This window comes from Marinobacter lutaoensis (genome assembly GCF_001981305.1).
Lineage (GTDB): Bacteria > Pseudomonadota > Gammaproteobacteria > Pseudomonadales > Oleiphilaceae > Marinobacter > Marinobacter lutaoensis.
The window spans coordinates 56,374-113,357 of record NZ_MSCW01000002.1; the positions used below are offsets into that span (position 1 = coordinate 56,374).

The 56,984-nt window shown below is 65.4% G+C and carries 49 protein-coding genes, 2 tRNA genes and 1 pseudogene (1 of these 52 running past the window's edge); 22 read left to right on the forward strand and 30 right to left on the reverse strand.

Features of this window, described 5'->3' with window-relative positions; genetic code table 11:
* Positions 1-86 precede the first annotated feature (86 nt).
* The 3 genes from gshA to BTO32_RS03430 form a co-directional block, all read right to left on the reverse strand.
* Complete coding sequence (gshA, locus tag BTO32_RS03420) at positions 87-1,634, reverse strand: glutamate--cysteine ligase (protein WP_076723050.1); 1,548 nt, start codon at positions 1,632-1,634, stop codon at positions 87-89.
* A gap of 68 nt (positions 1,635-1,702) precedes the next feature.
* Complete coding sequence (locus tag BTO32_RS03425; protein ID WP_076723051.1) at positions 1,703-4,024, reverse strand: Tex family protein; 2,322 nt, start codon at positions 4,022-4,024, stop codon at positions 1,703-1,705.
* Between the two features lie 53 nt (positions 4,025-4,077).
* Positions 4,078-5,814, reverse strand: coding sequence for a putative bifunctional diguanylate cyclase/phosphodiesterase (locus BTO32_RS03430; RefSeq protein WP_076723052.1), 1,737 nt, complete (start codon positions 5,812-5,814; stop codon positions 4,078-4,080).
* Positions 5,815-5,957: 143 nt separating this feature from the next.
* On the opposite strand from BTO32_RS03430, the gene rep reads away from it, so the two are divergent.
* Positions 5,958-7,979 carry a DNA helicase Rep gene (gene rep / locus BTO32_RS03435; RefSeq protein WP_076723053.1) on the forward strand — a complete coding sequence of 674 codons (2,022 nt, stop codon included), beginning with the start codon at positions 5,958-5,960 and terminating at the stop codon, positions 7,977-7,979.
* 48 nt (positions 7,980-8,027) lie between these two features.
* Here rep and BTO32_RS03440 read toward each other — a convergent pair whose 3' ends face one another.
* Complete coding sequence (locus tag BTO32_RS03440; protein ID WP_076723054.1) at positions 8,028-8,444, reverse strand: c-type cytochrome; 417 nt, start codon at positions 8,442-8,444, stop codon at positions 8,028-8,030.
* Between the two features lie 198 nt (positions 8,445-8,642).
* On the opposite strand from BTO32_RS03440, the gene BTO32_RS03445 reads away from it, so the two are divergent.
* Entirely contained in the window at positions 8,643-8,981 is a 339-nt protein-coding gene (locus BTO32_RS03445; protein ID WP_076723055.1) for a hypothetical protein, read from the forward strand.
* Positions 8,982-9,003: 22 nt separating this feature from the next.
* Positions 9,004-10,071: a phospholipase A gene (locus BTO32_RS03450; RefSeq protein WP_084206773.1), complete on the forward strand. Its 1,068-nt coding sequence runs from the start codon at positions 9,004-9,006 to the stop codon at positions 10,069-10,071.
* A 30-nt stretch (positions 10,072-10,101) separates the two neighbouring features.
* Here BTO32_RS03450 and bfr read toward each other — a convergent pair whose 3' ends face one another.
* The 9 genes and pseudogenes from bfr to BTO32_RS03495 form a co-directional block, all read right to left on the reverse strand.
* Positions 10,102-10,581, reverse strand: coding sequence for a bacterioferritin (gene bfr / locus BTO32_RS03455; protein ID WP_076723056.1), 480 nt, complete (start codon positions 10,579-10,581; stop codon positions 10,102-10,104).
* 89 nt (positions 10,582-10,670) lie between these two features.
* Positions 10,671-10,877 (reverse strand): bacterioferritin-associated ferredoxin, encoded by a 207-nt coding sequence (locus tag BTO32_RS03460; RefSeq protein WP_076723057.1) that lies wholly within the window; start codon positions 10,875-10,877, stop codon positions 10,671-10,673.
* Between the two features lie 58 nt (positions 10,878-10,935).
* Positions 10,936-12,225: a Xaa-Pro dipeptidase gene (pepQ, locus tag BTO32_RS03465; protein WP_076723058.1), complete on the reverse strand. Its 1,290-nt coding sequence runs from the start codon at positions 12,223-12,225 to the stop codon at positions 10,936-10,938.
* A complete protein-coding gene (locus tag BTO32_RS03470; RefSeq protein WP_076723059.1) occupies positions 12,218-13,132 on the reverse strand; it encodes a LysR family transcriptional regulator in 915 nt (304 codons plus the stop codon). The genes pepQ and BTO32_RS03470 overlap by 8 nt, the downstream gene beginning before the upstream one ends.
* 66 nt (positions 13,133-13,198) lie before the next feature.
* Positions 13,199-14,209 carry an ABC transporter ATP-binding protein gene (locus tag BTO32_RS03475; protein ID WP_076723060.1) on the reverse strand — a complete coding sequence of 337 codons (1,011 nt, stop codon included), beginning with the start codon at positions 14,207-14,209 and terminating at the stop codon, positions 13,199-13,201.
* Positions 14,206-15,205, reverse strand: a pseudogene (locus BTO32_RS03480) (ABC transporter ATP-binding protein). The gene BTO32_RS03475 and the pseudogene BTO32_RS03480 overlap by 4 nt, the downstream one beginning before the upstream one ends.
* A gap of 4 nt (positions 15,206-15,209) precedes the next feature.
* Positions 15,210-16,142 carry an ABC transporter permease gene (locus BTO32_RS03485; RefSeq protein ID WP_076723061.1) on the reverse strand — a complete coding sequence of 311 codons (933 nt, stop codon included), beginning with the start codon at positions 16,140-16,142 and terminating at the stop codon, positions 15,210-15,212.
* Positions 16,139-17,188, reverse strand: coding sequence for an ABC transporter permease (locus BTO32_RS03490; RefSeq protein ID WP_076723062.1), 1,050 nt, complete (start codon positions 17,186-17,188; stop codon positions 16,139-16,141). Before BTO32_RS03490 ends, BTO32_RS03485 begins: the two co-directional genes overlap by 4 nt.
* A 76-nt stretch (positions 17,189-17,264) precedes the next feature.
* Positions 17,265-18,815: an ABC transporter substrate-binding protein gene (locus BTO32_RS03495; protein WP_076723063.1), complete on the reverse strand. Its 1,551-nt coding sequence runs from the start codon at positions 18,813-18,815 to the stop codon at positions 17,265-17,267.
* Positions 18,816-19,071: 256 nt separating this feature from the next.
* On the opposite strand from BTO32_RS03495, the gene BTO32_RS03500 reads away from it, so the two are divergent.
* From BTO32_RS03500 to BTO32_RS03525, 6 genes are all read left to right on the forward strand, one after another.
* Positions 19,072-19,617, forward strand: a complete 546-nt coding sequence (locus BTO32_RS03500) for a YaeQ family protein (protein ID WP_076723064.1) — start codon at positions 19,072-19,074, stop codon at positions 19,615-19,617.
* Positions 19,618-19,683: 66 nt separating this feature from the next.
* Positions 19,684-19,760: transfer RNA gene (locus tag BTO32_RS03505), tRNA-Arg, on the forward strand.
* A 243-nt stretch (positions 19,761-20,003) separates the two neighbouring features.
* Positions 20,004-20,531 (forward strand): TetR/AcrR family transcriptional regulator, encoded by a 528-nt coding sequence (locus BTO32_RS03510; protein WP_076723065.1) that lies wholly within the window; start codon positions 20,004-20,006, stop codon positions 20,529-20,531.
* On the forward strand, positions 20,528-21,688 hold the full coding sequence (locus BTO32_RS03515) for an MFS transporter (protein ID WP_076723066.1): 1,161 nt from the start codon (positions 20,528-20,530) through the stop codon (positions 21,686-21,688). Before BTO32_RS03510 ends, BTO32_RS03515 begins: the two co-directional genes overlap by 4 nt.
* Before the next feature lie 94 nt (positions 21,689-21,782).
* On the forward strand, positions 21,783-22,067 hold the full coding sequence (locus BTO32_RS03520) for a DUF2218 domain-containing protein (protein WP_076723067.1): 285 nt from the start codon (positions 21,783-21,785) through the stop codon (positions 22,065-22,067).
* A gap of 147 nt (positions 22,068-22,214) precedes the next feature.
* Positions 22,215-23,207 carry a YeiH family protein gene (locus tag BTO32_RS03525; protein ID WP_076723068.1) on the forward strand — a complete coding sequence of 331 codons (993 nt, stop codon included), beginning with the start codon at positions 22,215-22,217 and terminating at the stop codon, positions 23,205-23,207.
* 45 nt (positions 23,208-23,252) lie between these two features.
* On the opposite strand, the gene BTO32_RS03530 is transcribed toward BTO32_RS03525, so the two are convergent.
* The 5 genes from BTO32_RS03530 to BTO32_RS03550 form a co-directional block, all read right to left on the reverse strand.
* Positions 23,253-23,328, reverse strand: a tRNA-Thr gene (locus tag BTO32_RS03530).
* Positions 23,329-23,413: 85 nt separating this feature from the next.
* Positions 23,414-25,501: a 3-hydroxyacyl-CoA dehydrogenase NAD-binding domain-containing protein gene (locus tag BTO32_RS03535; protein WP_076723141.1), complete on the reverse strand. Its 2,088-nt coding sequence runs from the start codon at positions 25,499-25,501 to the stop codon at positions 23,414-23,416.
* 48 nt (positions 25,502-25,549) lie between these two features.
* Complete coding sequence (locus BTO32_RS03540) at positions 25,550-26,917, reverse strand: MmgE/PrpD family protein (RefSeq protein WP_076723069.1); 1,368 nt, start codon at positions 26,915-26,917, stop codon at positions 25,550-25,552.
* 45 nt (positions 26,918-26,962) lie between these two features.
* Entirely contained in the window at positions 26,963-28,825 is a 1,863-nt protein-coding gene (locus tag BTO32_RS03545) for a TRAP transporter permease (protein ID WP_076723070.1), read from the reverse strand.
* Between the two features lie 60 nt (positions 28,826-28,885).
* On the reverse strand, positions 28,886-29,854 hold the full coding sequence (locus BTO32_RS03550) for a TAXI family TRAP transporter solute-binding subunit (RefSeq protein ID WP_076723071.1): 969 nt from the start codon (positions 29,852-29,854) through the stop codon (positions 28,886-28,888).
* A gap of 428 nt (positions 29,855-30,282) precedes the next feature.
* Between BTO32_RS03550 and BTO32_RS03555 the strand changes: the two genes are divergently transcribed.
* The 3 genes from BTO32_RS03555 to BTO32_RS03565 all read left to right on the forward strand — a co-directional run bounded on the left by BTO32_RS03555 (position 30,283) and on the right by BTO32_RS03565 (position 34,512).
* Positions 30,283-31,431, forward strand: coding sequence for an acyl-CoA dehydrogenase family protein (locus BTO32_RS03555; RefSeq protein ID WP_076723072.1), 1,149 nt, complete (start codon positions 30,283-30,285; stop codon positions 31,429-31,431).
* An 18-nt stretch (positions 31,432-31,449) separates the two neighbouring features.
* Positions 31,450-33,540 carry an acetate--CoA ligase family protein gene (locus tag BTO32_RS03560; protein ID WP_076723073.1) on the forward strand — a complete coding sequence of 697 codons (2,091 nt, stop codon included), beginning with the start codon at positions 31,450-31,452 and terminating at the stop codon, positions 33,538-33,540.
* A 102-nt stretch (positions 33,541-33,642) separates the two neighbouring features.
* The gene (locus BTO32_RS03565) at positions 33,643-34,512 is read left to right on the forward strand and encodes an alpha/beta fold hydrolase (protein WP_076723074.1); all 870 of its coding nucleotides are present in this window, start codon (positions 33,643-33,645) and stop codon (positions 34,510-34,512) included.
* Positions 34,513-34,561: 49 nt separating this feature from the next.
* Here the strand turns inward: BTO32_RS03565 and BTO32_RS03570 are convergent, their stop codons facing one another.
* Positions 34,562-35,584 carry a porin gene (locus tag BTO32_RS03570; RefSeq protein WP_076723075.1) on the reverse strand — a complete coding sequence of 341 codons (1,023 nt, stop codon included), beginning with the start codon at positions 35,582-35,584 and terminating at the stop codon, positions 34,562-34,564.
* 250 nt (positions 35,585-35,834) lie between these two features.
* Between BTO32_RS03570 and BTO32_RS03575 the strand changes: the two genes are divergently transcribed.
* A complete protein-coding gene (locus tag BTO32_RS03575; RefSeq protein ID WP_076723076.1) occupies positions 35,835-36,731 on the forward strand; it encodes a LysR substrate-binding domain-containing protein in 897 nt (298 codons plus the stop codon).
* Positions 36,732-36,734: 3 nt separating this feature from the next.
* Here the strand turns inward: BTO32_RS03575 and BTO32_RS03580 are convergent, their stop codons facing one another.
* The 3 genes from BTO32_RS03580 to BTO32_RS03590 are packed head-to-tail and all read right to left on the reverse strand — an operon-like array spanning position 36,735 to position 39,977.
* Positions 36,735-37,952: an MFS transporter gene (locus BTO32_RS03580; RefSeq protein ID WP_245820263.1), complete on the reverse strand. Its 1,218-nt coding sequence runs from the start codon at positions 37,950-37,952 to the stop codon at positions 36,735-36,737.
* 22 nt (positions 37,953-37,974) lie between these two features.
* Positions 37,975-38,814, reverse strand: a complete 840-nt coding sequence (locus tag BTO32_RS03585; RefSeq protein WP_076723077.1) for a citryl-CoA lyase — start codon at positions 38,812-38,814, stop codon at positions 37,975-37,977.
* Positions 38,811-39,977 carry a CaiB/BaiF CoA transferase family protein gene (locus BTO32_RS03590; protein WP_217696997.1) on the reverse strand — a complete coding sequence of 389 codons (1,167 nt, stop codon included), beginning with the start codon at positions 39,975-39,977 and terminating at the stop codon, positions 38,811-38,813. Before BTO32_RS03590 ends, BTO32_RS03585 begins: the two co-directional genes overlap by 4 nt.
* Positions 39,978-40,089: 112 nt before the next feature.
* Here BTO32_RS03590 and BTO32_RS03595 point away from each other — a divergent pair, with 112 nt between their 5' ends.
* Both BTO32_RS03595 and paaG read left to right on the forward strand, forming a co-directional pair.
* A complete protein-coding gene (locus tag BTO32_RS03595) occupies positions 40,090-40,731 on the forward strand; it encodes an IclR family transcriptional regulator (protein WP_076723079.1) in 642 nt (213 codons plus the stop codon).
* Positions 40,732-40,864: 133 nt separating this feature from the next.
* Complete coding sequence (paaG, locus tag BTO32_RS03600; protein WP_076723080.1) at positions 40,865-41,656, forward strand: 2-(1,2-epoxy-1,2-dihydrophenyl)acetyl-CoA isomerase PaaG; 792 nt, start codon at positions 40,865-40,867, stop codon at positions 41,654-41,656.
* A gap of 18 nt (positions 41,657-41,674) precedes the next feature.
* Here paaG and BTO32_RS03605 read toward each other — a convergent pair whose 3' ends face one another.
* From BTO32_RS03605 to dctP, 4 genes are all read right to left on the reverse strand, one after another.
* A complete protein-coding gene (locus BTO32_RS03605; RefSeq protein ID WP_076723081.1) occupies positions 41,675-42,943 on the reverse strand; it encodes a hydroxymethylglutaryl-CoA reductase, degradative in 1,269 nt (422 codons plus the stop codon).
* Between the two features lie 21 nt (positions 42,944-42,964).
* Positions 42,965-44,287, reverse strand: coding sequence for a TRAP transporter large permease (locus BTO32_RS03610; protein WP_076723082.1), 1,323 nt, complete (start codon positions 44,285-44,287; stop codon positions 42,965-42,967).
* Complete coding sequence (locus tag BTO32_RS03615; RefSeq protein WP_076723083.1) at positions 44,284-44,796, reverse strand: TRAP transporter small permease subunit; 513 nt, start codon at positions 44,794-44,796, stop codon at positions 44,284-44,286. The genes BTO32_RS03610 and BTO32_RS03615 overlap by 4 nt, the downstream gene beginning before the upstream one ends.
* Positions 44,797-44,858: 62 nt before the next feature.
* Positions 44,859-45,917 (reverse strand): TRAP transporter substrate-binding protein DctP, encoded by a 1,059-nt coding sequence (gene dctP, locus BTO32_RS03620; protein ID WP_076723084.1) that lies wholly within the window; start codon positions 45,915-45,917, stop codon positions 44,859-44,861.
* A gap of 212 nt (positions 45,918-46,129) precedes the next feature.
* Between dctP and BTO32_RS03625 the strand changes: the two genes are divergently transcribed.
* Positions 46,130-47,521 carry an aminotransferase-like domain-containing protein gene (locus BTO32_RS03625; protein ID WP_076723085.1) on the forward strand — a complete coding sequence of 464 codons (1,392 nt, stop codon included), beginning with the start codon at positions 46,130-46,132 and terminating at the stop codon, positions 47,519-47,521.
* A gap of 8 nt (positions 47,522-47,529) precedes the next feature.
* On the opposite strand, the gene BTO32_RS03630 is transcribed toward BTO32_RS03625, so the two are convergent.
* Positions 47,530-48,309, reverse strand: coding sequence for an IclR family transcriptional regulator domain-containing protein (locus BTO32_RS03630; RefSeq protein WP_076723086.1), 780 nt, complete (start codon positions 48,307-48,309; stop codon positions 47,530-47,532).
* Positions 48,310-48,492: 183 nt separating this feature from the next.
* Between BTO32_RS03630 and BTO32_RS03635 the strand changes: the two genes are divergently transcribed.
* The 4 genes from BTO32_RS03635 to BTO32_RS03650 all read left to right on the forward strand — a co-directional run bounded on the left by BTO32_RS03635 (position 48,493) and on the right by BTO32_RS03650 (position 52,693).
* Positions 48,493-49,320, forward strand: coding sequence for a CoA transferase subunit A (locus BTO32_RS03635; protein ID WP_076723087.1), 828 nt, complete (start codon positions 48,493-48,495; stop codon positions 49,318-49,320).
* Between the two features lie 2 nt (positions 49,321-49,322).
* A complete protein-coding gene (locus tag BTO32_RS03640) occupies positions 49,323-50,099 on the forward strand; it encodes a CoA-transferase subunit beta (RefSeq protein ID WP_076723088.1) in 777 nt (258 codons plus the stop codon).
* 10 nt (positions 50,100-50,109) lie between these two features.
* Entirely contained in the window at positions 50,110-51,312 is a 1,203-nt protein-coding gene (gene pcaF, locus BTO32_RS03645) for a 3-oxoadipyl-CoA thiolase (RefSeq protein WP_076723089.1), read from the forward strand.
* A 64-nt stretch (positions 51,313-51,376) separates the two neighbouring features.
* Positions 51,377-52,693 (forward strand): short-chain fatty acid transporter, encoded by a 1,317-nt coding sequence (locus BTO32_RS03650; protein WP_076723090.1) that lies wholly within the window; start codon positions 51,377-51,379, stop codon positions 52,691-52,693.
* 31 nt (positions 52,694-52,724) lie between these two features.
* Here BTO32_RS03650 and BTO32_RS03655 read toward each other — a convergent pair whose 3' ends face one another.
* Entirely contained in the window at positions 52,725-53,741 is a 1,017-nt protein-coding gene (locus BTO32_RS03655) for a lipid A deacylase LpxR family protein (protein WP_139339016.1), read from the reverse strand.
* A 35-nt stretch (positions 53,742-53,776) separates the two neighbouring features.
* Positions 53,777-55,339, reverse strand: coding sequence for a methyl-accepting chemotaxis protein (locus BTO32_RS03660; RefSeq protein ID WP_076723091.1), 1,563 nt, complete (start codon positions 55,337-55,339; stop codon positions 53,777-53,779).
* 209 nt (positions 55,340-55,548) lie between these two features.
* Here BTO32_RS03660 and BTO32_RS03665 point away from each other — a divergent pair, with 209 nt between their 5' ends.
* Positions 55,549-55,866 carry a hypothetical protein gene (locus BTO32_RS03665; RefSeq protein ID WP_076723092.1) on the forward strand — a complete coding sequence of 106 codons (318 nt, stop codon included), beginning with the start codon at positions 55,549-55,551 and terminating at the stop codon, positions 55,864-55,866.
* 25 nt (positions 55,867-55,891) lie between these two features.
* A complete protein-coding gene (gene nfsA / locus BTO32_RS03670; RefSeq protein ID WP_076723093.1) occupies positions 55,892-56,629 on the forward strand; it encodes an oxygen-insensitive NADPH nitroreductase in 738 nt (245 codons plus the stop codon).
* Here nfsA and BTO32_RS03675 read toward each other — a convergent pair.
* Positions 56,604-56,984 carry the end of an ABC transporter substrate-binding protein gene (locus BTO32_RS03675; RefSeq protein WP_076723094.1) on the reverse strand. The gene runs 504 nt beyond the window's last position, so the window shows 381 of its 885 coding nt (coding positions 505-885); the start codon falls outside the window, past its right edge — the gene reads right to left on this strand; it ends in the stop codon at positions 56,604-56,606. The genes nfsA and BTO32_RS03675 overlap by 26 nt on opposite strands.

A 56,984-nucleotide genomic window follows, 5' to 3' on the forward strand; every position in this document is an offset into this window, starting at 1 on the left:
AGGGCACGCCCCCGGACACAAACCGGGCTGGCGCATTCTGTGCGCCAGGCCCGATGCCGCTGTGATCGGGTCGAGCCTGGCGGCGGTCAGCTGCGCAGGTAGTCGGCCAGAAACTGCTCGAACGGTGTGTCGTCCTCCGCCTCCAGCCGCGCCTGCTCCGCCAGGGAATCGCGGGCCATCTGTTCGAACTGTTGCTGCACCTCCGGCGCCAGGGGGTCGCGCCGCAGCGTCTGCTGGTGCTGACGCGACAGTTCCAGCACCCAGTCCCGATGCCCCAGGCCGGCGCCGCGCATGGCCTCCAGCACCCGTGCCGACGGCACGGCCTCGGCCAGCGTTTCGCGCTGAGCGGACAGGGCGTCGCGATAGGCACTGCCACCGCTCAGTGAATCCAGCTGATCCGCCAGGGGCGCCAGCTGCTCCAGCAGGCTGCCGGCGGCCTCGCGCACGTTCTGGTTCCGCCCCTGCCAGTGAATCGTCAGGGTCTCGTCCCGTCCGCGGGACACGACATCCTTGTAGGCATCATCCAGGCGTTCACACTCGGCATCGCAGATACGCGGGGAGTCGGACAACAGGCAGTCCAGCAGGAACAGGTCAAGGAAGTCGACCTGGCGGCGGCTGATGCCCACCGGCGAGAACGGGTCCAGGTCCAGGCAGCGGACCTCGATGTACTCGACACCCCGGGCATCCAGGGCCTGGATTGGCTTCTCGCCGCGCAGGGTGGTGCGTTTGGGTCGGATGCTGCTGTAGTACTCGTTCTCGATTTGCAGCACGCTGGTGTTGATCTGGATGAAGTCGTCGCCGCGCCGGGTGCCAATCGCCTCGTAGGGGGGCCAGGGGGTCTGGATTGCCCGCCCCAGGGTCTCGGTGTAGGTGCGCAGCTCGTTGAAACAGATGTTCAGGGAAGACTGGGCGTTGTTATGGTAGCCCAGGTCGCCCATGCGCAGTGAGGTGGCCCAGGCCCCGTAGAAGGTGCGGTCGTCGAACCGGGCCAGGTCATGCCGGACGCCGGCCACGAAGCTGGCATCCAGTGCCGGCGAGGCCCCGAACAGCAGCATCAGCAGCCAGCTGCGGCGCCGGAAGTTGCGGATCAGCCAGAAGTACTGGTCTGATTTGAAGTCCTTCAGCGGCTGGTCATTGCCCAGCAGGGCCTGCCAGTTGCGCCAGAAGCTGTCCGGCAGCGACAGGTTGTAGTGAACCCCTGCGATGCTCTGCATCACCCGGCCATAGCGCACCGCCAGTCCCTGCCGGTACACATGCTTGAGGTAGCCAATGTTGGAGCGGCCGTAGTTGGCGATGGGAATGCTGGGGTCACCGTCGAGCTCACAGGGCATGCTGGCGGCCCAGAGCACTTCGTCGCCCAGGTGCCGCTGCACGAAGCGGTGGATGTCCGAGAGTGCCGCCAGCACCGCTTCGGTGGAATCGCATACCGGGGTGATCAGCTCCAGCAGCGCCTCGGAGTAGTCGGTAGTAATCCTGGGATGGGTCAGGGTCGAACCCAGAGCCTCGGGATGCGGCGTCTGGGCAATGAAGCCGTTGCCGTCGACCCGCAGCCCCTCCTTTTCGATTCCCTTGAGGAAGCCGTGCCAGTCGGAACGGCCAAACTGTCGAAATAGCGAATGGCGGGATTCAGCCATGGTTGACTCCTGCTTCGGCAACCACCGGATCATGCAGGCGGGTGCCGGTGAACAATCGGTACGGCGGCCTAGCGGCCGCCCTTGCGGGCCGAAGCCAGGGCCTGGGCCAGAGCGCCCGCCATGGCGCCCTGCGGGGCCTTTTGGCCTGCGGCGGCACGGCCTCCGGATTCGCGGCGCCCGCCCCGGCGTCCGCCGCTCCCCTCGGTTTTCTCGCCGGGTTGGTCATCCAGGCGCATGGACAGGCCGATACGCTTGCGCGGGATGTCCACCTCCATCACCTTCACCCGGACGATATCCCCGGCCTTGACCACATCCCGGGGGTCCTTGACGAAAGTGTGGGACAACGCCGAGATATGCACCAGTCCGTCCTGGTGAACGCCGATGTCGACAAAGGCACCAAAGTTGGTGACGTTGGTGACGGCGCCTTCCAGCACCATGCCGGGCTTGAGGTCATTGAGGGTTTCCACGCCCTCCTCGAAGCTGGCGAAGCGGAATTCCGGTCGAGGGTCCCGGCCCGGCTTTTCCAGCTCGGCGATGATGTCCCGGACGGTGGGCAGGCCGAAACGTTCGGTCACATAGTCTTTCGGATCCAGTCCCCGTAGGAACTGGCTGTCGCCGATGATGTCCTCGACCCGTCGGTTGTTCCTGGCGGCGATGGCTTCCACCACGCCGTAGGCTTCCGGATGCACCGAGGAACGGTCCAGTGGGTTGTCGCCCCCGACGATGCGCAGGAAGCCCGCGGCCTGCTCGAAGGTCCGTTCGCCCAAGCGGGGCACCTTCAGCAGCTGCCGGCGGTTGCGGAACAGACCGTTCTGGTTGCGATAGTCCACGATGTTCTGGGCGATGCCCTGATTCAGACCGGACACCCGGGCCAGCAGCGGTACCGAGGCAGTATTCAGGTCAACGCCGACAGCGTTAACGCAGTCTTCCACCACCGCGTCCAGGCTGCGCGACAGCTGCACCTGGGAGACGTCATGCTGGTACTGCCCCACCCCGATGGACTTGGGCTCGATCTTCACCAGTTCCGCCAGCGGGTCCTGCAGGCGCCGGGCAATGGAGACCGCACCACGGATGGTGACATCCAGGTCCGGCAGCTCCCGGGAGGCAAACTCGGAGGCGGAATACACCGAAGCGCCGGCTTCGTTCACCACGATTCGGGACAGCTTCAGCTCCGGGTAGCGCTTGCACAGATCCGCCACCAGCTTTTCGGTCTCGCGGGAGGCCGTGCCATTGCCGATGGCCACCAGCTCGATACGGTGCTGGCGGCACCAGGCAGCCAGCTGCTCGATGGCCGGGTCCCACTTGTTCTGAGGCGCGTGGGGGAAGATGGCGCCGTGACCGACCACCTGGCCGGTGCCGTCGATGATCGCCACCTTGACGCCGGTGCGCAGGCCCGGGTCCAGGCCCAGGGTCGGGCGCGGGCCGGCCGGCGCCGCCAGCAGCAGATCCTTGAGGTTGGCGGCGAAGACCTGGATGGCCTCGGCCTCGGCGGCCTCGCGCACCTGGGCCATCAAATCGGTCTCGATCTGGGTGGACAGCTTGACCCGCCAGGTCCAGCGCACCACCTCGGACAGCCAACGATCGGCGGCACGGCCATTGTCGCGGATGCGCCAGTGGGCCGCGATGCGCTGCTCGGCCGGGTGGGGCTGGCGCCGGTCGTCGTCTTCGTCACCCACCACAATACCGTAGCTCAGGATACCCTCGTTGCGGCCACGCAGGATGGCCAGGGCCCGGTGGGAAGGAATTTTCTTCAGCGGTTCGACATGATCGAAGTAGTCCCGGAACTTGGCGCCTTCGGTTTCCTTGCCTTCCACCACGGTGACCTTCAGCTTGCCCTCCCGCCAGATGAAATCCCGCAGGCTGCCCAGCAGTTCGGCGTCCTCGGCAAAGCGTTCCATCAGAATGTGGCGGGCGCCCTCGAGCGCTGCCTTGGCGTCGTCGATGCCGGCCTCGGCGTTGAGGTAGCCGGCCGCCGTCGCCTCCGGATCCAGGGTCGGATCGTCATAAAGCGCGTCGGCCAGGGGCTCCAGCCCCGCCTCGCGGGCGATCTGGGCCTTGGTCCGGCGCTTGGGCTTGTACGGCAGGTAGAGGTCCTCGAGCCGGTTCTTGGTATCGGCGTCCTCGATGCTGGCCCGCAGCTCGTCGGTCAGTTTGCCCTGCTCGTCAATGCTTTTGAGGATGGTGGCGCGACGGTCTTCCAGCTCCCGGAGATAACGCAGGCGCTCCTCCAGGGTCCGCAGCTGGCTGTCGTCCAGCGAGCCGGTCACCTCCTTCCGGTAACGGGCAATGAACGGGACCGTGGCCCCCTCGTCCAGCAGGGCGACCGTGGCATCCACTTGCTGCTCACGGATGCCGAGCTCTTCGGCGATACGGAGGGAAATACTCTTCATGCAACCTCTGTCGATAACGCGGGATTCAAGGTAACGGGGAAAGGTACAGCGGCTCACTTCCGCAAGCAAGCGGAGCGGTCGCGACTGTTCAGGAATTGCACGAGTTCGTCCCAGGGCATGGGCCGGGCATAGTAGTAACCCTGGACCTCGTCACAGTGCTGCTGGCGCAGGAATTCGAGCTGGGCCTCGGTTTCCACGCCCTCGGCCACCACACTCATCTGCAGGCTGTGGGCCAGGCTGATGATGGCCCGGATGATGTGTTCGGCATCCGGCGAATGTCCCAGGTCCTGGACGAAGGACTTGTCGATCTTGACCAGGGAAATGGGCAGATGCTGCAGGTTGCTCAGGGAGGAGAAGCCGGTACCGAAGTCGTCCAGAGCAAAGCTGATGCCCAACTGGTTCAGTTCCCTCAGGCATCGCTGGGCATATTCGGGATCGTGCATCATCGCACTTTCGGTCAGCTCCAGTTCCAGCAGGCTGGTGTCCACATTGGCGTTGAAGATGATGCGGAAGATGGTCTCCGTCATCTTGCGGTCGTGGAACTGCCGAAACGACAGGTTGACGGCGAACACCAAGCCGGGAAAACCCAGCTCGTGGGCGTCCCGCAGGCGCTTGCAGGCCTGTTCGATCACCCAGTATCCGATCGGCACGATCAGGCCGCTGCGCTCGGCCACCGGGATGAACTCATCCGGCCCCACCAAGCCCCGCTGCGGGTGGTTCCAGCGCAGCAGGCACTCCACCCCTCGCACCGCTTCGGTCGCCAAGTCGATCCTGGGCTGGTAGTAAACTTCCAGCTCGCTGCCACGCAGCGCATTGCGCAGGTCGGCTTCCAGGCGCAGCTGGTAGCCGGCGGAAATGTGCAGCTGCCGGTCATAGAAACGGTAGCTGGTGCCGGGGTCGCGTTTGGCCTCGAACATGGCCCGGTTGGCCCGACGCATGAGGTTGTCGGCGTTGTCGCCCGACTCCGGATAGGTGGCCACGCCCAGGCTGGCGTTCACCACCACATTCTGGCCGTCCACGGTCAGCGGTTCGTCCAGCAGGCTGACCACCTTGCGGATGATCCGGGTGATGTCGAGGGAGTCCTCGACCCGCTCGACGATGATCGCCAGCTCATCGCCGCCGATGCGCATCAGCGAATCCACCCGGCGCAGCGCGTGCCGCAGGCGCTCCGCCAGCTTGACCATCAGCTGGTCGCTTTTCTGGTAGCCGAAGGATTCGTTGATGCTGCGGAAATCGTCGACGTTCAGATCCAGCAGCGCCAGCCGCTGGCCGTTGCGCTCGGCCCGCAGCAGGGCCTGCTGCAGGCGGTCGAAGAACAAGTCCCGGTTGATGATGCCGGAGGCCACGTCGCCGCCAAGCTGGCCCTGGGCCGAGGCAAACAGGCGCTCCCGGTACCACAGGCACTTGACCGCACGGACGAAACCCCAGCGGTCCAGCTGCTGGCGACACAGGTAGTCCGCCGCGCCCGCGGCCAGCAACGACGGTGCCCGAGCATCGGGCAAGTCCGCGCTCAGCGCCAGCACCGGCTTGTCGTCGCTGGCCACGGTCAGGTACTGGAGGAAGGAGGACTCGCTGCCGCTGTGGAAGGCGCAGTCCCAGACAATGACATCGAACCGGGCGTTGCGGATCAGGTCGTCGCAGTCAATCAGATCGGGACACCAGGTGGCGTCCGGGTCCAGCTCCGGAGCCCCACGCAGCAGCGCTTCCAGCCAGAGGAAGTCAACATGGTGAGGTGTCAGCACCAGCACACGTAACTGATCTGGCCTCGACGTCTCCAGGGGCAGTGTCATCAAACAGTGTCCATTCAGGCGTATACGGCGGAGTCCATTCTAGGAATCATAGACGATACATGGCGAAGGTACAGCGTCGCCGGCTGTTGTAGAATGGTTGATCGTGTCATTTCAGCCGCTGATTCCACCCTGGTCCAAAATTTGTGAACAAGCTCAACCCCCGACAACGCGAAGCGGTCCGCTACGCCGACGGCCCCCTGCTGGTGCTGGCCGGGGCCGGCAGCGGGAAAACCAGCGTGATCACCCGCAAGATCGCCTACCTGATCGAGGAAATCGGGATTCCCGGACGGCACATCGCCGCCGTCACCTTCACCAACAAGGCCGCCCGGGAAATGAAGGAACGGGTGGGCCGCATCGTCGAGCGCGACAAGGCCCGCGGCCTGATCGTCTCCACTTTCCATAACCTGGGTCTGAACATCATCCGCGAGGAACACCCGCATCTGGGCTACCATCCCGGCTTTTCCATCTTCGACGCGGAGGACGCCAAGGCCCTGCTGCAGGACCTGATGCTACAGGAAGCCACCGCCGAGGCCGGCGACGAGCTGAACGACGTGCAGATGACCATTTCCGCCTGGAAAAACGCCATGCGCGGCCCGGAACAGGCCTTGAGCCGGGCCGCGGACGAACGGGAGCAGCGCATTGCGCGAGTCTACCAGCGTTACAACGAATACCTGAAGGCCTACAACGCGGTGGACTTCGACGATCTGATTCTGCTGCCGGTCCAGCTGTTCAGGAACTGTCCGGACGTGCTTGCCAAGTGGCGGCGCAAGATCCGCTACATGCTGGTGGACGAATACCAGGACACCAACCTGTGCCAGTACGAACTGGTGAAGCTGATCGTGGCCGAGCGGGCGGCCTTCACCGTGGTCGGCGATGACGACCAATCCATCTATGCCTGGCGGGGGGCCCGGCCGGAAAACCTGGCGCAGCTGAAGGAGGACTTCCCCAGCCTGAAAATCGTCAAGCTGGAACAGAACTACCGTTCCACCGGCCGCATCCTGCGCTGCGCCAACACCGTGATCGCCAACAACCCCCACGTGTTCGAGAAGGCGCTGTGGAGCGATCACACCATCGGTGAGGAAATCCGCATCATCCGCTGCCGCAACGAAGACGCCGAGGCGGAACGGATCGCCACCGAAATCCTCGACCACAAGCTGAAGAACGGGCTGGCGTTCCGGGACTTCGCCGTCCTGTACCGGGGCAACCATCAGTCCCGTCTGCTGGAGATGAAACTGCAGGCGTATCAGATTCCCTACCGGATGTCCGGCGGCCAGTCGTTCTTCGCCAAGAACGAAATCAAGGACGCCATGGCCTACTTGCGACTGCTGATCAACCCGGACGACGACGCCGCCTTCCTGCGGGTGGTGAACGTCCCCCGCCGGGAAATCGGCCCGCGCACCCTGGAGCAGCTGAGCCACTATGCCCGGGCCCGGGAGGTCAGCCTGTTCCGGGCCCTCGGCGATCTGGGAGCCGAAGCCCACGTGACCGAAAAGGGGCTGGACCGCCTGCGGCGATTCGCCCACTGGGTGCAGAAGACCTGCGAGCGCCTGTATCAGGAAGATCCGGTGCCGGTGATCAAGCAGCTGTTCACCGACATCGAGTACGAGGAGTGGCTGCACCAGCATTCCGGCAGTCCCAAGCAGGCGGAGCGGCGCATGGAGAACATCTGGTACCTGGTGGAGTCGATCCGGCGCATGCTCGACGACGGCAAGGGCACCGCCGACGAGATCGGCATCGAGGACGCCATCAGCCGGCTGGTGCTGCGGGACATGATGGAGCAGCGAGAGGAGGAGGACGACAGCGACAAGGTCCAGCTGATGACCCTGCACGCCTCCAAGGGGCTGGAGTTTCCCCACGTGTTCATCATGGGCCTGGAGGAAGAGATCCTGCCGCACCGTACCAGCATCGAGGAAGGCAACATCGAGGAGGAGCGGCGGCTGATGTACGTGGGGATCACCCGAGCCCGGGAAACCCTGACCCTGACCTACGCCGCCACCCGCAAGCAGTACGGTGAAAAAATCGAGACCATCCCCAGCCGTTTTCTGGACGAGCTGCCGGAGGAAGACCTGCGCTGGGAAGGGCTGGGAGAACAGGATCGGGAAGCTAACCAGAAAAAGGGCAAGGCCACCCTCAGTGCCCTGCTCGGGGATCTCGGCGGGCTGTAACGAAAAACCCCCGCCATCCGGCGGGGGTTGTGACGAGGGCTCGGGCGCTTACTTACTCTGGGAGACCATGTGCTCAACGGCGCTCTTGATCTCCTCGTCCGGGCAGCTGGCGCAACCACCCTTGGCGGGCATGGCGTTGAACCCGTGCAAGGCGTGATCGATCAGGGTTTCCATGCCCTTCTCAATGCGCGGAGCCCAGGCGTCGTGGTTACCAACCACCGGAGCACCGGCGGCACCCGTGGCGTGGCAGGCGGAGCACACAGCGTTGAACACTTCGCTGCCGGAACGCGGACCCGCGCTGGCCGCCTGGGCCGGCGCAGCGGCTTCACCACACTCTTCCCCTTGCAGGCACACCTCGCCGACCGGCTGGATGCGCGCACGGATCTCATCTTCTACGCTTGCCACGGCAACGGCGCCGGCGGTCAGGCCGAAGCCAAGCAGAACAGCAGCCAGGACTCTCTTCATCTTCACAATGCACCTCGCATTTGAGCGTTATAATCGTCGGTCGCCGCATTATAGCGACTGCATCCAGGCAAAAAAACCGAACGGCGGGGACAGAAATTGATTTCCGCCACTTTAATTGCCATTTCGTAAGCCAACGGGCATATACAATTCGCTACCCTAGCGCCCAAGGCTCTCTTGCAACGTACCCAGGACATTCCCATGCCCGGTTTTGACAACAAGCCTTCCCACCCCTGGCGCACGCCGCTGCTGATCCTCGAATTTTCCTCCCTGGCCCTGCTGCTGGGCAGTATGGCCTGGCTGTCCGGCCAGGCTCAGACCGGCGAGCCGCTGGCGCCCGGCTGGCTGCTGCTCCCCGCCTTGGCCAGCCTGGGGGTGTTCGCCAGTTTCATCGGATTGATGTACCTGCGCTGGGTGGCGGCCGCCGGAGCCAGGAACCAGGGCCGCCCCAGGGTCGTCTTCGCGTTGCTGGCCGTCACCCTGCTGGGCATCTGGCTGTACGGCGTCACCAACACTTGGCTCAGCCTGAACACACCGTGAGGAGGTTTGCCCAATGCCCGCAATGGATGTGACCCGCAGAACCCGCTGGACCCTGGGCCTGGCCGCCCTCGCCCTGAGTGCCCCGGTGGCGGCCCAGACACCCGACCTGCTGCCGGCGCCGCCGGCCGCACCGGACGACTGCACCCACCTCGAGAACGGCGTCCAGCGACTGGCCTGCTACGACGCCCTGTTCGACGCCGAAGCCTCGATGACCGACGCCGACGATCTGGCCTCCGATGAAACCGCCTCCGATCCGGAACAGCCGGAGGAAGAGGAGAACGTGATGGGGGCACTGGTGAACCGCTACATGGCGGTGGAGAAAGCGCTCTTTTCGTTTTCCGGCAGTTTCGTCGGGCATCGCCCCACCTACATCCTGCCCATCACCTGGGTGGACACGCCCAACCCCAGCCCCACCAGCCCGCGGCTGGGCAGCACCGGCTACGATTACCAGCTGGAACATGAGGAGGCGAAGTATCAGATCAGCTTCAAGGTACCCCTGCTGACCGGCCTGCTGGACGACCGCACCACCCTGTGGTTCGGTTACACCCAGCAGTCCTTCTGGCAGGTCTACAATCGGGAGGACTCGGCCCCGTTCCGGGAAACCAACTACGAGCCGGAGATTTTTGTCCGCTACCACGCCGACTGGAACATCGGCGGGGGCACGGTGAACGGCTTCACCCTCGGCTTCAACCACCAGTCCAACGGTCAGCCCGAACCCCGCTCGCGCAGCTGGAACCGGATCATGGGGACCGCGGCCTACAGCCACGGCCGCTGGCTGTTCCTGGTCCAGCCCTGGTACCGGATTCCCGAGGACAAGAACGACGACAACGCCGACATCGAGGCCTACCTCGGCCACGCCAATTACCAGGTGATCTACAAGCTGACCGAGGATCGCACCTTTTCCCTGCGGCTGATGAACAATCTGCGTTCCACCAACCGGACCTCGGTGGAGTTCGGCTACAGCTTTCCGATGGGCGACACCATCAAGGGTTTTTTCCAGTACTACAACGGCTACGGCGAGAGCCTGATCGACTACAACCACCGGATCGAACGATTCGGCGTCGGCATCATGCTCAACGACTGGTTCTGATCAGCACCCACGCCGTGCCATCCACCCGGCTCAGTCGTCCGCCGGTGACGACTGCAGCTGGATGTAGTTCTGTATACCCATCTGGGAAATCATCTCCAGCTGAGTCTCCAGCCAGTCGATGTGCTCCTCCTCGCTGTCGAGGATGCTGCGGAACAGGGCGCGGGTGGTGTAGTCCTGCACCTGCTCGCAGTAGGCGATGGCTTCCTTCAGGTCAGCGTGGGCAATCTGCTCCAGCTTGAGGTCGCACTCCAGCATTTCCTGGACGTTTTCGCCCACCAGGAGCTTGTTGAGGTCTTGCAGGTTGGGCAGCCCATCCAAAAACAAAATCCGCTCGATCAGCTGATCGGCGTGCTTCATCTCGTCGATGGACTCTTCGTATTCCTTGGCCGCCAGCTTGGTGATGCCCCAGTCTCGGTACATACGGGAATGGAGAAAATACTGGTTGATGGCGGTCAGTTCGTTGGCGAGGACTTTATTGAGGTATTGAATGACTTTTTTGTCGCCTTTCATAGCCGGCTTCCTAATGACGTGATGGATCAGTCATTAGGATAGCGGCTCAGGCGCCAATAATAAAAACGGAGTTTTGCATACTCCGCAGATCAGGCTGGTTGAGCGAGCAGGTTGGCCAGCGTCAGATAGTCCTGGGAACGGCATTCCCGGAGGATTTCACGCGCCATGGACGCGCAACGACCACACTGGGTTCCAACCCCCAGTTCCTTGCCAAGCTGACGTACCGAGTGCACCCCGTTTTCCGCCGCCTCCCGGATATCCCGGTCGGTAATGCCATGGCACAGGCAAACGTACATACAACATCCTCACCCAACCAACAAACTGAGTGATAATTATTGTTATTTAAATCAGGGATTACAACCCCCCTCGTGTCAGATTTTGAGCACCGGACGCCAGAACCGCGACATTGTCCTCGATCCGGATGCCGCCACACCCCATGAGTTCCGCCAGCAAGGTCTGGTCCAGGTGGCGGCCCTGGGGGCCGTCCAGCAGAGGCTGCAACAACGACGGGATGAAATAAAGGCCGGGCTCGATGGTGACCACCATGCCGGGCTCCAGGGTACGGGTCAGACGCAGGAAGGGGGCGTCGGCAGGCGGCGGCACCGGCCGGCCGGCCACGTCGTGCACCTGGATGCCAAGGAAGTGGCCGATGCCGTGGGGGAAGAAGGCCCGGGTCACCCCCGTTGCCACCTGATCCTCCTCCGACAGCCCGCGTACCAGGCCACTGGCGCTCAGAAGCGCGGCGATCCCCAGGTGGGCCTTGCGATGGATCTCGACGTACGACACGCCCGGTGCCACCAAGGCACACAGGCGTTGCTGCAGCTGCTCCAGACCATGGATCAAGGCCGCGAACCGCCCTTCCCCCGGGCCGGCGGTGGTGCGGGTGATGTCCGAGCAGTACCCCCGGTAGCGGACACCGGCGTCGATCAACAGGCTGCGGGACCGGCCCGGCGGCCGGGTGTCGTAGAATTGGTAGTGCAGGGTACCGGCGTGCTCGTTCAGGCCGATGATGCTGTGATAGGGCGCCTCCGCCTCCCGCTGCCGGGTCGCCCGCTGATAGGCCAGGCTGATGCCGAATTCGCTCTCACCTTCGGCGAAGGCATCCCGGGCCGCCCGGTGCCCGGCCAGGGCACGGCGGTTGGCTTCCGCCAGGCAGGCCAGCTCGTAGCCGGTTTTGCGCACCCGGGTTTCATCCAGAGCCGCCAGCAGCGGCCCTGGGTTGTGCTCGCCGGGGACACCGGCCAGCAGCGCCGGGTCGCCGATCACCGCCAGGCGCCCGGGCTGCGTCAGGGCTGGCGCCTCCGGACGCTGGCGGCGGTGCAGTTCAAAATACGCCCGCCAGGGCTCATCGGGCAGTTCCGGCGTGGCATGCCAGAAGTCCACCGGCTGATACAGCCAGAGCACCGGCGCCCGGCCCGGCCGGAACCACAGCCAGCTGTGCTCCTGCCCCGCCAGACCGGTCCAGTGCACGAAGGGACCGTAGCCGTGAAATACCCAGGACTGGTCGTCACCATACCGGTATGGCGCCGCGCCCGAGGCGATCAGCACACTGTCGTAGCCATGCTCGGCCAATACGGTTTCGTAGCGGGACTGGAGTTCGGACAGGTGGTCCCGTTGCAGGGACAGCAGGGTCGGATCAGGCATGTTGGCTTTCCAGTTGTTTCCAGAGCGTCAGCAGGTCGTCGGAACGGGCTTCCCGGAGCCGGATCAGCCGGATTTCCAGGGGCACGTCCCAGCGTTCGTCGCCGGCACGGACCAGGCGACCGAACTGTTCACTGCGTTCGGTCATGCGTTGGGGCAGCCAGCCCATGCCAAAGCCCTGCTTGACCAGGGCTTTGATACTGGCGGACTGGGTGTTTTCGTTCAACGGCAGCAGGTTGACGGCCTGATTCAGGCGCGCCAGGTGCGCCTCGATGGCGGACTGCAGGAAACCACGGCTGTGGTAGGCAATCAGCGGCACCGGTTGTTCAGGGCTACCGGGCAGCGGGAAGCGGGGCGCCCCCTGATCGGTGGCCACGCTGACCGGCACCAGGTTTTCCTGGGCCAGCACCAGCCAGTCGAAGCGCTCCGGCGTCAGCCGTTCGCCCCAGGGCAGGTCCCGATGCCAGTAACACAGCACCAGTTCGCACTCGCCGGCCTCCAGGGCATCCAGGAACTGCTCGCCAATCCAGTTGGTGGCCTTGAGGTTCAGTTGCAGCCGCTCGGCGATGCCGGCGCGCCTGGCCCAGCCCTGGTAGAAGTGAGAGAACAAGCCCTGGGTGGAGCCGACGCTGATGCGGGCGGAGGCTTCCGCTTCCAGCGCCGCGATGCGCTCACGGGTGTCACGGACATCCCGGGTGACGCGCTCGCACAGTTCCAGGAACATCTCCCCGGCCGGGGTCAGTGACAGCGGCAGGGTCTGGCGGTGGATCAGGGTGGCCCCCATCGCCTCTTCCAGAAGCTTGATGCGCCGACTGAACGTCGGTTGACTCACGTGCTGCAACTCGGCCGCACGCGAGAAATGGCGCGTCCGCGCCAACGCCATGAAGTCTTCTAGCCAGCGTATTTCCATGGTGATTCCGGGAGTCGAACCATCGAACGGGTGCTGCAGGCATCATAGCCCACCGCCGCCGCTCCGTTACAACCGTCCTTCCTCCACCGCGTGACAGGCCACCCGGGTTCCGCCGTCGGTGGCGATCAACTTCGGCACCTCGCGCCGGCAGCGCTCGTTGGCGTAGGGACAGCGGCCGTGGAATACACAGCCGGACGGCAGGTTCACCGGCGTCGGTACCTCACCCTGCAGGCGAATGTGGTTGGGCCGATCGTCTTCCAGTTTGGGAATCGCCGACAGCAGCGCCTGGGTGTAGGGATGCCGGGGCGTGGCGAACAGGGTCCGGGTGTCGGCCAGTTCGCACACCCGCCCCAGGTACATCACCGCCACCCGGGTACCGAAATGCTCCACCACCGCCAGGTCATGGGTGATGAACAGGTAGGTCAGGCTCCGGCTTTCCTGGGCATCCATCAGCAGGTTCAGGACCTGGGCCTGGATCGACACGTCCAGGGCCGAGATGGGCTCGTCGGCGACGATGAACTCCGGGTCCACCGCCAGGGCCCGGGCGATGGCGATGCGCTGGCGCTGGCCGCCGGAGAACTCATGGCCGAAGCGGCTGCCCCAGTCCGGATCGATCCCCACCGACTGCATGACCTCGTGTACCTTGTCGCGGACCTCGGCGGCGGACCAGGTGGGGAAGTGAAAACGGATCGGCTCTTCCAGAGTCTGCTGGATGGTCATTCTCGGATTCAGCGAGGCGTAGGGGTTCTGAAAGATCATCTGCATCCGACGCCGGTAGGGCAACGCCGCTTTGCCTTCCAGATTGTCGATGCGCTGGCCGTCGTAGTGGATCTCGCCGGCGCTGGGGGAGATCAGCCCCATCACCGTGCGCGCCACCGTGGACTTGCCACAGCCGGACTCGCCCACCACGCACAGGGCCTCGCCTCGCTGCACGTCCAGGTCGACCCCGTTGATGGCGTGCACCGCTTCCTGCCGGCGCCGGAACCGGCCCTTCTCGAAGGTGATCTGCTCCAGCAGGCCGCCGGAGAGGTCAAAGCGCTTTTCCAGACCACGGATACTGACCAGGGGGGAGGTCATGACTCGGCCTCCTGCATGCGTTTCTCCTGTTCAATCAGGTTGCTCACTTCGTAACAGGCCACGTCCACGTTGCCGGAACGGACATAATCCGGCATCGACCGCCGGCACTGCTCGCTGGCGAAGCGGCAGCGGGGGTGGAAGGGGCACCCCGAGGGCACGTTCTTCAGCGACGGCATGGAGCCGGGGATCTGGTACAATCGCCCCCCCCGGCTCCCCCATCTGCGGCAGCGCGTTGATCAGACCCTGGGTGTAGGGGTGCTGGGCGTCGTTGATGATTTCCCGGGTCGGTCCCTGTTCGATGATTCGGCCGGAATACATCACCAGCATGCGTTGGGTCACCTGGGACACCACGCCAAGATCGTGGGTGATCAGCATCAGCGCCACATTCTCACGCTCGCACAGCTCCAGCAACAGGGCCATGATCTCCGCCTGAATGGTAACGTCCAGGGCGGTGGTGGGTTCGTCGGCGATGATGATATCCGGGTCCAGCAGCAGCGCGATGGCGATGATCACCCGCTGCCGCATCCCCCCGGACAATTCGTGCGGATACTGGTCCAGACGCTTTTCCGGCGACGGAATCTGCACCTTGCGCAGCCGGTCCAGGGCAATCTCCCGGGCCTGCCGGCGGCTGATCTTACGGTGCGCCTGGATCGCCTCGACCATCTGAGTGCCGATGGTCAGCACCGGGTTCAGGGTCATCATCGGGTCCTGGAAGATCATGGCGATGCGGTTGCCACGGATTCGGCGCAGCTCGCGCTCGCTCATGGCGGCCAGGTCCCGGCCTTCAAACAGGATCTGGCCACCGGCGATGTAGCCGGGCTTGGCGATCAGGTTGAGAATGGAGAAGGCGGCCACGGACTTGCCGGCACCGGACTCCCCCACCAGCCCCAGGCGCTCGCCCTTGTCCAGGGAGAAGCTGATACGGCGCAGAGCCTTGAGGTCGCCGCCCCGCACCGCGAAGCGGACATCGAGGTCTTTGACTTCCAACAGTGCCATGGCGTTACCCCTTGTACAGCCGTGGGTTCATGACATCCCGCAGCCAGTCACCCAACAGGTTGATGACCAGCACGAGCACCACCAGCACCAGGCCGGGGATCAGGGTGATCCACCAGGAACCGCTCTGGATGTAGTCAAAGCCGGACTTGATCAGGGAGCCCAGCGACGGCTGGGTTTCCGGCATGCCCAGCCCCAGGAACGACAGCGCCGCCTCGGAGATGATGGCGTTGGCGATCTGCACCGTGGCGATGACGAAGATCGGCGACAGGGTGTTGGGCAGGATGTGACGGAACATGATGCGTCCGGTGCCGAAGCCCATCACCTTGGCCGCGTCCACGTATTCCTTTTTCTTCTCCGCCAGCACCGAGGCGCGCACGGTGCGGGCGATTTGGGGCCATTCCGCCACGCCGATGATGAAGATCAGCATGTAGATGGCGATTTCGCCGAACATCAGGTTGCCGAAACTGGCCTTGAACACCGCCCCGACGATGATCGCCACCATCAGGGTGGAGAAGGACAGCTGGACATCGGCGATGCGCATCAGAATGGCGTCCACTTTGCCACCCAGATAGCCCGCCAGCAGGCCAAACAAGATGCCCAGCGCCGCTTGCAGCAGCACCGCGCCGAAACCGATCACCAGCGATACTCGGGTGCCGTAGAGAATGGTGGAGAGCAGGTCCCGACCCTGGGCATCGGTGCCCAGAGGAAAGGCCGGATCGGCGCCGGCCATGCCCACCGGCGGCAGCTCCGAGTTCATGATGTCGATCTGCGCCAGATCGTAGGGGTTGGTGGGCGCCAGCCAGGGCGCGAACACCGCCGCCAGCACCATGGTCAGCAGCACCAGGAAGCTGAGGATCGCCACCTTGTCGCGCTTGAAGCTGTACCAGAAGAAGGACTCGCGGAAGCGGTCCCAGCGGGAAACCGTTGCCGTTGTCATGCTTTCTTACCTGTCAGTTTGACGGTGGGGTTGACCAGACCGTAGATCAGGTCCACCAGGGTGTTGGTCACCACGAAGATCAGGCCCACCACCATCAGATACGCGACAATCAGGGGAATGTCGCTGCGGGTGATGGCCTCCAGGAACATCAGGCCCACGCCGGGCCACTGGAATACGGTCTCGGTAAGGATGGTGTAGGCCACCATGATACCGATCTGCACGCCGCCCACGGTGATCACCGGCAGCATGGTGTTCTTCAGCGCATGCAGGAAATTGATGCGCCAGGCACTCAGCCCCTTGGCCCGGGCATAACGGATGTAATCGCTCTGCAGCACCTCCATCATCTCGGCCCGGATCAGCCGGATGAACAGCGGCAGCATGATCGAAGCCAGCGACACCGACGGCAGGAGCAGGTGCATCAGCCCTTCGGACGTAAAGAAGCCGGACTCCCAGGTGCCAAACAACGGCGTCAGGTGCTCGCCCCGGCCGTAGGACGGCAGCCCACCCTCGGTGGACAGCGCCTCGTTCAGCCACTGCCCCCAGGCGGTATCGGATGGGAACCAGTTCACCGTCACGCCAATGGAAAACAGCTGAATCAGGACAATCGCAGTCAGAAACACGGGAATGGAAATGCCCACGGTACTCACGCCCATGAAGAATTTCGACAGCCACGCCTGTGGCCGGATCGCCGAATACACGCCAATGGGCACCGACAACAGGATGATGATCAGGCTGGCACCGATCACCAGCTCCAGCGTGGCCGGCAGGTGCTCGGCGATCACCGCCAGGGTCGGCTTGCTGTAAAAGTAGGAGTTCCCCAAGTCGCCCTGCAGGGCGTTGCCGGCGAAACGCAGGTACTGGATCACCATGGGGTCGTTCAACCCCAGTTCCTCGCGGATAGCCTCGCGTTCCTCCTGGGAAACGGACATGCCCACCATTTCCTGAAGCGGGTCGCCCAGACCGTCCTGGATGGCGAAGGCCACCACGCTGATCACGAACATGACCAGCAGGGCCTGGGAAATTCGCTGAACCAAAAACGCTAACATGGATTGAGTCCGATCGTGCTTGCAAACAAAAAGCCGGCTCCGGATCGCTCCAGAACCGGCTCATTCTCACAGGGTGTTACTCGATGACCAGGTCACCCAGGTACGGGAAGTTCATGACGTTGAGCACCGGTTCGATGTTCACGTTGTTCTTCGCCGCCCAGGCCAGGTCCTGCCAATGCAGCGGAATGAAGGCCGCGTCGTCGTACAGCCGTTTTTCCACTTCCTGCAACAGCGCCGCGCGCTTGTCCAGATCGGTTTCGACGTTGGCCTGCTCGACCAGGGCGTCGATTTCCGGGTTGCAATAGTTGCCAGCATTGTACTGACCGGCACCGGTCTCGGCATTCGGGCAGAAGGTCAGGAACTCGTAGAAGTTGGCCGAGTCTTCGGTGTCGGCGTGCCAGCCGATCATCATCATGTCGGCGGCGCGGTTGTCGTACTCAGGCCAGTACTGCGCCTTGGGCAGAGTCTTCAGATCCACCTTGATGTTGATGCGGGCCAGCATCGCCGCCACCGCCTGGGCGATCTTGTCGTCGTTCACGTAACGGTTGTTCGGCGCCATCATGGTGATGGTGAAGCCATCCTCGTAACCGGCTTCCTTCATCAGCTGCTTGGCCTTTTCCACGTCGAAACGGGGTTTCAGGTCCGGGTTGTGGCCCTGATAGCCTTCCGGCGACAGCTGAGCAGCCGGGGTGGCGAAGCCCTTCATAATCTTGGCGGCAATGCCTTCCTGGTTGATGGCTTGGCGCACCTTCGGGTTCTTGAAGGCCTCCACCCGCTCCTGGTTCATGTGGAACAGAATGATGCGGGTGCCGCTCATGGTCACCAGCTTGGCGTTCTTGTCGTTGCGGATACGCTCCAGATCGTTGGGCGGGACCGGCGCGATGAAGTCGACACCACCGGACAGCAGCGCGGAGACGCGGGTGGCGTCTTCTTTGATCGGCGTCAGCACGATCTTGCCCACGTTACCCGGGGACTCGGTGTCCCAGTAGTCCTTGAAGCGCTCGAATTCCACCCGCACACCCTGCTGACGCTCGGTCACCCGGAACGGGCCGGTGCCGGAGATGTGGGTGGAGGCGAACGAGTTGCCGTGTTTGAGGATGGCACTCTTGTCCTCGCCGTCCTCGGTGGTGCCGGTATAGAACTCGCTGTCCAGCGGGAAGATGTAGGTGGCGGTGTTCAGCAACAGCGGGTACGGTTCGCTGGTCACCAGCTCGAAGGTGTAGTCGTCGATGATGTTGATGCCGGAGAACGGCTTGAAGATGGCCTTGAAGTCCTGGCTCTGTTTCAGGCGGTCAAAGGTAAACTTGACGTCCTTGGTGGTCAGCTCGTTACCCGAGTGGAACTTCACGCCCTTGCGCAGCTTGAAGCGCACGGTGTTATCGTCGATCCGCTCCCAGCTTTCCGCCAGGCGCGGCTCGAAACCGAGATCCTGCGTCCAGCGCAGCAACGGGTCGAAACTCATGTGCGACAGTTGCAGGATGCCGCCGGAGAGTTGCTCGTGAATGTCGAGGGTTACGGGATCGGCGTCGTACGCCATTTTCAGTTCCTTGGTGGCCTCGGCCGCGAGCGCCATCGGCGCGGTGGCCAGGGCCATGGAACCCATAAAAGCTGCTAAGAATTTTTTCATCGCGTTTTCCGTCGCTGTTTTAGGAGTTTTCACGGAACATCGGCCCAGAAGGGCACCAGATGCCTGGCCAACAAGCTAGCCTCGGAAATCCCCTACGGCAATCGAAATTGCGACATGCGCCTATGCGCGATATGAATGACCCGTTTTAGGGCGCGGCCCCGACCCCGCGCCCCTGCCCTCCCGGCGGGGCATGCGATACACTGGTGCACCCGTGCCCCGCGGTATTGCCACCCCACGCATCACACAGGAACTCTCCATGGCGCTCAAAGCCACCGTATTCAAGGCCTCGCTCCAGATCGCCGACCTTGACCGGCATTACTACGCCGACCACCACCTGACCCTGGCGCGACACCCGTCGGAAACCGACGAACGCATGATGATCCGCCTGCTGGCGCTTGCCCTGAACGCCAGCGACACCCTGGAATTCACCCGGGGCCTGAGCACCGACGAGGAGCCCGAGCTGTGGCAGAAAAGCCTTACCGACGAGATCGAACTGTGGGTGGAGCTGGGACTGCCGGAAGAAGACCGCTTGCGCAAGGCCTGCCACCGGGCCGACCAAGTGCTTCTATATACCTACGGCGGCCGGGCGGTGCCGGTGTGGCAGGCCAAGCATGGCGGCAAGCTGGCGCGCCACACCAACCTGACCGTCTTCGACCTGAAAGCCCCGGAAACCGAAGCGCTGGCCAGTCTCGCCGAACGTACCATGGTGTTCCAAGTGACCATCCAAGACGGCATCGTCACCTTCAGCAACACCCAGGCCTGGGTGTCGGTCGCCCCTACCCGCTGGCAACCCGGCCAGTGACACAAACGCCATGCAAGGGGCTAGACAACGGCGGCCTTCCTACGTAAGATTGCGCTCTCGAAATCACCGCCCGTAGCTCAGCTGGATAGAGCGTTGCCCTCCGGAGGCAAAGGTCTCAGGTTCGAATCCTGACGGGCGGGCCATTTCCCGCCTTCTTTCAATAAGTTACCCAACATCTCCATTAAATTACTGCCAAAAACTCGTCATACCACCATCCTACTGGCAGTTCAGCGCAATGCTAAAGGAATGACCTTCGCCCATTCACACAAAAATCTCCGATTTTGGCGTAAATTTCTGTCTGTGCCCAAATGGCGCAAATGTCATAAGAACCTCTACAGGCAAGTGCCGCTTTGACAAAGGTAAAATGATCGTTTTACCATGCAGGCATGGACACCAGACGTAAGTTGCTTTGCGCTGCGGAAGCGCTTTTTGACCGGCACGGGTTTACCGCCACCGGCATGGGGCGGCTGACCCGGGCCGCCGATATGTCGAGCCGGACCCTGTACAAACACGCTGGCAGCAAGGCCGACCTGATCGTTGCGGTTCTGGCGGAGCGGCAACAGCGCTTCCTGAGGGCGATCCGGGTACAGAGCGTGGAGGCGCTGTTCGCGGCGCTGGAAACCTGGGTGCGCCGCGAGGGGGGACGGGGCTGCCTGTTCCTGCGGGCCTATGGGGAAACGGGCGGAGACGCGCCCGAGATTGCCCAGGCCGTATCAACCTACAAGGCAGAACTGTTCGACACCATCGAGAAGATCGTCTCGGCGGAGACCGGGGGAACGCACCAGCCCGAGCTGGCGGAGCAAATTCTGGTCCTTTTCGAAGGCGCGACCTGGGCGGCGGTTTACCGTGGGACCGGGGCCATAAACGCCGCGCGACAGGCGGCGGTGGCCCTGATCCAACAGGCACGGTCATGACAGCCGGAGCACGACTTGGGGCCACCGGCTTCGGACTGATCGCGGTTTGCTATGGCTTCGCGCGATTCGCCTTCGGACTGTTTCTTCCGCGCATCAATGCCGACCTGTCGCTCAGTCCAACCCTGAGTGGCCTGATCTCAGGCGGGTCCTTTCTGGCGTACTGCATCACGATCATTTTGTCGGCGCATCTGACCGAGCACTTTGGCGCCCGGGCCGTGGCCACCGGGGCGGCACTGGTGGCCGGCGTCGGCATGGCCGGTATTGCCCTGGCCCCCTCCGCTTTCTGGCTGGCCGGCGCCGTCATTCTGGCTGGCTCGAGTACCGGCCTGGCGTCACCGCCCATGGCTGCGGCCGTGGCCACGGTCATCCGGCCGGCTCGACAGGAAGCCGCCAACACCCTGATCAACGCCGGCACCAGCGTGGGTGTCATGATCTCTGGACCGGTGGCGTTGTTGCTGGGTGGCCACTGGCGGCTTGCGTTCGCCGTGTTTGCCCTCGGGGCCCTGGCAATCGCGATTGCGGTGGTGTTCACGGTGCCCGCGGCCACCCGAACAGCGAGCCAGGCCCCGGGCGGCCGGCCGCCGCTCAATGCCGCCCTCACCCGGCTGATCATCGCCGCTTTCCTGATGGGGATGTCCAGCACCGCCCTTTGGAGCTTCGGCGGACAACTGGTCTCGCTCCGTCTGGGGTGGGAAGGTTCAGGCGCGGGGCTGCTTTGGATCGCCATCGGTTCCGCCGGAATTGCCGGAGCCGGTGCAGGCACGCTCGCGGCTCGCCTGGGAATAGATCGGGTGCACCGGCTGTTTCTCGCCGCCATGGCGGTGGGCATTCTAGCGGTTGGTCTCGCCGGCACCACCCCGGTTCTGGCCCTATCCGGCGGCCTCCTGTTCGGTGCCGCCTACATCATGCTGACCGGTATATACCTGATCTGGGGGGTGTCGGTCCTGCCGGATCGGCCGGCAACGGGTCTGATGGTCGGTTTCCTCACCATCGCCATTGGCCAGACCGTCGGCGCCCCGTTGTTCGGATGGCTGATCGACAGCCTAACGGTGACTCACGCGGTGGTGATGTTCGCCGGTGTCGCCATCACGGCCGGCCGGGTCCGCTGCAGACCGATGGCAACGGGCCGGTCCTCGCTCTCAGGGTCCCAGGCCTGACCGCACGGCGCCACGGCCACCGCCTTGACCCACAGGACATAGGCCATGAAAATCATTATCATTACATTCCCCATGCAGCCTACAGGAGTTCCCCATGCCATCCGCCACCGCCCAGGTGACCGTGCCCGCCCCCGGCCCTCTGCTCAAAAAGCTCTGCCGGCATTTCAGCCACAAGGTGGAGGCCACCTTTGACGACCAGTCCGGTGAAGTGCGCTTTCCCTTCGGTACCGCCCGGCTGACGGCCGACGCCGACACCGGGGTGCTGAGCATCCACTCAGAGGCCGAAACCGAGGCACTGCTGGAGCAAACCAAGTCGGTGGTGGGGGACCACCTGGAGCGGTTTTCGACCCGGCATCCGGTCACCGTCATTTGGTCCTGACCCCGCTCCGCCGCCGCGCTCCAGACGGGCTTGGCGGCGCCACTCATCGATTCAATCGATTTATATCTCGCAATTTATCCATTTTTCAGATTCAAATCCCAGACCTAGAATAACCTTATTCCACAAAGCACTATCGAGGATGACATCATGTGGAAAGGTCTGGCGATTTGCGCCGCCCTGAGTGGCGGCGGCTATGCCCTGGCGCGGCTGGCGGGGGGCGGCATCAGTCCGTTGGTCTTTGCCCTGGCCCTGGGGGTACTCGTCGGCAACCTGCCGCTCCGCCCGGACCCACGCCCGCTGGAGGCGGGGCTGAGGTTCGCCACGCGCTGGCTCCTGCGCGGCGGGATCGTCCTGTTCGGGCTGTCTGTCACTCTTCAGCAGGTGCTGGCACTGGGTCCCGGGGTGCTGTTGCTGGATTTCGTGGTCATTGCCACGATTCTGGTTGCCGGTTTCCAGATCGGGACACGCTGGCTCGGACTGGACCGGGAAACCGCTCTACTCATCAGCGCCGGCAGCGCCATCTGCGGCGCCGCAGCGGTGCTGGCCACCGAAGCCACCATTCGGGCGCGGCCCGCCGCCACCGCCATGGCGGTGGCGACCGTGGTGCTGTTTGGCAGTCTGGCCATGCTGGTCTATCCAGCGCTGTTCCCGCTGTTCGGCTGGGACCAGGGGCTCTATGGCATCTACATCGGCGCCACCGTGCACGAAGTGGCCCAGGTGGTGGCCGCAGGCAACGCCGTCGGCGCCGATGCCCTGGCCAATGCGGTCATCGTGAAACTGGTGCGGGTGATGCTGTTGGTGCCGTTCCTGTTCATCGTCGGCCGTTGGTGGCTCGCCCGCCAGCCACGCCCCGAGGGCACGCCGGCTCGGGCCGCCCGGCTGCCGGTACCCTGGTTCGCCTTCGGCTTTCTGGCGATGGTGGGGGTGAACAGCCTGGTGTCCATTCCGGGCCCTCTGCACGACGGCCTGTCGCTGTTGGGGCAGGCCGCCCTGACCATGGCCATGGCGGCCCTGGGCTTCGAGACCCGGCTGGAGAAACTGCGCGCCCTCGGCGTCAGTCCCCTGATCCTGGGATCGATTCTGTTCCTGCTGCTGATTACGGGCGGCGGCGCTATGACGGCTCTGATCGCGACGATCTAGATCCGGGCTGGAATTCGGGGACGGGGTGGCAGGCAGGGCGGAGGATGGAGCTGCAGGGGGGAGTCGAACCCCCGACCTACTGATTACGAATCAGTTGCTCTACCGCCTGAGCTACTGCAGCTTTCCGGGGGCGATAGCATACCGTGAAGTTTTCGAATTGCCCAGTGCCGGATGCCGTTTTTTCCAGGGCACGCCACGCCGGTCCGTCAGGGCCGCTCGCCGCCCGCCCCGGCTTCCGCCAGCCGTCGGTTCAGGCCATCGGCCGGGCGCCAGTGCGCCTCGCCGGTCTGGTCATGGAAGTCGAGCAAACGGGCCTGGATGGTGGCCAGCCCTTCCCGCTCGGCCCAGTACATCAGCCCGCCCTTGTGGGCGGGGAAGCCGTAACCGCAGTTCCAGATCACATCAATGTCGACCGGCCGCCTGGCGATGCCCTCATCCAGGATGCGAAAAGCCTCGTTGACCATCACGTACAGGCAGCGCTGCCGGATCTCCTCGTCACTCACCGCCCGAACCGTCACCCCCTGTTCGGCCCGGAATCGCTCGATCAGGCGCAGGACCTCCACGTCTTCCTTGGGGGTCCGGTCTCCCGGCTCGTAGCGGTAGACCCCGGCACCGGTTTTCTGGCCCAGGCGCCCCTGCTCCACCAACAGGTCCAGCCAGGTCCGGGGTACCGTATCGCCGGCCCGGCGCCGTTCCTCCCGGGCCCGGTAACCGACATCCAGGCCGGCCAGGTCCGACATGGCGAACTGCCCCATCGGGAAACCGAACGCCGTCAGCACCCGGTCGACCCGGGCCGGCGTGGCCCCGTCGGTGACCAGGGCCAGAGCCTCGGCGAGCCGCCGGTAGAGAATGCGATTGCCAACGAACCCGTAACCATTGCCCACCAGCACGCCCACCTTGCCCAGGCGCCGGGCCAGCGACATGGCGGTCGCCTGGGTGGCGGCGCCGGTGGCCGCGCCCTCGACCACTTCCAGCAAGCGCATCACATTGGCAGGGCTGAAGAAGTGCATGCCGATGACATCCGCCGGCCGGTCGGTCGCGTCGGCGATGCGGTCGATATCCAGGGTCGAGGTGTTGGTCGCCAGCACCGTGCCGGGGCGGCACACCCGATCCAGCTCGGCGAAAATCTCCCGTTTGATGCCCAGGTTCTCGACGGCGGCTTCCACTACCAGATCCACCGTCGCCAGCGCACCGTAGTCCCGGGTCGAGGACAGCCGCCGCTGGCGGGTCCGGGCTTCGTCCTCGGTCAGCCGGCCCCTGGCGACCGCCCGCGCATAATGCTGGCCGATGGCTCCCAGGCCCTGCTTCAGCGCCTCCGGATTCACGTCGAACAGACACACCGGCAGACCGGCGTCCAAAAAGCTGATGGCGATGCCCCGGCCCATGGTGCCAGCACCAAGCACCGCGACCGAGGCCACCGGCCGGGCCAGCCGGTCATCAAGGCCCGGGACCTTGAAGGCTTGCCGCTCGGCGAAGAAGGCGTGAACCAGCCCCCGGTGTTCGTCGGAACCCTTGCACGCCAGAAACAGCTGACGTTCCGTCTTCAGCCCCTCGGCAAAGGGTAAGGTCAGCGAGGCCCTCAGGGCCTCCAGGCATTTCAGGGGCGCCTGTCGGCCCCGGGCGGAACGGGCCAGGGCAATGGCCGCCTGGTCCAGTCCGTCCCGGGCTTGGTCGGCGTCCGGAACCGGGCGGTCGCTGGCCCTTGGCGGCGGCCCATCGCGCCCCTCCAGGGTACGGGCGAAGGCTTGCCCGGCTTCAAGCAGGGGCTCGTGGACCAGGCCATGCACCAGCCCGCAGGCCAGGGCCCGCTGGGCGTCGATGCGCCGGCCCCGGGCCACCATATCGATGGCCAGGGGCATGCCGACCAGACGTGGCAGCCGCTGGGTGCCTCCGGCGCCGGGCACCAGGCCGAGGGTCACCTCGGGCAGCCCCAGCTCGGTGTCGGGGGTCGCCAGGCGGTAGTGGCACGCCAGCGCAATCTCCAGGCCCCCACCCAGGGCCGTGCCGTGCATCAGGGCGATCACCGGCTTGCGGCTGGCCTCGATCACGGCGGTCACATCGGGCAGGGAGGGCCCCTGCGGCAGCTGCGACAGCTCGCGGAGGTCGGCGCCGGCTATGAAGGTTCGGCCCGCACACATCAGGCCGATGGCCGTGACCTGGGCGTCCACGAGCGCCTGGGCCAGGGCATCCAGCAGACCCTGGCGCACCGACTGGTTCAGCGCGTTCACCGGTGGATGGTCGATGCGGATGACGGCGAAGCGACCGTGACGTTCATAGACAACCGGATGAGCCAACGGAGTGCCCCCTTGTGTTGCGTTGAAAAACTGGGCGGTGCCGGCCAATCAGCCGGCTTGGCGCAGTGTGTGGATCAGGTCGAACAGCTGCAGGTGCTCCAGGTTCATCACCTGTTCCCACAGGGCCTCGGCGCAGGGACGCCCCGTTACCGGCGTCGCCAGTTCATAGAACTTGTCCCGCAGTTCGGCGTCCGTCAGCGGCTCCTCCGGGTCACCGTGGCGGTAACGCTGCAGGTGTTCGGCCACCTGCCCGCCCCGATAGGTGATGCGCACCAAGGCCCCCCGCTTCCGTGGGTAGTCCCGGTCCAGCGCCTCGTTCACCATCAGGCTGATTCGATTCATGACCGACCGGATGGCCGGGTCGGCCAGGCGCTCTTCGGTAAACGCGTTCAGGCGCACCCGGCCGTGCACCAGCGCCGTCGCCACCGTGAAGAAGACGCTGAAACGGGCATCGAACGACGTCTTCACGTCACTGCGGCCGACCACCTGCACCGCGGTCCGGTAGGTTTCGATCTCCACGTGTTCCACCTCCTTCCAGGTGAAACCGTGCGCTTTCATCAGCGCCAGGGCGCCGTCGATGGCCGCGAAGGTATGGCCGCAGCAGCCGTGGTTCTTCAGGGTCACCGATTCGATGTTGAAGGTCTCGCCGATGCCGTTCAGGGCCCGGGGCCAGTCGATGTCGGCCTCGGCCATGGCCGCGCCAAACCCCGCCGGCCCGTCCAGGATGCGGGCGGCACCGGTAAAGCCGTTGCTCGCCAGCAGGGCCGCGGTCACCCCGGCCTCGGCGGCCCGGCCAGCGTGCAGCGGCTTGCTCATGGCGTCCGCCTGGAACGCTTCCCGCAAACCGGCGGCGAAGGTACCGGCGGTGGCCAGGGCATGGGCGAAGGCCTCGGGGGACAGTTTCAGCAGGCTGGCGGCCGCAGCGGCGGCGCCGAAGCAGCCCACCGTGCCGGTGGTGTGCCAGTGGCGGTAGTGTGCCGGCTGTACCGCCGCCCCGATGCGGGTGGAGATCTCGTAGCCGTTGATGACGGCGCGGATCAGGTCGAGGCCGCTGGCGCCCCGGGGCTCGCCCACTGCCAGGGCGGCCGCGATCACCGGGCTGCCGGGGTGGTAGATCGCGTCGCGGAAAATGTCGTCAAACTCCACCACGTGGGATGCGGTGCCGTTGATCAGCGCGGCGGTGCGGGAGGATCCCCGGCGGTCATCGCCAACCACGGTGGCGCCGTCACGATCGTGGTCGTGCAGCTCGTCGCACAGGGCGTTCTTCAGCGAGGCCACCAGGGGCGTGGCGGAACCGGGCAGGGTGGCCGCCAGCCAGTCCAGGATCACCCGCTTGGTCTCGTGCAGGGTGCGGGGTGCGACCGCGCCCCGGGCGATCTCACAGGCTTTTTCAGAGACATCGAGCAGAAGTGGCATCGTAGGCTCCTCGGCATCAGTGCATGGGGGACAACAGGACGGCGCTCATGCGCACTCCTGCATCGAACGGGTCAATTTGCGCCGGCGCGTGGTGACGATGACCTGCACCAGCACTAGGCCGATGATGGCCATGCCGATGACATCGGTCAGCACGCCCGGAATCACCAGGGTCAGCGCGCCGATGGCAATCAGCCCCCGCTGCCAGGGATTCAGGTCGGCGAGGAACCAGCCCACGGTGACGGTCGCGAACGCCACGATGCCCAGCGCCGAGGTGGCGAACGTGTGCAGGATTGAGGTCAGATCCCCTTCCAGCAGCAGCCCCGGGCCGTAGACGAACAGGAACGGAATCAGGAACGCCGGCATCGAATAGAGGAAGGCCGTCATCCCGGTCTTCATGGGTTTGCTGCCGGAGATCCCGGCGGCGGTGTAGGCCGCCAACGACACCGGCGGCGTGATCGGCGCGAAGGACGCAAAGTAGAACACGAACAGGTGGGCCGCCAGGGCGCTGACTCCCAGCTCCAGCAGCGCCGGTACCGACAGCACCGAGAACACGATGTAGGCCGGCGTCGGCGGCAGTCCCATTCCGATCACCAGCGTACCGAGCATGACCAGTCCCAGGCTGACCAACAGCGAGTTCTCGCCCAGGCTCAGCAGCACCCCGGACAGTTTCAGGCCAACCCCCGTCAGGGTGATGATGCCGACCACCAGACCGGCCGCGGCGCAGGCTACCGACACCAGCAGCATGCGTTTGGCCGACACTTCCAGGATCTCGATGATGTCACGCCAGCCCAGGCGCTGAGCCGGATTGAGCAGGCCCACCACGATCGAGGCGGCAATCGAATAAAGGGCGGCGCGGGTCACCGACACCTTGGCGAAGACCAGGAAGTACACCAACACCGCCAGGGGAATCAGCAGGATCAGGCTGCGTTTCAGGGTCGCCCGGATGTCAGGCAGCTCGTCCTTGCTCATCCCCCGCAGCCGGCGCTTGGCCGCCTCGAAATCCACCACGAAGAAGATCGACAGGAAATACAGCAGGGCCGGCAGGATCGCGGCGATGACAATGTCCGAATAGGCGATGCCGGCCATTTCCGACATCACAAACGCCCCCACCCCCATCACCGGCGGCAGTACCGAGCCGCCGCAGGACGCCACCGACTCGATGGCGCCGGAGACGTGGGGCTGGTAACCCACCCGTTTCATCAGGGGAATGGTGAAGATGCCGGTGGTGGTCACGTTCGCCACCGGGCTGCCGTTGATCGACCCGGTCAAGGCGGAGGCGAACACCGCCACCTTGGCCGGACCGCCCCGGCGCCGGCCGCCGATCGCGGTGGCCAAGTCGATGAAAATCTGGCTGCCGCCGGTCTTTTCCAGGAAGGTCCCAAAGATGATGAAGATGGCCACGAAGGTGGCGGCGGCGGCCGCGGCCGGGCCGAAGATCCCCTCGGTGGTCAGGTACATGGTGGTAATGATGCGGTCGAGGCTGTAGCCGCCATGGCCGAAGGTGCCCGGCACCACATAGCCGAAGAAGCCGTACCCCAGGAATACCGCGGCGATGATCGTCAGCGGCCAGCCCACCACCCGCCGGCAGGCCTCCAGCAGCACCACGATGAAGACCGACCCGAACAGACGGTCCCAGACGGTGAGATAGCCGATCCGCTGGTTGATGGTCTGGTAGGCTTCGTACAGATAGATGCCCGACACAAGAATCAGGGCAAACAGGACGATGTCCAGCACGCGGCCGAAACGCCCGCCCCGCTGGGCGGGATGGGCCAGGAAAATCAACGCGACGATCAGGGTCACGTGAATGCCCCGCTGCAGCACCGGTGTCAGGCTACCGAATATGCCGGTATACAGGCTGAAACCGGAAACGAGCATGGCAAAGACGAAAATGGTGGAGCGCCGTACCATAGGTCACCTCGGCAAACGGAAGCGCCCCCGCCCAGTGGCGGGAGCGGGAGAGATTGGCCGCTATTTCGGGAGCAGGCCCATGTCCTGGTAGCAGCGCTTGGCGCCGGGGTGCAGCGGCAGAATGCCTTTCGGGTATTCCGACACCGGTGTCGACTTGAGCGCCGAGTGGCTGTTTTTGAACCGGTCCAGGTTCCGGTCGAACAGCGCCATGCACATCTCATAGACCTCGTTCTCGTCCATGTCCTCGCGCACGGCCAGGTAGGTGGAGGTGCTGATGGTCTGCACATCCTCGTCAACCCCTTGGTAGGTGCCGGCCGGGATCACGAACGGCTCCAGGTAGGACGCCGCATCCACCATCCGCTTGAGGTTCTTCTCGCCGATGCTGGCCAGGACGATGTCGTGGGTGGCCGCGATTTCCTGCACGTTGCCGGAGGGCATGCCCACGGAGATGACCACGGCATCCACGTTGCCGTCCACCAGGGCGTCGGAGCCTTCCCGGAAGTTCAGGTAACGGGGCTCCAGGTTCTTGCCGTAAATCAGGCCCGCCCCTTCCAGGACCACCTTGGCCTTGCTGCCGGTCCCGGAGCCGGGCGCGCCCACCGCCACCGTCTTGCCGTCCAGATCGGCCACGGTGTGAATGCCGCTGCCTTTGAGCGCAACCACGTGCAGGGGCATGCTGTAGATCTTGGCGATGGGCGCCAGGGGAATGTGAGGCCGGCCCTCGAAGGGCCCGGTGCCATGAGTGGCGTTCCACAGGGTGTCCCCCCCGAAGAAGCCGATGTCGCTCTCGCCCGAACCGATCAGGCGGGCGTTTTCCACGGAGCCGCCGGTGGCCTCCGCGGTGAAGTTGTAGCCCTCCATCTCATCGTTGAGGATGGACGCGATCACGCCGCCGATCGGATAAAAGGCGCCGGTGGTCGAGGCGGTGGCGATTTTGCGGTATTCGTCGGCCTGGGCGACCGAGCCGAGGGTGAGTGCGGCGGAAAGGCCCACGAACGCAACAGACTTCAGAAACGTTCTTATTTTCATGGCAAACCTCTTGGTTGTTCTATTGTTGTGAGTTGCAAGGGTGTTCTGCGGTGGTCTGGATCATCGATTGGCCGCCCCGCAGACCGACGGGGCTTGGTGAACTTATGAACCGCAGACTAGCCAGTTCTCGGGGCCTTGAGTACAGACGATTTCGAATGCGGGCATGAGCAATCGTAATGCCGGGGGGCCTCCGCCACCGGGACGGGGTGCGGCCCTCGGCCGGCCGGGTGCGGAAAATCCCGAGTGCCGTAAGGGGGTTATACCACAGGCGACCGTCGCCGAAGGTTACAGGCCGGCGCCCGGTCCCGCGCCCGCATGCCAATAAGTCATGGCCGACTTAACTTATGCGAAGTTGCCGCCCATGGGGATCGGAGCGAATCTAGGGTCATGCACCTTTCCCAACCAACAAACACAAGTCAGGCGACAACATGAATTTCGAGTTGACCCCAGAACAACGAGCCTTTTCCGACAGTGTCCGCCGTTTCGGCCAGGCCCATCTCGCCAGTGGTGCCCTGGAGCGCGCCCACGCCCGGGGCTACCCCTGGGAGGTCGCGCGCATGCTGGCGGAACAGGGCCTGATCGGAATCCTGGTCAAGGAAGAGGACGGCGGCATTGGCGGCACCCTGATGGACGCGGTCATCGCCATCCAGGAACTGGCCTATTCCTGCCCCAAAAGCGCGGATATCGTCCAGGCCGGCAACTTCGGCGCCATCCGCACCTTTGCCGAATACGCCTCACCCGAGCTGAAGGCACGCTACCTGCCCGACCTGCTGGCCGGCCGGACCCTGCTGGGGCTGGGCATGAGCGAGCCGGAAGCCGGCTCCGCGGCCACCGAGCTGAAGACCACCGCGACCCGGGACGGCGACCACTACCTGATCAACGGCACCAAGGTGTTCTCGACCCACAGCGCCGATGCCACCGCCTATCTGGTTTACGTCCGCTTCGGGCCCGGCCTCAACGGCATTGGCTCGGTGATCGTCGATCGGGACGCCCCGGGCCTGCAGGTGGGGCAGCCGTCCACCTTCATGAGCGGCGAGGAATGGTGTCAGCTCTATTTCGACAACTGCCGGATTCCCAAGTCCAACGTGCTGCTGGGGCCTGGCGGTTTCAAGAAGCAGATCACCGGCTTCAACGTCGAACGCATCGGCAATGCCTCCCGCGCCCTGGCGCTGGGGCGCTACGCCTTCAATGTCGCCCGCGAACACTGCCTGACGCGAACCCAGTTCGGCCGGCCGCTTTGCGAGTTCCAGGGGTTGCAGTGGAAATTCGCCGAGATGGCGCTGCAACTGGAGTCGGCCCAGCTGCTGCTGTACAAGGCCGCGGTCAACGGCGAGAACGGGCTGCCCAGTGCCTTCGACACGGCCATCGCCAAGCTGGCCTGCAACCAGGCCGGTTTCCAGGTCGCCAACGAGGCGATGCAGGCCATGGGCGCCTACGGTTTCTCGACCGAGTCCCTGGTCGAGTACTGCGTCAAGCGGACCCGGGGCTGGATGATCGCCGGCGGTTCCCTGGAAATTCTCAAGAACCGCATCGCCGAATCGGTGTTCGAACGCCGCTTCAGCCAACGCGCCAACTGATTGTCCAGGGGTTTCATCATGGCACACGCAGTCACCGGCCGGGCCCTGGCCCGGGCCCTGCTCAATCCCGCCAGCGTGGCACTGGTGGGCATTTCCAATAACCTTGAGAAAACCGCCGCCCGGCCGCTCCAATTCCTGCGCCGGGCCGGCTTCGCCGGCAAGGTCTACAACGTCAACCCGACTCGGGAGGAAGTACAGGGCGAAAAAGCCTACCCGTCCCTCGCCGCCCTGCCGGAGGTGCCGGATCACGCCTTCATCCTGACCAACACCGAGCAGGCGATGGCCGCCGTCGAGGCGTGCGGCCGCCTGGGGATCCCGGTGGCCACCGTCCTCGCCGGAGGGTTTTCCGAGCAGGGGGCCGCCGGCCTGGAGCGGGAAAACCGGCTCAAGGCCATCGCCCGACAAGCCGGCGTCCGCCTGCTGGGGCCCTCCAGCATCGGCCTGGTCAACGTCCACAGCCACCTGACCCTGACCGCCAACGCCGCCTTCGGCGAACCCGGCCTGCCCAAGGGCGGCATCTTCTGCGCCTCCCACAGCGGCAGCCTGATCGGGGCCCTGACCTCCCGCGGCCGGGCCCGGGGGATCGGCTTCAACGCCCTGGTTTCGGTGGGCAGTGAATGTGACCTGTCCGTGGGAGAGATCTGCGAAGCCACCCTGGACGATCCCGCCATTACCGGCTACCTGCTGTTTCTGGAAACCTCCCGCAACGCCCGGCACCTCCGCCGCTTCGCTCTCGCCGCGGCGGCCCGGGGCAAACCGGTGGTTGCCTACAAGCTGGGGCGATCGGAACTGGCGGCGGAGCTGGCGGTGTCCCACACCGGTGCCCTCGCCGGCGAGGACAGCGTCACCGACGCCCTGCTCAAGGATTGCGGCATCGCCCGCGTCGACACCTTCGAGGGCCTGCTGGAGTCTCTGCCCCTGCTGGCCCGCACCCCCTACCGCAAGGCCGGCGACCGGCCGCCCCGGGTCGGTGTGGTCACCACCACCGGCGGCGGCGCCGCCATGGCGGTGGACCAGCTCGGCATTCGCGGCATCGACGTGGTGCCGCCCTCCGACCAGACCCGGGAGCAGTTGCGCCAGGCAGGCATCGACGGCGGTTCCGGCCGCATCCTCGATCTCACCCTGGCCGGCACCCGCTACGATGTCATGAAGACGACCCTGGATATCCTGGGCCAGGCGCCTGAATTCGACCTGATCCTGGCCACCGTCGGCTCCTCCGCACGCAACCACCCGCACCTGGCGGTCAAGCCGGTCAGCGACAGCATTCACCAGGCCAAGCCGCTGGCCTGTTTCATCGTACCGGAGGCTCCCGAGGCCCTGACCCTGCTGACCGAGGCCGGTGTTCCCAACTTCCGGACACCGGAATCCTGCGGCGACGTCATCGCCGCCGCCCTCAACCGTCGGGCCCCGAATCCGGAACTCGCCGCAGACGTGACACCGATGCCGACGACGTACCGGGCCATCGACGAAGCCCAGGCCTACCACCTGTTCGCGGAAGTGGGCCTGACGCACGCCGATTTCACGGTGATCGACGTGGACGCCCCTCTGCCCGCCCTGTCCTTCGACTACCCAGTGGTGGCCAAGGTACTCAGCGCTCGGGTGTCCCACAAAACCGACGTCGGCGGCGTGGTTCTGCCCATCCATAACGACCAGGAGCTGAAACAGGCGATCCAGCGGATCCGGTACAACGTGGAACGGAACCTGCCGGGGGAAACGGTCAAGCAGGTGCTGGTGCAGCGCCTGACCCGGCCGGTCGGCGAAGCGCTGGTCGGCATCCGGCGCGACCCCGAGGTGGGCCCGATCGTCATGGTCGCCGCCGGCGGCATCTACACCGAACTCTACAAAGACCGCAGCCTGCGCCTGGCGCCGGTGGATCTCGAGACCGCCCGGGAAATGATTGGCGAGGTCACTGCCTTCCAGGCGCTGACCGGTTACCGGGGACGGCCCCGGGGCGATCTGGAGGCGCTGGCCGACGCCATCGTCAAGCTGTCACGACTGGCGGTTTCCGACCGCTATGGCATCGTCGAGGCCGAGATCAATCCCTTGATGGTGCTGGAGCAGGGCCAGGGCGCCCTGGCCGTGGATGCGCTGGTCACCGTCGGCACCTGAATCACGCCATTGCGTCGAGACCCTCACCGTGCACAGCCCATGGTGACGCCTTGCCCTCACGTTCGAGCGTGAGGGCTTTTTTATGCCATCGGGGGAAACCACATGCAGCAATCCAACAGCCAAGAATGGCGTCTGGCCGGTGGCCGGCTGGCGGCCCAGGTCTGGGGACCGGACACGGCCTCCACCACCTGGCTCGCCCTGCACGGCTGGGCCGACAACGCCGCCACCTTCGCTCGGCTCGCGCCGGACCTGACCGATACTCTGAATCTGCGGATCGTGGCGCTGGATTTTTCCGGCCACGGCCACTCGGCACACCGTCCACCGCGCTCGGAATACGCCCTGTGGAGCTACAGCCATGACGCCCTGGACGCCCTCGACGCGCTGGGGCTGACCCGCGTTACCCTGCTCGGCCATTCGCTGGGCGCCGGGGTCGCCAACCTGCTGGCGGCGACCTACCCGGAGCGGGTCCAGGCACTGGTACTGATCGACGGCCTGCTGGGCCGGCTGGCAACCACGGCGGGCCTGGTCGGGCAACTGCGGCGGGGGCTCTCCGACCAGCGGCGGCCGCCGTCCGAGCCGCCCCGCTACCGGAGCGTCGAACAAGCGGTTCAGGTCCGGGTCAGCAAAAGCCTGCTCCCCATCGATGCCGACACCGCTCGCCCGATCGTGCTTCGTAACCTGGACGGCTGTGACCGAACCGGCTATCGGCTCCGGCTCGACCGCCAGGTCATGGCCGCCCGGCCCATGGCCTTCACCGAGGCCCAGGCGGTCGCCGTGCTGGCCGCCATACGCTGTCCGGCGCTGCTGCTTCAGGGGCGTGACGGCATTATCCCGGAACGGGACCCCCGCGGGGTCTGCCGGGCCGCGATTCCGGGACTGACCCAGATCACCCTGGACGGCGGCCACCACCTGCACCTGGCCCCGGCAACCTGCGCCCCGGTGGCCCAAGCCATTGCCCGCTGGTACGGATGACCACGAAAAAGGGGCCCGAAGGCCCCCGCATGCGCGCCCCGCACCAAGATCAGAACTTGACGTTGCCACCCATCAGCAGGGTGTTCACGTCGTCGTAATCGCCGCTGTCGCGATCCAGGGTATGGTGGTTGTAGCCGGCGTACAGGTTCAGCCACGGTACCGGCGTGTAGACGTAGCCAACCCCCAGCGTCTCGGCGGTATCGCCGTCCGCCACCCGGTCCTTGGCTTCCGCCAGGTGCAGATCCACCGCATGCCGGCCCTGCTTGTAGCCCAGTTTCACCAGGTAGAAATCGGAGTCCGGGTTGGCGTTGTCGTCGTCCTCAACCCGGGAATAGGCGCCGGTGAGGTTGACCCCGCTGTCGTGCAGCCAGGACAGGGAACCGCCGAGGGTGGTGACATCGCCGGTGACACCGCCGACATCCTTCACCGAATAGCCCAGACCGCCGGACACTTTGCCCGCCAGCGGCAGGCTGAAGCGCGCGCCCAGCTCGGTGACGTCGTTGCTGTCCTTGACGCCCTGACTCAGCGCCAGCCGCACCGGCCCCAGGGCCGGTGCGTCGTAGCGCAGCCGGTCATAACGGCTTTCAAAATCCTGATCGGTCATGGCGGACTTGAGCGCCACCTGGGTGCCGCCGGCCTCGTCGATGAACGCCAGCGCGCCCCCCACCAGGGCCGGGTTGGTGAACGACACCACCTTGGTGCCGGACAAATCGACCTCCACATTGCCATTGGCGGCACCGTCCCCCTGGCCCAGGGAGACCTTGCCGAAATCGCCCTGAACAAACAGGTTGAGCTGCCGTTCACTGAATTCGCCATCCACGTTCCGGACATCCGGCGTCACCACGTTGGAGGCGTTGTGCTGGTATTCCAGCTCAACGTGAGCGCCAACGGTCACATTCAGCTCCTCGACCCGGCCGCTCAGCTTTGCCCCGACCCGGCTGGCACTGTTGTCGTTGTCGACCACATAACTTTTGGAACCATCGCCGGTATCACCCATCATATATCCCAGGTTCACTTGGCCATAGGTTTCCACATCAATATCCGGTGTTTCGGCACTTGCCAGGGAAATCATGGAATAGGAGCCCGATATAATAGCCGACAAACACAGTGCCAATTGTTTTTGTTTTATCATCGATAATAACCTCTTTATTAAATGTGTTGTTGTTGACCAGAAATATATACATCCAAAAGAACGCCACACGACTGAAATGAAACAAGATGCTTCATTCCAAATCCAAACAGCTTCAGTTAAACTGTTTCTTCACCGGGTTACTACTTCGCATTTGTAATCCCGCCATTCATCAAACGCATGAAACAATAAGATGAGTAGAAAAGTCCCACCCCTCAATCCATTGCGCGTTTTCGAATGCGTTGCACGGCAGGGAAGCTTCACCAGGGCGGCGGCGGAGCTGTTCGTCAGCCAGTCGGCGGTCAGCCGCCAGATCGCCACGCTGGAAGAGTATCTGGGAATCAAACTGTTCATCCGAGAGCAAGGCGGCGTGTTCCTGACGGACGCCGGCGAAGCGTATCATCGCGAGGTGGGCCCAGCCTTCGCCGCCATCGCCTCCGCCACCGAGCGCCTGCAGAAGACCTCGCTGAGCTCACCGCTGCGGATCCAGGTGTACACCACCTTTGCCGCGAAGTGGTTGATCAAGCGGCTCAACCGCTTCCAGCAGGAGCACCCGGAAATCCCGGTCCGGATCGCCACCAGCGTGGCACCCATCAACTTCGCCAAGTCCGACGCCGATGCCGCCATCCAACTGTGCGAGGAAGGCAGCTACGAGGGCCAGGGGGAGCGGTTGTTTTATGACGAGATCGAGCCCGTGTGCAGTCCCGGGCTTATCCGGGAAGGCGCGCCCTTGTCCAAACCGGAAGATATATTCAAATATCCATTATTGCAGTCGCATTATCGAAAAACGGATTTTGGCGACTGGTGCAAATATATGGGCATTGAATTCCCGGAAGACAAGGAAATAACAGAATTCCCAAGTTCCCTGTTGGCCTATCAAGGGGCCATTGACAATATGGGCATTGCCATGGGACAAACCCGGATGCTTCAGGATGAATTTAAATCCGGCATTCTGATCCGCCCCTTCGACAAACCCCTGACCCGATCCCTGGCCTATTTTCTTATATATCCCGAAGGCCGATTGATTTCACCCAAGATGCGCATTTTCCGGGAATGGCTGATTCATGAAATCGAAGAGGACACCCCCTAAACCTCAGTTCGCCGCCAGCTCCGATTCCTGCCGCCGGAAGGCGGGAATCAGGGCGACGATCACCGCCACGAACGCCAGCACGAACACACCGGCCAGCAGGAAGGTGAGATTGAACGGCATCACCTCCGCCAGGAACCCCAAAATCAGCGGCGCCAGGAACTGGACTCCCCGGTTTCCCATCAGGCGCATGCCCAGGGCACTGGAGCGCTGGGCCGCCGACACATGCTCGGCCAACACCACCATCGACAGCGGCTGGGAGATCCCCGAACCGACCCCCACCAGAACCGCCAGCACCCCGAGCAGATAGACATTGCCGGTCAGCCCGGTCAGCATCAGCCCCAGGGCAACCACCACCGAGGACCACACCATCGCGGCGGCCCGGCCTCCCAGCCACTCGATCACCGACGACATGAACGGGCGGATGGCCATGGCACACAGTGCCCGGAGGCTGACCAGGGCACCGATGGTGGTGGCGGACACCGCCAGGCTTTCCAGATAGACCGGCAGGAAACTGCCGTGGGCGCCCAGGGCAAACATCACCGCCACCGTCAGCGCGATGGAAATTTTCACCCCGGGATTGGTGCGCAGCAGCCGGGCCTGGGCCCGGTAGCCCAGCAGGGATTTCTCCGTACTCTGGCCGACGCGGGCGCTGCCCGTCAGGAAGAAGCCGCTCAGGATACCGATCAACGCGATCGCGCCCATGACCGCGAACGACAGCCGGGCACCGCTGGCGTCGATCAGCCAGCCGGCCAGCAAAGGCCCCACCAGCTGCCCGCCGGACAGGCAGGTGGTGTACCAGCCGAAGTAGCGCTCCAGCGCCTTGCCGTGCCCCAGCCCGGAGATGATGGACTGGGCCGCCAGCACCATCAGGATGTGCGCCACCCCGATGATCAGCTGCGCCACGATCAGACCGGAGAAGCCGGGCAGCAGCAGAATCACCCAGGGCCCCGCCGCCATGCCGCAGGCGCCGGCAATGATGACCCGGCGACCGCCCAGGCGCGTGATCAACCCGCCCAGGGGAATCGCCAGCACCAGCGGCAGCAGATACGGGGCACAAAGGATCATACCGACCAGCACCGGCGTGGCCCCCAGCTCCAGGGCGTACAGGGGAATGGCGATCAGCAGCATGGTCTGCACCATGAAGGCGCTGGTCAGGCCCACGCAGATGGCGACCATGTTGGTCAGCACCTCGTTCGGCCCGGATGGATCCGGCTTCGACATACGTTCTCCCAGGCAGGAATACTCAGACCGGCGGACAATCCCGGGGCGGCTCGCCATCGTATTGCCAGAGCCAACCCTTGGGCAAGGGCCCCTTGTTGCGCCCCCCCTGCTGCTGTTGCTCCCAGGCGTGGGCCAGAATCCCCACGCTCCGGGACAGACAGAACAGGCCCCGGCCGAGGGGCGGCGGCAGCCCGAGTTCGGAAAAGATCACCGCAGTGGCGCCATCGATGTTCATGGGAATGCGGCGGCCCTTGGCCGCAGCCAACTGACGCTCGATCTCCCCGGCGATGGCGGCGACCTGCCCGGTAATTTCACCGGTTTCCGCCACCTCGGCCACCAGGGCCATCAGCCGGGGTGCCCGGGGATCGGTCCGGTGAAAGCGGTGCCCGAAGCCCGGGATGATCGGTCCGTACCGCCGGCGCCAGTGGGCAAGGCCCGCCTCGGTCGCCCGCGCCAGGTCGTCACCGTCCACCAGCCGCGACCGAATGTCCTGAAACAGCATCATCGCCTGCTCGCCAGCGCCCCCGTGCACATCGTCCAGCACATTGACGGCGGAGGCCAGCGCGTTGTTGAGGGAGCCGCCGCAGGTCATGGCCATGCGGGCAATGGCGATGCTCGGTGCCTGCGGGCCGTGGTCGACGCCGGCGACCAGGGCCGCCTCGGCCAGCCGGGCCTGGCGGGGCGAGGGCATCACCCCGACCACCAGAAACCAGATCATGTCCACGAACGACACCCGGCCGATCAACTGTTGCACCGGGCAGCCCCGGAACCGGATCCGGTCCGGCGCCATGTCGATGATCCCGGTGCGCCACCAGGCCGCGGCCTGATCCCGGTCCGGGGGGGTATCCGTCGGTCTGCTCATGGGCGTGCCTCGATCGGGTCCAGATTCGCCAGAACGGTGGCATTGTCCTGGCCCAGGGTCGGGGGCGGCGACGCCACCCGGGGCGGCCTGCCGTTGAAGCGGTAGCCGCCACTGATCACCTTCAGGGGCCGGCCGATCCCCCCGTCGTCGAAGGTCTCGATCAGGCCCCGGTCGGCCACCTGGGGGTGCGCCAGGATCTGCTCGATGGTGTACACCGGTCCCGCCGGCACACCTTGCGCCACCAGGGCCCGCCACCAGAACTCGGTATCCCGGATCGCCAGTCTCGCCTCGATCCGCTCGGTCAGCGCCTGACGGTGTTCCAGTCGCGCCTGCCGGTCCGCGAAACGGGGATCGTCCAGCCACTCGGGACACCCCAGCACCCGGCACAGGGCCTCGAACTGTTCCTGTTTGTTGGCGGCGATGTTGATCAGGCCGTCACCGGTGCGGAAGGTCCCGGACGGACTGGCGGTGACGTTGTTGTTGCCGATCGGCGCGGGCGCCTTGCCGGCGACCAACAGGTTGGACACCGCCCAGCCCAGGGTGGCCAGCACCGACTCCAGCATGGATACGTCGATGAACGTGGCCGGCCGTTGCGGATTGGCCAGCGCCGCGCTGATCGCCATCGCGGCGGTCAGCCCGCCCACGGTATCGGCCAGGGGATAACCGACCCGGTAGGGTGCGGTGTCGGCATCGCCGGTCACGCTCATCACGCCGGCCATGCCCTGGATGATCTGGTCGTAGGCCGGATAGGACGCCAGCGGGCCGTCCTGGCCGAACCCGGAGATCGCGCAATAGACGAGCCGAGGGTTGACGTCCCGCAGCACCTCGAAGTCCAGGGACAGACGCGCCATCACCCCGGGCCGGAAGTTTTCCACCAGCACGTCGGCGTCGCGGACCAGGGCCAGAAAGCGGCGCCGGTCGTCGGCGTCCTTCAGGTTCAGGGTCACCGACTTCTTGCCGGCGTTCTGCGCCAGGAACGAGGCCCCCATCAGGGACGCATTCAGCTCCGGGTCGGCCCCGAGCTGACGGGCCAGGTCGCCACCTTGGGGATTTTCCACCTTGATCACGTCAGCGCCGAGGTGGGCGAGCTGGTGGCAGCAAAAGGGACCGGCGAGCACATTGGTGAGATCCAGCACGCGGTACCCGGAAAGTGGCGGGGTCATCATTCCTCCTGACAGAACGCATTCTGCTAAACAGAATACACGCACGAAATCCACATTTGCAACGCCATCGGCCAACGTTAATATGGCGGGCCAGGCAACGAGGCAGGCACACATGGCAGACAACCGGGTCCAGTCCGTCGAGCGGGCACTGATGATCCTGAACACTTTCCGAACCGGCGAGGACGCCTGGACGCTGGCACAGCTGGCGGAGAAAACCGGGCTGTACAAGAGCACCATCCTGCGGATTCTGGGATCACTGGAACGGTTCGGCTACGTGATGCGCGGCGAGGACGGCCTGCACCGGCCCGGCCCGGCGCTGCTCCGTTTCGGCCGCGACAGCACCACCGCCGACTACGATGCGGTGATCCGCCCCTACCTGAAACGCCTTCGCAACGAGACCGGAGAAACCGCCTCGTTCTACGTCCGGGACGGGGACGAGCGCGTCTGCCTGCTGCGCGAGATTGGCCACCACGAATTGCGGCACTACGTGGAGGAAGGCTCCCGGCTCGGGCTGGACCGGGGAGCGGCGGCCCGGGCACTGGTGCAGCCGCACCAGAACGACGGCGTCCACATCTCCCGGGGCGAACGCGTGCCCGGGGTCGCCGCCATCGCGGTCCCGGTGTTCGATAGCCAGGGCGGCCAGCTTGGCGCCATCACTCTGTCCGGCAGCACCGAGTCGATTCTCTCCAGCCGCCAAGACCGCTTCATCGAGCTGCTGCGGGAGGCGGCCCGGCAGATCCGAGCCCGGTTCTGAGCGCCGGCATTCCCATTGCTCATAACCGCATGACCAGCGGGAAGTTGCCACCGCGCCCGCCATGCTTACCCTGAAGGGAGAGAACGGCCCGGGGCACCCCGGCCGCCGCACGCACCCGCAGGGAGAGCCCGCCGTGACCTTCGATACCGTCAAGCTGCAACAGGAACAATCGCTGGCCATCCTGACCCTCAACCGGCCCGACCGCCTCAACAGCATCAACGCCACCATGCGCCAGGAACTGATGACCGTGCTGACCCGCCTGGCCGCGGACACCTCGGTGCGGGCCGTGCTGATCACCGGGGCCGGCCGCGCTTTCTGCGCCGGCCAGGACCTGCACGAGCGCCGGCGCGCCCCGGGGGAACCCAGGGCCGACCTGGGCCAGTCCCTGCGCCAGGGCTACAACCCGATCGCCCGGGCCATCCGGAGCCTGGACAAGCCGGTGGTGTGCGCTGTCAACGGCGTCGCCGCCGGTGCCGGCGCCAACCTCGCCCTGGCCTGCGACCTGGTGGTCGCAAAGCGGTCTGCCCGGTTCATCCAGAGCTTCATCAACATTGGCCTCATCCCCGATTGCGGCGGCACCTGGAGCCTGGCTCGCAAGGTCGGCCACGCGCGCGCCACGGGGCTGGCCATGACCGGTACCCCCATCGGCGCGGAACAAGCGGTGGAGTGGGGACTGATCTGGCAGTGCTACCCGGACGAGTCCTTCGGCCGGGATGCCCTGCAACTGGGGCTGGAGCTGGCCCGCAAACCCACCCGCGCCCTGGCCGCCATCAAGTCGGCCCTGGCCGGTGCCTACCACAACACCTTCGACGAACAGCTGGCGCTGGAGGCCGAATACCAGCAACGCTGTGGCCAGTCGGACGATTATCAGGAAGGGCTGCAGGCCTTCTTCGACAAGCGTGCCCCGGCCTTCCGGGGCCGCTGAGCCGAACCGGGCCGCCGGTCAGCCGCGCAGGGACTTGAGCAGGCGTTCGGCGATGTCCACCCGCACCCTGCCCTGGGCCACCATCTCCCGGGCCACCTGATCGATCTCCTCACCCACCGCGCCGGCCATGACCGCGATGTTCTTGGCGTGCAGGGCCATATGCCCCTTCTGGATACCGGTGGTGGCCAGTGCCTTGAGCGCGGCGAAATTCTGCGCCAGGCCAACGGCAGCGATTGTCCGCGCCAGCCGGTCGGCGCTGCTCACCCCCAGGATGTCCAGAGCGATGCGGGCGGTGGGATGGGAACGGGTGGCGCCGCCGATCAGGCCCACCGCCAGGGGCATTTCCAACGTGCCGGTCAGGTTGCCGTCGGCATCCATTTCCCACTGGGTCAGCGACCGGTACTGTCCGGAACGGGCGGCATAGGCGTGAGCGCCCGCTTCCACCGCCCGGGTATCGTTGCCGGTGGCCAGCACCACCGCGCTGACCCCGTTCATGATGCCCTTGTTGTGGGTCGCCGCGCGGTAGGGGTCCAGATCCGCGAACTCGAAGGCGGCCAGAATGCCGTCACGCACCTCGGCACCGCCGATGTCGGCCAGGGCCCAGGTAGCCCGGGCCCGGGCCAACCGCCGGTCCGCCAGGTTGGAGAGGATGCGCAGATAGGGACGACCGCCGGTCCACTCGGCCAGGCACGGCGCCACCGCCTCGGCCATGGAATTGACCGCGTTGGCCCCCATGGCGTCGCGGGTGTCCACCACCAGGTGGACGATCACCATCGGCCCGGAGCGCCCCGCCAGGACCCGGACCTCCAGGTCCCGGAAGCCGCCGCCATGCGCGCGCAACACCGGGTCGGTCTCGTCGCAGAGGGCCTCGATCTCGGCCCGGTGCTCAAGAATCCGCAGGCGCGCAAACTCCGGATTGGACACGCCCACCAGCTGCACCTGGGCGATCATCAGCGAGCCGGACATGGCCGTGGTGAAGCCGCCGGTATTCCGGCACTGGCGGGCGGCGTTGCACACGGCGGCGACCACCGACGACTCTTCGGTCGCCATGGGCACCAGCACCTCCTGGCCATCGACAATCAGGTTGGTGGCAATTCCCAGGGGCACGTTCAGGGTGCCGATGACGTTCTCAATCATGGCGTCGGCGGTGGCGGCGTCGAGGTTGCCGGTGTTGGCCAGGTGGGCGACGGCCTCCGGCCCAAGGCCGGCGATCTCCGCCACCTTGTGCAGGCGTTCAAGGGGCGTCAGCCGATGCAGGCCGGGAATGCGCGAGGTGGTCGTTGTCATGGTCGGTTATCTCCTATGCATTCAGGGCTGGGACGGTTGCACGATCCGCTCGGGCAGCCAGGTCACCAGGTCGGGGAACAGGACGAACAGGGCCAGGGCCAGCAGCTGCAGCACCAGGAACGGCACGATGGCCCGATACACCGTGTCCATGCCGATGCCGTCAGGCAGCACGCCCTTGATGTAGAACAGCGTGTAACCGAACGGCGGCGTGATGTACGCCATCTGGGCGGTGATCAGAAACAGCACGCCGAACCACAGGGGGTCGAAATGGAAGGCATGGATGATTGGCAGGAACACGGGCACGCACAGCAGGATGATGCCGATCTCGTCCAGAAACAGGCCGAGAAACACCAGCACCAGCATCATCGCCAGCAGCACCAGCCAGCGGTTGACCTCCAGGTCCTGGATGAACTGCAGCAGCGAATCCGCGCCTCCGGTGCCGGTGAAAATCGAGACGAAAATCTTGGCGCCGATGGTGATCCACATGATCATGGTGGTCACCCGCAGGGTATCCATCGCCGCCGCCTTCAGGTTACCGACGGTCAGCTCGCGCTGGCAGGCGGCCGACACCAGCGCGCCGATCACGCCCACCGCGGCCGCCTCGGTGGGGGTCGCAATACCGGCATAGATGCTGCCCAGGACCGCCAAAACGATCAGGCTGGGCAGGATCAGCGACGTCAGCGACCCCAACCGTTCCCGCCAGCCGATCGCCCGCGCCTCCTGGCGAGGTGCCTTCTCCGGCTGCAGCATCACCCGGATCACGATGTAGGCCATGTAGAGGCCCGCCAGCACCAGGCCCGGCACGATGCCGGCGGCAAACATCTTGCCCACGGAGATCTGCGCGGTCGCCGCATAGACAATGGTGATGATGGAGGGCGGGATCAGGATGCCGAGGGTGCCCCCGGCACAGATGGTGCCCAGCGCCAGGCGCTGGTCGTAACCGCGCCGGAGCATGGACGGCAACGCCAGGATACCCATCGCCGCCACCGCCGCGCCGACAATCCCGGTCATCGCCGCCATGATGGTGCAAATCACCACCGTGCCCACCGCCAGCCCCCCGGGCAGGCGCCGAAACCACAGTTCCATGGCCCGGTACAACGCTTCGATAATGCCGGAACGCTGGAGCACGCTGGCCATCAGCACGTACAGCGGAATCGCCAGCAGGATGTCGGAGGTCATGGCATCGAAGGTTTGCAGCACCGTCAGCACCAGCGCGTCAGTGCCCCAGAGCAGCACCGTAAACACCACCGCCAGGGCGGACAGGACGAACGCCAGCGGCATGCCGCTCAACAGCAGCAGCAACAGCCCCGCGAACATCAGCACCAGAACCAGGGAAGAGTTCATGCGGACCCCTCCCCGGCCAGGGCACGCCGCGCCGCCAGGATGGCCTCCGCCACCGCCTGCAGCAACAGCAGCAGGAAGGCCACCGGGATCAGCGCCTTCACCGGCCAGATCGGCGGATTCCAGGCGGTGAAGGAGGTTTCACCGCTGTCAAAAGCGTTCAGCGCCACCGGCAGGCTCTGAACGATGAACACCGCCGCCAGCAACGCGATCAGGACATGACACAGGCAATCCAGCCAGCCGGCGGCGCGGCGCGGCAGCCGGGCATGGAGAATGTCGACGTTGACATGGCCGGCGGTGTGCAGCAGATAGGGCCCGGCCAGCAGGAAATAGGGGCCGAACAGCAGCGTCGACAGCTCCATCGCCCAGACCGTCGGCGCGTCGAAGAAATAGCGGGCGACCACTTCGTAACCAATGACCGCCACCATGACAAACGCAAGCGCGGAGACCGCTCCGGCCAACCAGCGGTTGAACGCCGTGACCAGGCGGCAGTAGCCAAGCACAACAGGCATCGTGAACCTCGGGGATGGGGCCGCCCGGGATCTCCGGGCGGCCGTGACCAGGGCAGACCGGCTCAGTCGAGCAGGCCCAGCTCTTTCATGAAGGCGATCTGGCTGTCCAACACCCGGTTGGCCAGCTCGTCGTCCCCGGCTGCCTTGCGCCAGGCCCCCATGGCGGTTGCCCGGCCCTCGGCGACCATGTCCGGATTCAGATGGATCACCTTCACGCCCTGGGCCTCGAACTGTTTCAGGGCCACGGCATCCTGGGCCAGAATGTGCTGTCTCAGGGAGGCGGAAATCTCCCGGGCAGCCACTTCCAGGGCCGCCTTGTAGGAGGCGGGCAACGAATCGTAGGCGGCACGGTTGGCCACGTAGCTGGTCGCGGTGGTGGGCTGATGGAAACCGGGGACCACCACATAGCCGGCCACTTCACCGAGCCCGGCCTCCAGGTTGGCCGTCAGGTCGCCGCGGTCGGCGAAGTCGATCACACCCTTTTCCAGGGCTTGATACACCTCGGCGGTCGGCAACCCCGTGGTGGCCACGCCGAACGCCGCCATGACGGTGCTGGCCAGCCCCACGAAACGCCCCTTCTTGCCTTTCAGGTCGGCGAGGGACCTGAGCGGGAACTTGGAATGGATCGGCTCCTGGCCGTACACCGTCGGCGCGATGTAGAACAGGCCCGCCTTGGCATAGGCCTCGCGGGCCATGTCCAGGCCGCCTTTCTCATAGAACCAAGCTTCGTACTGGTCCGGTTCGGGGAAGCCAAAAGGCACGGTGCTGGTGAAGGCAAACGCCGGAATGGCGCCGGCCTCGTAGCCGTCGAAGGTTTTCATCATCTGAAAGGCGCCGGCCCGCACCGCCTCGAAGGCCTGCGCGGACGGGGCCAGCTGGCCACCGGCGAACAGGCGGATCTGGAACTTGCCGTTGGTCAGCTCCGCCACCCGCTGGACAAAGTGCTTTTCGTACTCGTAGGGCGTCGTTCCGGCATCCCACAGGGCCTGCATGCGCCAGTTCACGCTCGGCAGTTCTTCGGCCGGCGCCAGCGACGGCAGCACGGCGGTGGCGGCAAGGACAAGGGCGGAGACCAGCGACTTGAGCAATCCGGGACGTTTGTTGTTGGTTGGTTTATTCATAACACTCCCCTTTGTGAGTGGCTGCACCCCCAAGGTGGGAAACGTCGATGCGCCACAGTTTCTTATTCGTTCATGCGACGGTGCCGGACACTGGACTTGGCGCCCGGACCTGTTCGAAACTTAGGACAGTGCACGGAAGTGAACAAGGTACAATTAGAACAATTGACCCACGTACTGTACCTGCCAACAAAGGGGTACACTTTGAGGACGCCATGGCACAGAAACCCGCGCTGGCCCAGCAGATCGCCGACACCATCGCCGAACAGATCAAACAGGGGCAATGGGCTACCGGCGCCCGACTGCCCTCGATCCGGGCCGCCGCCAGCAACTTCGGCGTGTCCAAAAACACCATCATCGATGCCTACGACCGCCTGATCGCCACCGGCTACATCCGCCCCCGCCACGGCTCCGGTTTTTACGTCGAGGCCGCCCGCCCCGCGCATCCGGACATCAAGCCCGAACACTTCACCGAGGCGGTGGATCTGATCTCCCTGCTCCGGGAACAGCTGCACCAGCACTACGAGGTCCGCGCCGGCGACGGCCGCCTGCCCGCCAGCTGGATGGAAAACGCCGACATCCGCCGGCAGTTCAAGCGCATCGCCCCCACCCGGGAACCGGGCGGAGAGTTCGAGTATGGCAACCCTCAGGGCCTGCCCGGGCTGCGCGAGGACATCTCCCGCACCCTGATCGACCGGGCCATCAGCGCCAGCCCCGACCAAGTGCTGCTGACTTTCGGCGCCAACCACGCCCTCGACCTGATCGTCCGGCACTTTGTCGACGCCGGCGATCCGGTGCTGGTGGAAACCCCCGGCTACTACCCCATGTTCGGCAAACTGCGCCTGCAACGGGCCCGAACCATCGGCGTGCCCCGGGGCCCGGACGGCCTGGATCTGACCTGCCTGGAGCAGGCCATCCGCGAACACCGGCCCAGGCTGCTGTTCGTCCAGCCCATGGCCCACAACCCCACCGGCACCTCCATGTCGCTGCAAAACATGCATGCGGTGCTGCGCATCGCCGAACAGCATGACCTGACGGTCATCGAGGACGACCCCTTCGGCGACATCCTGCCCCGGGCAACGCCGCATCTGGCCTCCCTGGACGCCCTCAACCGGGTGATTTACGTGGGTACCTTTTCCAAGACCCTCTCGGCGAGCCTCCGCTGCGGCTACATCGCCGCCAACCGGGCGCTGATCCGGTCGCTGACCGACATCAAGATGCTGACGGTGGTGAACGGCTCCAGCGTGATCGAACGCATGGTCCATGAAATGATTGTCCGAGGCCGCTACCGGCGCCACATGGCGCGGCTTCGGGACCGGGTGGGCAAGGCCGGCGCCGAGGCCGTGGCGGCCCTGCGTGGCATCGGCCTGGAGAACATCCAGCCACCCACCGGTGGCTATTACATCTGGTGCCCGCTGCCCGGCGATGTCGACGGCCTGGCGCTGGCGCACCAGGCCTCGGCCCAGGGCATTTTCCTCGCTCCGGGGCACCTGTTCACCCTCGGCGATCGGGACGCTGCCCCCGCCCTGCGCATCAACATCGCCCATGCCCGGCACCCGCGCCTGCTTCGGTTCCTCCAGGACGAAGTGATCCGCGCGCGGCGCTGAGGCGCCCCTCAGCGGGTGGCCTGGCGAATCTGCTCCGCCACCGCCTGCAGCCGGGGCAGGTAGCTGTCCCGGACCGTGGCCATGTCCACCCGCACTGCGTTGGTGCTGATGTTGATGGCCCCCAGCAACTCGCCGGCACCGGAGAACACCGGCACCGCCACCGAACGCAGGCCCAGGTCCAGTTCCTGGTCGACGATGGCGTAGCCCGCCTCGCGCACGCTCAGCAGCTCGGCCCTCAGCGCCTCCCGGTCAACAATCGAGGCGGGCGTGTGCCGGTGCAGCTCGACCCGCGCCAGGAACGCCTCCAGTTCCGGGTCCGGCAGCTGCGCCAGCAGCACCCGCCCCATGGAGGTGTACGCGGCCGGCAGGCGCGTGCCCACCGCCAGGCTGATGGCCATCAGCCGGTGCCGGGCCGCGGAGCGGACCACGTACACCACGTCATCGCCGTCCAGCACCGCCAGCGAGGACGACTCGCCCAGCTCCGCGGTGATGCCCTCCAGATACTGCTGAATAACGGCCCGGTACTGGTTCGAGGATTGGTAGGCGTACCCCAGCCGCATCACCCGGGGTGTCAGCTCGAACTGGCGCCCGCTGCGCTTGACGAAACCGAGGGCGTGCAGCGTCAGCAGGAAGCGGCGGGCCTTGGCCCGGTCCATGCCGGTCCGCGTCGCCACCTCACTCAGGGTCATGCGCGGGTGCTCGGCGTCGAACGCCTGCAGCACCTCCAGGCCGGAGGCCAGGGCGCCGACGTAGTCGCGGTCTCCGGGTTTGAGTTTCCGATCATCCATTCCATGTTCTCCAACACCAGCCAGGGGCAAGGACGACGAATGGTACCAGCTCGTTCGCTATACGAACATCCGCCGGAGCTGGTGAAAATTTGTTCTTGACGATCCCCAAGCAAACGCGCCATCATGTTCGCATAAAAAACTTATGTTCGTAATACGAACTTAAAGCAACAAGAGAACCGAGCAATGGCTGAATTCCTCTCTCTCCAGAACGCGGTGGCCAAGCACATCCACGACGGGGATACCGTGGCGATGGAAGGCTTCACCCACCTGATCCCCTTCGCGGCGGGCCATGAAATCATCCGCCAGGAAAAGCGTGACCTGACACTGATCCGGATGACCCCGGACCTGATCTACGACCAGATGATCGGCGCCGGCTGCGCCCGCAAACTGATTTTCTCCTGGGGCGGCAACCCCGGTGTCGGCTCCCTGCACCGCCTGCGCGACGCGGTGGAAAAGGGCTGGCCCAACCGGATCGAGGTGGTCGAGCACAGCCACGCCGCCATGGCCTGCGCCTACGAGGCCGGCGCCTCGGGGCTGCCCCTGGCGATTCTGCGCGGCTACATCGGCAGCGACCTGCCCAAGGTCAACGACCAGATCCGCTTCATCGAGTGCCCGTTCTCCGGCGAACGCCTGGCGGCGGTGCCGTCGGTGCGGCCGGATGTGACAGTGATCCACGCCCAGCGGGCGGACCGCCGGGGCAACGTGCTGGTGGAAGGCATCGTTGGAGTGCAGAAGGAAGCCGTGCTGGCGGCCCGGCGCAGCATCGTCACCGTGGAGGAAATCGTCGACGACCTTGGTGCCTCGGTGAACGCCTGCGTGCTGCCGGCCTGGGCCATTACCGCCATTGCCCTGGCACCCGGCGGCGCCAAGCCGTCCTACGCGCTGGGCTACTACGACCGCGACAACGCCTTCTACAAGGCCTGGGATGCGATCGCCCGGGATCGCCAGGCGTTCCTGGCCTGGCTGAACGACAACGTGTTCACGACACGCGCCGACCAAGGAGCCGAGTAACCATGAGCCTCGAATTTACCGCTTCGGAAATGATGAGCGTGACCGCCGCCCGAGCACTCCGCAACGACATGATCTGCTTCGTCGGCATCGGCCTGCCGAGCGAGGCCGCTAACCTGGCGCGGCTGACCCACGCCCCGGACGTGACGTTGATCTACGAATCCGGCACCCTGCAGACCCGCCCGGACGTCCTGCCCCTGTCCATCGGCGACGGCGAGCTGTGCGAATCGGCGCTGACCACGGTGTCGGTGCCGGAGATGTTCCGCTACTGGCTCCAGGGCGGGCACGTCAGCGTCGGCTTCCTGGGCACCGCCCAGATCGACCGTTACGCCAACCTGAACACCACCCTGATCGGCGACTACCGCTCACCCGCAGTGCGCCTGCCCGGCGGTGGCGGTGCCCCGGAGATCGCCACCCATGCCCGGGAAGTGTTCATCACCGTCAAGCACTCCCGGCGCACCTTCGTGAACGCGGTGGATTTCATCACCACCGTAGGCTTCGGCCGCGACGGCAAGGCCCGCGAGGGTGTGCCGAATATCGGCCGGGGGCCATCCCTGGTCATCACCGACCTGTGCATTCTCAAGCCGGACCCGGACACCCGGGAACTGGTGGTCACCTCCCTGCACCCGAACGTCACCCGCGAGGACGTGATTGAGGCCACCGGCTGGGACATCCGTTTCGCCACGCAGCTGGAGCGTACCCCCGCCCCCAGCGCCGAGGAACTTGAGGTGCTGCGCGATCTGAAAGCGCGCAGCGACGCCCACCACTCGAGCCAACCGTGAGGCTTGCCATATGACTGACGTATACATCTGCCATCCCCGACGCTCGGCCATCGGCCGCTTCGGCGGCACCCTGGCCAGCGTGCGCCCGGACGACCTGGCCGCCGACATTCTCAAGGCGGTACTGGCCGAGGCGCCAGACCTGGACCCCGCGGCCATCGACGAAGTGCTGTTGGGCTGCGCCAACCAGGCCGGCGAAGACAACCGCAACGTGGCCCGCATGGCGGCACTGCTGGCGGGCCTGCCAACGACGGTGCCGGGCGGCACCCTCAACCGTCTGTGCGGGTCCGGCATGGACGCGGTGGGTACCGCGTTCCGGGCGATTCGTGCCGGCGAGATCGAACTGGCCCTGGCCGGTGGCGTCGAGTCCATGTCCCGCGCCCCCTACGTCATGGGCAAGGCCGACACCCCGTTCGCCCGGAACCAGCAGATCGAGGACACCACCATCGGCTGGCGTTTCGTCAACCCCTTGATGAAAGCGCGCTACGGCATTGACTCCATGCCGGAAACCGCCGAAAACGTCGCCGAGCAATACAAGGTGTCGCGGCAGGATCAGGACCTGTTCGCCTTCCGGTCCCAGCAGAAGGCGGCCCGGGCCCGGGACAACGGCATCTTCGCCGAGGAAATCACGCCGGTGACCATTCCCCGCCGGAAACAGGAGCCGCGGGTGTTCGACACCGACGAGCATCCCCGCAGCACCACCCTGGAAAAGCTGGCGGCGCTGCCGACACCGTTCCGGGAAGGTGGTTCGGTCACCGCCGGCAACGCGTCCGGCGTCAACGACGGGGCCGCGGCCATGCTGGTGGCCAGTGCCCAAGCGGTACAACGTCACGGCCTGCGGCCCATCGCCCGCGTCGTCGGCATGGCCACCGCCGGGGTCGAACCCCGCATCATGGGCATCGGGCCGGTGCCGGCCACCCGCACTCTGCTGGCGCGCCTGGGGCTGTCGCTGGATCAGGTCGACGTGATCGAACTGAACGAGGCGTTCGCGGCCCAGAGCCTGGCGGTGATGCGAGAACTGGGGCTGGCGGACGATGACCCCCGGGTCAACCCCAACGGCGGCGCCATCGCCCTGGGTCACCCGCTCGGCATGTCCGGCGCCCGGCTGGTGATGACCGCGGCGCACCAGCTGCAGCGCACTGGCGGCCGCTACGCCCTGTGCACCATGTGCATCGGCGTCGGCCAGGGCATCGCCCTGCTGATTGAACGCACGTGACAACCGGTCACAACCACAACAACCAAAACGTCCATCGATATCCAAAAACAACGGTCACAAAACAATGGAAGCAATCACCAACCTTTCCGTTCGCATGGTTCAGCGCTACCTGCCCAGCGCTTTTGTCCTCGCGGTGATCCTCACCGCCATCGTGTTCGTGCTCGGCATGACGGTCTCCGGCCAGTCGCCCGTGGCGATGGCCGGATACTGGGGTGACGGATTCTCGAAACTGTTCAAATTCGGCATGCAGATGGTGCTGGTGCTCCTGACCGGCTACGTGCTCGCCCTCACGCCGGCGGTGCAGTCGATGCTCACCGGCCTGACCCGGCACACCAGCACGCCCCGCCAGGCCCTGGTCCTGACCATTGTGGTCAGCTTCGTCTGCTACTACCTGAACTGGGGCTTTGGCATGGTCGCCGGCGCCATCCTGGCCCGGGAAATGGGCCGGCGGGTCGCCGTGCATTTCCCGCTGATCGTTGCCGCGGCCTATGGCGGCGAGCTGGTGCGGGGGCCCTCCTCCTCCATTCCCCTGGTGATCGCCACCCCCGACCATTTCATGGAGGACGCCATCGGTATCGTGCCGGTCAGCGAAACCCTCTACTCCGGCTGGAACATCGCCCTGACCATCACACTGCTGGTGCTGCTGGTGATCTTCTTCCTGCTGCAAAAGCAGCCCGAGCGCATCGTCCGCCTGGACGACAGCGGCGATGATCGGCCGGACACCCAGGCCGATGCAACCGCCGGACACAGCCCAGCCGAGCGCATCGAGAACAGCCGCTGGCCCACCCTGTTCCTGGGCCTGCTGGCCGCCGCCTATCTGATCGCTCAGGTGGTCAACCAGGGCTTCAGCATCAACCTCAACACCATCATCCTGATCTTCCTGGCGCTGGGCCTGATTCTGCACCGGAATTCCGTCGCTTACCTGAAGGCCACGGAAAAGGCGGTGACGGCGGCCCGGGGCATCATCGTGCAGTTCCCGCTCTACGCCGGCATCGCCGGAATGATGACCAACTCGGGGCTGGTGACCCAGTTCTCCGAAGCGATCATTGCCATCGCGACGCCGGGAAGCTTTCCTCTGCTGACGTTCCTCTCCGCCGGCCTGGTCAACTTCTTCATCCCCTCCGGGGGCGGTCAGTGGGCGATTCAGGGGCCGATCATGATGGAAGCCGCAGCGGCCCTGGGGGCCGACCCCGCCCAGACCATCATGGCCTTCACCTGGGGCGATGGCTGGACCAACCAGATCCAGCCGTTCTGGGCCCTGCCCCTGCTCGGGGTGGCCGGGCTGTCGGCTCGGGACATCATGGGCTACCTGCTGGTGTGGCTGCTGATTTCCGGTGCCGCCATCGCCGGCACTTTCATGCTGCTCGCCGCCTTCGGCTGACCCTCCCGACCCCCGGCCCCGCCGGGGGTCTTCATATCCGCCAGGACAGCGCCAGGGTGCCATAGGAGAAGTGGCTCTTGTTGCTCTGTTCCTGGTCCGTGGTCGCCCTCAGGATGACCGACACCAGCCAGTCATAGGCCTGCCAGCTGGCCCCCAGCCCCACCTGCCCCACCAGCGGCTTCTGGTCAAACCGGTAGGGGCCGGACTCGGCCTCCAGATAGCTGTAGGGGATGTACTGGCCGCCCACACCCAGGAAAACCGACCAGCCGTCGCGGCCAAGCGCGCCGGGCAGGCCGATGGTGGACGCCGAACCGGAGTAGTCGGGGATGAGGTTGTCGGGCAGCTGGCTGCCGATCCGGAACACCAGCCCCAGATCCAGGCTGGTGCTGAACGTGGACAGCCGGCCACCGGTCATCACCGAAGCCTCGTACTGCCACCCGCCCAGGCGGCCAAGCGCCAGCCGCTCCGCGTGCTGAGCCTGGACGCCGCCCACCACGTCAGTGCCCAGCTGGTGGTCCCAGCCGGCCGGCTGAGTACTGCCCACCACCTTGTGAGCCCAGCGCTGCACCGCCTCGGCGCCGCTGTCCTCGCCCACCACGCCGAGATGGACCCCATACCCGGTGACCACGCCGGGCCGGGTGCTCCACAGGGTGGACGACACCGACAGATAGCCAACGTAGGGCAGGTCGTCGTAGCGGGGCTGAACCGATTCGATGTCCTCGGGGGTCACCATCAGCTGGCGAACGCTGAAACTGAGGCTGTGCCCGGTCCCCGGCGCGCCAACCCCCGGCAGGGGCGCCAGCAGGTTCCGGGCCCGCCCCGCCAAGCACAGCCGGCAGTGCCGGTCCCGTTCCGCCGGTTCACCGAGCCAGGACAGCCGCACGCCGTTGGTGTAGCCCTGGTCGGTGCCGGTCAGCAGGTCGTTGTCCCACGACAGGTTAAGCACATCGCCGTGGCAGACGGACACCACCGCGCCCTGGAGCACCGGCACCAGGGCACAACGGGCCAACACGGGCAACGGGGCCTTGCGCCCCGGGCACTGGGTCATGGTAACGGTTCTCGTGAACGTTGTTCGGGTGAGTGTCAGGATTTCCGGCCGAACCGGACCACCAGCTCATGGAGGGCCTCGGCGATCCGGCCCAGCTCGCCTATACAGTGGGTGGACTTCTCGCCTTTATCAAGGGTCTGTCTGGCCATGGTCGACATCCGGCCAATCTGCTGGTCGATCTGCTCGGCCACCTGTGCCTGCTGCTCCATCGCCGAAGCCATCTGGATGGCCATCCCGGTGATCTCGCCCACCGCGCCATTGATGTCCTGCAGCGCGTGTTCCGCCGTCAGCATTTTTTCCAGGCCGAGGTCCGCGGCCTCCACACCGGAGCGGGCCATGATCACCGAACGCTCGCTCCGCTCCACCAGTCCCGACATCACTTCGTGGATCTCGGACGTGGACGCCCGGGTGCGCTTGGCCAGCTCGCGCACCTCGTCCGCCACCACCGCGAATCCGCGCCCGTGCTCGCCGGCCCGGGCCGCCTCGATGGCCGCGTTCAGCGCCAGCAGGTTGGTCTGTTCGGCAATCTGGGCGATGGTTTCAGCCGCCGTGGCAATGCTCCGGTTCTGGTCGGAGACGGCCTGCACCGCCTGGCTGACATCATGCACGGTCCGTTTCAACTGGTCGATGGCGTCCCGGGTGGAGGCGATCACCGACATCCCCTGGCCGGTCGCCTCCTGGACCTGCCGGGCCTTGTCCGCCGTACCCGCCACGTGCGCCGACACCTCGCCGATGCTCTGGGACATTTCGTGCATGGCGGCCGCCACCTGCTCCATCTCCTGCTGCCCCGCGCGCACCGTCTCCTGGCATTCGTGCGACAGTTCCAGCCCTTGCATGGAACGGGCGCGAACCTGGGCGGCGGCATCCTCGAGCCGGGTCAGGACAGTATCCAGATGTGCCGTCTGCGCCAGGACGGCCACTTTCAGACGGCCCAGGTCCAGCGCTTCCCGGGTATAACAGCGGGCTGCCAGGGGATCGGAAAAGCTGCCCGCCAGCACCGACGACAGCGAGCGCATCAACCGCTTGCGCTCCCAGGTCTGCCAGCCGGCATACACCAGCACCCCCACCGCCAGCAGCACCTCCGAGAGTTCCTGCCGGCCGCCGGCCAGCAGGGTCAGGGCCAGCACCAACACCAAGACCAGAAAGGCCGTCGACGGCGCCACCCGGTCGGTCCAACGGTGGATGGACTTGCCCTGGCGCAGACGCTCGTACAGCGCCTCCGCCCTGGCCACATCCTCGCGCCGGGGACAGGAGCGGACCGACTCGTAGCCGACCACCTGGCCCTGCTCGGTGATCGGGGTGACGTAGGCGTCGACCCAGTAGTAGTCACCGTTCTTGCAGCGGTTCTTGACCAGCCCCATCCAGGGCTTGCCCGCCTTGAGATGGGCCCAGAGGTTGCCAAAGGCCTCCGGCGGCATGTCCGGGTGGCGCACGATGTTGTGGGGCTTGCCGATCAGCTCCTCGCGGGAGAACCCGCTGACCTCGACAAACGCCTGGTTGCAGTGGGTGATGCGGCCCTTGAGGTCGGTGGAGGAAATCAGCTTCTGGGTGGCTGGGAATTCACGTTCAACAGTGGTAACCGGCAGATTCTTTTTCATTGTCTTGCACCGATCCATGGTGGCCCTCTTGAAGAGTGGCCAGAACGACTCCATACATGAAGCAGTTATAGGCAGATTTCGCCGGTTTTGCGAACCGATGTTTGATTAGGCTGCGACTTTTTTATCCCCACCCTGGATAAAAATCCGTCAATTGGCGATAATGGCCGGCGTTTTTTTCACCAGCACCGTGGTTCGGTCGTTTCTGGATTATGGCTATCATCCATCTGTTTCAACTCGTCATTTTCACTGCCCTGCTGTTCCATACCGTGCAGCTGCTGCCCGCGTTCGGGCAGTTTCTGGGCACGGCGCAATCCGCGTTCCAATCCGGCTATCGCTGCGCCATACTGACTGTCCGCCTGGCCCGCAATATCCTGGGCCTGATCCTGGTCACCGCCAGCACCGCACCCAACCCGGACATCCACGCCCTGGTTCCCAAGGGCATCGCGCTGCTGGTGGTGCTGGCGGTGGTCAATGGCGTCCTGACCCACTTTCAGGACCGGACCCGCGCCGAGGGCGTCCGTTTCTGAACCCGGCCCAGTCTAGCGAGGTACCATGAATCCCATCATCGAACTGCTGCAAGCACACCGTTCCATCCGCAAGTTTCAGGACCGTGAGATCCCCCGGCCGCTGCTGGAGACGCTGATCCGGGCCGGCCAGTGCGCCGCCACCTCCAATCACATCCAAGCCTATACCGTGATCCGGGTGACCGACCGGGACAACCGCGCCCGCATGGCGGAGCTGGCCGGCGGACAGCAGCACATCGTCGAGGCGGCCGAGTTTCTGGTGTTCTGCGCGGACCTGAAGCGGCCCACGGAAGCCGCCGAGCGGGCCGGGGCCGAGGTGATTCGGGGCATGACTGAACAGTTGCTGGTCGCCACCATCGACACCGCACTGATGGCCCAGAACGTGGCGGTGGCGGCCGAATCGGTGGGCCTGGGGCTGTGCTATGTCGGCGGCATCCGCAACCATCCGGAGGCGGTGGCGGACCTGCTGAAGCTGCCGGAGCATGTCTATCCGGTGTTCGGCATGAGCCTGGGCTATCCTGCCCAGAACCCCGAGGTCAAACCCCGGCTGCCACTGGCGGCCATCCTCAAGGACGATCACTACGACGACAGCGACGCGCCGGTCCGGGTCGCGGAGTTCGACGAAACCATGCACCGTTACTACCTGGAGCGCACCGGCGGCAACAAGGACTCCAACTGGTCCCGGGAACTGAAGCCCCTGTTCACCACCAAGCTGCGCCCGCACATGCGCGACTTCCTGGTCAGCCGCGGTTTCGAGATGAAGTAACCAGGATCCCGACCACCTCGTCCACCTGCCGCTTCACGCTCACCAGCCCCGCGCCGGACAGATACCAGAGCCGGGGGTCCAGGTATCCGACCCGGATGTCGCCGGCACCGGCCGCCGCCAGGGCCCGCTCCAGTTCACCCCGGGGCAAGGGGGCTTGGCCGATGGCGGCACTGCGGTCCACCACCAGCACCACCTCCGGCGCCATCGCAGCCAGGTCCTCCGCGGTCACCGGATAGAACACCCGGGTGCCGCGCCGGACCGGCTCCACCGCATCCGGAATGGCCGGCGGCACCAGACCCAGCAGCTCCGACACCACCGGTTCCCGGCGCAGGGAGTACCGGCCGCCGTTGTGGGT

Bases quoted from the DNA above. Each gene is read 5' to 3' on its own strand.
- BTO32_RS03495 (WP_076723063.1), bottom strand. From the start codon at position 18,815: ATGAAAAAATTCTTAGCAGCTTTTATGGGTTCCATGGCCCTGGCCACC.
- BTO32_RS03585 (WP_076723077.1), bottom strand. From the start codon at position 38,814: ATGAGCAGACCGACGGATACCCCCCCGGACCGGGATCAGGCCGCGGCC.
- BTO32_RS03515 (WP_076723066.1), top strand. From the start codon at position 20,528: ATGACAGCCGGAGCACGACTTGGGGCCACCGGCTTCGGACTGATCGCG.
- BTO32_RS03430 (WP_076723052.1), bottom strand. From the start codon at position 5,814: ATGACACTGCCCCTGGAGACGTCGAGGCCAGATCAGTTACGTGTGCTG.
- BTO32_RS03635 (WP_076723087.1), top strand. From the start codon at position 48,493: ATGGCTGAATTCCTCTCTCTCCAGAACGCGGTGGCCAAGCACATCCAC.
- BTO32_RS03625 (WP_076723085.1), top strand. From the start codon at position 46,130: ATGGCACAGAAACCCGCGCTGGCCCAGCAGATCGCCGACACCATCGCC.
- BTO32_RS03655 (WP_139339016.1), bottom strand. From the start codon at position 53,741: ATGACCCAGTGCCCGGGGCGCAAGGCCCCGTTGCCCGTGTTGGCCCGT.
- nfsA (WP_076723093.1), top strand. From the start codon at position 55,892: ATGAATCCCATCATCGAACTGCTGCAAGCACACCGTTCCATCCGCAAG.
- BTO32_RS03450 (WP_084206773.1), top strand. From the start codon at position 9,004: ATGGATGTGACCCGCAGAACCCGCTGGACCCTGGGCCTGGCCGCCCTC.
- BTO32_RS03490 (WP_076723062.1), bottom strand. From the start codon at position 17,188: ATGTTAGCGTTTTTGGTTCAGCGAATTTCCCAGGCCCTGCTGGTCATG.
- BTO32_RS03630 (WP_076723086.1), bottom strand. From the start codon at position 48,309: ATGGATGATCGGAAACTCAAACCCGGAGACCGCGACTACGTCGGCGCC.
- BTO32_RS03525 (WP_076723068.1), top strand. From the start codon at position 22,215: ATGTGGAAAGGTCTGGCGATTTGCGCCGCCCTGAGTGGCGGCGGCTAT.
- gshA (WP_076723050.1), bottom strand. From the start codon at position 1,634: ATGGCTGAATCCCGCCATTCGCTATTTCGACAGTTTGGCCGTTCCGAC.
- BTO32_RS03560 (WP_076723073.1), top strand. From the start codon at position 31,450: ATGGCACACGCAGTCACCGGCCGGGCCCTGGCCCGGGCCCTGCTCAAT.
- bfr (WP_076723056.1), bottom strand. From the start codon at position 10,581: ATGAAAGGCGACAAAAAAGTCATTCAATACCTCAATAAAGTCCTCGCC.
- BTO32_RS03590 (WP_217696997.1), bottom strand. From the start codon at position 39,977: ATGACCCCGCCACTTTCCGGGTACCGCGTGCTGGATCTCACCAATGTG.
- BTO32_RS03550 (WP_076723071.1), bottom strand. From the start codon at position 29,854: ATGAAAATAAGAACGTTTCTGAAGTCTGTTGCGTTCGTGGGCCTTTCC.
- dctP (WP_076723084.1), bottom strand. From the start codon at position 45,917: ATGAATAAACCAACCAACAACAAACGTCCCGGATTGCTCAAGTCGCTG.
- BTO32_RS03520 (WP_076723067.1), top strand. From the start codon at position 21,783: ATGCCATCCGCCACCGCCCAGGTGACCGTGCCCGCCCCCGGCCCTCTG.
- BTO32_RS03665 (WP_076723092.1), top strand. From the start codon at position 55,549: ATGGCTATCATCCATCTGTTTCAACTCGTCATTTTCACTGCCCTGCTG.
- BTO32_RS03445 (WP_076723055.1), top strand. From the start codon at position 8,643: ATGCCCGGTTTTGACAACAAGCCTTCCCACCCCTGGCGCACGCCGCTG.
- BTO32_RS03500 (WP_076723064.1), top strand. From the start codon at position 19,072: ATGGCGCTCAAAGCCACCGTATTCAAGGCCTCGCTCCAGATCGCCGAC.
- BTO32_RS03555 (WP_076723072.1), top strand. From the start codon at position 30,283: ATGAATTTCGAGTTGACCCCAGAACAACGAGCCTTTTCCGACAGTGTC.
- BTO32_RS03610 (WP_076723082.1), bottom strand. From the start codon at position 44,287: ATGAACTCTTCCCTGGTTCTGGTGCTGATGTTCGCGGGGCTGTTGCTG.
- pepQ (WP_076723058.1), bottom strand. From the start codon at position 12,225: ATGCCTGATCCGACCCTGCTGTCCCTGCAACGGGACCACCTGTCCGAA.
- BTO32_RS03485 (WP_076723061.1), bottom strand. From the start codon at position 16,142: ATGACAACGGCAACGGTTTCCCGCTGGGACCGCTTCCGCGAGTCCTTC.
- BTO32_RS03605 (WP_076723081.1), bottom strand. From the start codon at position 42,943: ATGACAACGACCACCTCGCGCATTCCCGGCCTGCATCGGCTGACGCCC.
- BTO32_RS03580 (WP_245820263.1), bottom strand. From the start codon at position 37,952: ATGTCGAAGCCGGATCCATCCGGGCCGAACGAGGTGCTGACCAACATG.
- BTO32_RS03640 (WP_076723088.1), top strand. From the start codon at position 49,323: ATGAGCCTCGAATTTACCGCTTCGGAAATGATGAGCGTGACCGCCGCC.
- BTO32_RS03425 (WP_076723051.1), bottom strand. From the start codon at position 4,024: ATGAAGAGTATTTCCCTCCGTATCGCCGAAGAGCTCGGCATCCGTGAG.
- BTO32_RS03545 (WP_076723070.1), bottom strand. From the start codon at position 28,825: ATGGTACGGCGCTCCACCATTTTCGTCTTTGCCATGCTCGTTTCCGGT.
- pcaF (WP_076723089.1), top strand. From the start codon at position 50,110: ATGACTGACGTATACATCTGCCATCCCCGACGCTCGGCCATCGGCCGC.
- BTO32_RS03510 (WP_076723065.1), top strand. From the start codon at position 20,004: ATGGACACCAGACGTAAGTTGCTTTGCGCTGCGGAAGCGCTTTTTGAC.
- BTO32_RS03540 (WP_076723069.1), bottom strand. From the start codon at position 26,917: ATGCCACTTCTGCTCGATGTCTCTGAAAAAGCCTGTGAGATCGCCCGG.
- BTO32_RS03575 (WP_076723076.1), top strand. From the start codon at position 35,835: ATGAGTAGAAAAGTCCCACCCCTCAATCCATTGCGCGTTTTCGAATGC.
- BTO32_RS03615 (WP_076723083.1), bottom strand. From the start codon at position 44,796: ATGCCTGTTGTGCTTGGCTACTGCCGCCTGGTCACGGCGTTCAACCGC.
- BTO32_RS03470 (WP_076723059.1), bottom strand. From the start codon at position 13,132: ATGGAAATACGCTGGCTAGAAGACTTCATGGCGTTGGCGCGGACGCGC.
- BTO32_RS03570 (WP_076723075.1), bottom strand. From the start codon at position 35,584: ATGATTTCCCTGGCAAGTGCCGAAACACCGGATATTGATGTGGAAACC.
- BTO32_RS03460 (WP_076723057.1), bottom strand. From the start codon at position 10,877: ATGTACGTTTGCCTGTGCCATGGCATTACCGACCGGGATATCCGGGAG.
- BTO32_RS03660 (WP_076723091.1), bottom strand. From the start codon at position 55,339: ATGAAAAAGAATCTGCCGGTTACCACTGTTGAACGTGAATTCCCAGCC.
- BTO32_RS03475 (WP_076723060.1), bottom strand. From the start codon at position 14,209: ATGACCTCCCCCCTGGTCAGTATCCGTGGTCTGGAAAAGCGCTTTGAC.
- BTO32_RS03595 (WP_076723079.1), top strand. From the start codon at position 40,090: ATGGCAGACAACCGGGTCCAGTCCGTCGAGCGGGCACTGATGATCCTG.
- BTO32_RS03650 (WP_076723090.1), top strand. From the start codon at position 51,377: ATGGAAGCAATCACCAACCTTTCCGTTCGCATGGTTCAGCGCTACCTG.
- BTO32_RS03440 (WP_076723054.1), bottom strand. From the start codon at position 8,444: ATGAAGAGAGTCCTGGCTGCTGTTCTGCTTGGCTTCGGCCTGACCGCC.
- BTO32_RS03565 (WP_076723074.1), top strand. From the start codon at position 33,643: ATGCAGCAATCCAACAGCCAAGAATGGCGTCTGGCCGGTGGCCGGCTG.